The organism is Neisseria sp. GT4A_CT1, from assembly GCF_000227275.1.
In the GTDB taxonomy this organism is placed as follows: Bacteria; Pseudomonadota; Gammaproteobacteria; order Burkholderiales; family Neisseriaceae; genus Neisseria.
Genome location: NZ_JH164968.1, coordinates 222,341 through 267,179, shown reverse-complemented (window position 1 = coordinate 267,179; position 44,839 = coordinate 222,341). Strand labels below are relative to the sequence as shown.

The following is a 44,839-nucleotide window of genomic DNA, read 5'->3' as shown; positions in this document are numbered from 1 at the left end:
GCCTTGCCTATCCCCTGTTGCGTGTCTCAGGGTTTTGCCGTTTTCAGACGACCCCGAACAAAAAACGGAGAACACCATGCTATTCAACAAGAAAAATTCCCGCGCCATAGCAGACGCAGCCGAACAGGCACAAGTACACGGACGCAGCCTGTGGCAGGACGCATGGCGGCGTTTCAGCAACAACAAAGCCGCCCTGTGCAGCATCTTCATCCTTGCCGCCATCACCCTCTTCGTTGTCGCCGCCCCCTGGATCAGCGCCTACACCTACGACTACACCGACTGGGACAACATGCAAATCCCGCCTTCCTTCGCCACCCGCCACTACTTCGGCACCGACCTGCTCGGACGCGACCTCCTCACCCGTGCCGCTGCCGGCGGACGCATTTCCCTGCTCATCGGCATCGCAGGCGCACTCGTCGCCGTCGTCATCGGCACACTCTACGGCGCACTCGCAGGCTTTTTCGGCGGCAAACTCGACTCCGTCATGATGCGCCTGCTCGAAATCCTCAACGCCTTCCCCTTCATGTTTTTCGTCATCCTCCTCACCACCTTCTTCGGGCGCAACCTCTTCCTCATCTTCGTCGCCATCGGACTCGTCTCATGGCTGGACGTCGCCCGCATCGTCCGCGGACAAACCCTCAGCCTCAGACACAAAGAATTCGTCGAAGCCGCCCGCATCACAGGCGTATCCCGCCGCCGCATCGTTACCCGCCACATCATCCCCAACGTACTCGGCGTCGTCATGGTTTACGCCTCCCTGCTCGTACCCGGCATGATCATGTTCGAATCCTTCCTCAGCTTCCTCGGATTGGGCGTACAAGAACCCCAGACCAGTTGGGGTTCCATGCTCCAAGAGGGCGCAGCCTCCATGGAAGCCGCCCCGTGGCAGCTCCTCGTCCCCTGCTTCTTCCTCGTCGCCACCCTCTTCTGCTTCAACTTTATCGGCGACGGCCTGCGCGACGCACTCGACCCCAAAGACCGCTGACACACACCACGAGGACACACCCATGAACACCCCGTTACTCACCGTCGAAAACCTCAACATCCGCTTCCAACTCCACGAAAAAACCATCCACGCCGTGCGCAACATCAGCTTCAAAGTCGCCAAAGGCGAAACCCTCGCCCTCGTCGGCGAATCCGGTTCCGGCAAATCCGTTACCGCCATGTCCCTCATGCGCCTCCTGCCCGAAAACACCACCCGCTACGGACAAGACTCGCGTATCACCTTCGACGGCACATCCATCCTCGACGCAGACGAAAAAACCCTCCGCAGCCTGCGCGGCGGACGCATCAGCTTCATCTTCCAAGAGCCCATGACCTCGCTGAACCCCTTCATGAAAATCGGCACCCAGCTCATGGAAGCCCTGCGCGTCCACAACAAAACCATCACCCGCAAAACCGCCCGCGAACGCATCCTCGACCTCCTCAACCGCGTCGGCATCCGCGAAGCAGAACGTCGTCTGAAACAATACCCCCACGAATTCTCAGGCGGCCAGCTCCAGCGCATCATGATCGCCATGGCGCTGCTCAACGAGCCCGCCCTGCTCATCGCCGACGAACCCACCACCGCCCTCGACGTCACCATCCAGGCAGAAATCCTCGACCTCCTCCACGACCTCCAAAAACAAATGGGCATGGCGATAATCTTCATCACCCACGACCTCGGACTCGCCGAACACTACTCCGAAACCGTCTGCGTCATGAAAGACGGCGAAATCGTCGAGCGCGGCAAAATCAAACAAGTTTTCGCCAACCCCACCCACCCCTACACCGCCCAACTCATCCACTCCGTCCCCAAAGGCATGAAAGACCCCGTAGAAGGCAACCCGCCCGAGCTCATCCGTGCCGACGGCATCGACGTCCACTTCACCCTCAAACACAACTTCTTCGGCAAACCCCTCAAAACCTTCCACGCCGTCAAAAACATCAGTCTCGCCATCCGCCAAGGCGAAACCCTCGGCATCGTCGGCGAATCCGGTTCAGGCAAATCCACACTCGGCAAAGCCATCATGCAAATGCTCCCCTACCAAGGCAGCATACACTTCGACGGCAGCGACCTCGCCGCCCTCAGCCCCGAGCGAGCGCGCCAGCTCAAAGCCGAACGCCAAATCGTTTTCCAAGACCCCTACGGCTCACTCTCACCCCGCCTCACCGTCGGCGAAATCATAGGCGAAGGCCTCACCGTCCACCGCCCCGAAATGACCAAAGCCCAACGCACCGAACTCGTCCTCAAAGTCCTGGACGAAGTCTCCCTGCCCGCCGACGCCCTCAACCGCTACCCGCACGAATTCTCAGGCGGACAACGCCAACGCATCGCCATCGCCCGCGCCCTCATCCTGCGGCCCAAGTTCATCCTCCTCGACGAACCCACCTCCGCCCTCGACCGCTCCGTCCAAATCAAAGTCGTCGAACTGCTGCGCGGACTCCAAACCAAATACGGACTGACCTACATCTTCATCAGCCACGACCTCTCCGTCGTCCGCGCTGTCAGCGACAACGTCGCCGTCATGCAGCACGGAGAACTCGTCGAATACGGCAGCGCAGACCAAATCTTCCACCACCCGCAGAAGGACTACACCAAACGCCTCATCAACGCCGCCTTCGACCTCTGACCCAAGGTCGTCTGAAACCCAACGTAGCGTGGGCTTCGCCCACGAACCCCAAAAATACCAAAAGGTCGTCTGAAACTGAAAAATACAGTTTCAGACGACCTTTTCATGCTCCAAACAACCATTATCCGTGGGCAAAGCCCACGCTACCGCTCCCGCATTGCTAAACCAATTCCAATATTTCAAAAATATAACGAATGCAAACGCCCCCATATCTCCATTCTCCGCTGAAACCACACAACCCGTAGCGTGGGCTCCGCCCACGAACCCCACAAATACCAAAAGGTCGTCTGAAACTGAAAAATACAGTTTCAGACGACCTTTCATCCCCCTTCCCTCCCAAACCACCCATACAACATCTTTACCTCTTATCATCCGTTGTTTATCCTACCTGTCATTTTGACTTATATTCAGACTTTCATCATAAACCCATCCAAACCGTCATAGCTGACCGCTAATCCTACCCCGTTCTTTTACCTCTATTGAAACCGCCAACACCCAAGAACATTACCCAGCCAACAGCCGCAACCATGATAAACATGATGTTTATGCAAAAACTATTCGGAAAAAGACAAACCTGCTTTTACCATCTTATCCAGAGGAGTTAAAAAGTGTCGAAAGGTAAATATTTAATTTTTATCGCAGTTCTATTTCTGGCCTCATGTATCGTTTCTTTTAATGGTTATGAGCTGCAACCTAAAAATTATGTGATCAACAAAGAATTTGATGAAGTTGTATTTGATATGGATTTTATCAATACAAAACAGGAAATGATAAATAATTTAAGAAAAACAAATCTACACCACGCTAATTGCGAAAGCAGCGAAAGAGTATATCTTGTAAAGTTATTGGGTTTTGTTGATTCGGAATCTAGTGATATAAAAAATATCCGGAGTGATAATTTGACTGGAAGTGTACGATTATGCAGCAACGATGACCGATTTAATTGTGTACAGGAAAAATTTAAACAAAAAAGATATACATTCAAATGTATAGCTGTGTTCTATGAGGGAATGGATCGCGGTTATCGATCCAAGCCTTTTGTCATCGATTTTGATACACGGACGCTTAAAAAAGAGCTGTAAGCCTAGATTGGGCTGAGCCCAATATTTTTAGCGATTTGAAGGTGTCATTGAGCCTCGCCCAACCTACTTGTCCATTTACTTACCCTCTTTCTTAAAGGTTACATCATGAAATCTTTGATCATATCTATAATCCTGTTTTGTTCATCCGGCTTTTGCATCGCACAGGAAATTCAGTCTATTAAAAATGAAGATAAATCATGTGATGATCAGAATTACAAATTAAGCCTTTTCAAAACGAATGATGCGTTATTTTCGGCATCACACTGTATTACCATCCATAATGAAGAAATAGACGAAATCAATGGAATAGATGGAATAGAAGAAATAATCCATAACAGTATATTGGTTAATGGAAAAAAATATGAATTAAAAAGTTTTAGAAAGGAAAATAGTCCAAGTAGGAAAATCAACTTGGAAGCAGTAAGCGTGTATAAGGATAATCGCCATCCCCCATTGCTTATTACGCTATTTTCAGAGGAATTTTGTTGTTATCCTCAACCTGAGGGCAAAGATTATACGATTCATTTATATAAAATTTATAAAGGCGAAGAAAATAGTGAACTGCAACTTACATCTATAGATCATATTCTAGGTAAAAACGTTTCAGGATATGATGGTGGTACTGATGTAAAAACAAAATTTAAATTGAAAAATATCAGAGAAATAAAAAAATATTTAAATAAGAAGAAAGCTCTTCTTAATTAATGTATTGAGTAAGTACAGATTGAGTTGAAACCTGGAATTTATAGTGGATTAACTTTAAACCAGTACGGCATTGCCTCGCCTTGTCCTGATTTAAAGTTAATCCACTATATAAAGGTCATCTGAGACTTTTCAGACGACCTTCTTTTGAATTGGAATTAAAATAGGCAAATGGAATCATGTTTAAAAAATTTGCTTTAATAACCATTTTGTTAACTATAATTTTTTCTTATTTTTATTTTAGATATAGCGCATATTGCCATTATAAAGAAAAGACTTTACCTAGTTATCAAGTTCCTAGTGATGGAGACCAATGTGAAAGGTTTAGCGTAAGTGAAAATAAAAAAATTGTTGTTTGTCTGGATAGTATAGGAAATTTTTTAAGCATAGACGGCCTCAACTCCGGTATCTATTTATATGATGACCAAGGTAAATTGCTGTCTTTTTATTATCTCTATAATGAAGTTTGGCTAGGAATGCCATTAGACTTGAACTTAGATGAAGAAGGTATATTCGATTTAGGTCTATATGCTCAAGCAAAATCCTTTTCTATAAACCCATCTATTCTCCATAGGATAGAAGCAAAATTTATTGATAATTTATGCCATAAATAAAATTTTAATCTATATTATTTTATATAATTCAATTATTTAAAAGCCGGGTGGGAATCTGTCGGTATTTTTATCCTTAAATAATATTGTTTCAATCCCCAATTGAAGTAGTTTTAAAATAATAGGCAAAGTTTATGAAAAAGAAAAAAATAGTGAAATGGTTTGGTTTCTTTATATTGATATTTGGGTTGGTTGAGTATTGGCGAATAACGGGGATGGGAGAAGAGATAAAAAAATCTCTCTGTGAATTGCCAGATGCAAGAAAAAGGCATACTTATTTAGAAAGTAAAAATAAGTTATAGATTATGAATAAAAAAATTTTAATGGTTTTATGTATCTTTTTATTATGTTATTTTTATAAAAATCTCCACCCTAAGGTAACATATTTTTACTATAATGAAGGTAAGCGCACTAGTATCACCTTAATTAGGAGTGATGGTAGTAAGGAATACTTGCGTCCTTTTTTTACTAATAATGTAACTTTTTATTTTCCATTCGATTGGTCATCTGAGCCAGATGGTATTATTTTAATATCAAAACATGAAACAACTATCTTTTTAAAAGAAGATATAACCTTTTGTACCATGGAAATTTACCTGGATGAAAATCAGAAAATTTCCGATGTTAAACAATATGATGGACTTTGTATTAAACCGTAGATATTCAATATTTGTAAAGTGTATTGAAAGACGAATTTTTCGGTACGGTTGCTGGCTGCACATTAGCTGCTGCCATCAGAAAATACCGCATGCCTGGAAATAAATTGATTATAGAAAGTGTTTATCTCTATATCCGAGATACATTTGATTTTCTTAACGATAATGGCGGAGATCAATATCTAGGGCATTGGAATCATACAGGATTTGATGTGTTTTATAGCCATCAGCTTTCAGATAAGAAAAATGAGATTATAGCAGCCTCAGCCTATATAGCAGCCCCCCTTCTCTTTTCGATTCTAAGCCGGAAGACCGTTTCTACCCTGTTAGGAACAGCCATTTCAACAAATGGCGAAATTTAAACAGACTAGGCGGGGATCTGCTGATATTTTCGTCTTTGAAAGAATATCGTTGTAACCCTCCAATTGAAGTAGTTTTGAAATAATAGGCAACGTTTATGAAAAAGAAAAAAATAGTGAAATGGTTTGGTTTCTTTATATTGATATTTGGGTTAATTGAGTATTGGCGAATAACGGGGATGGGAGAAGAGATAAAAAACCTTTCCGTGAGCAGTGATTGTTACCAAAATAAATATTTAGTGAACTATCAAGAAGGTTCTTGCGGACTATATTTCATGCAAAATCCTGAAGCAATTTACCGGGAATTACGCTACAAAGATAACCCCGAATGTGAGTATTTATATCAACATAAAGTAGAACGTTTAGAACAAATAGAATTGGAAAAAAAGATTTTGGCAGATAATCGCAGAATTTTGAAGAATAGAAAAACTTTTGCCTGTACAGGATGGAATGGTTTTAGGACAGCAATCTTTATTGCCGATGAAAAGGATAATTTGCTCTACTATTATCGAGATACATCCCCATTTGGTTCGGAATGGGTTCCTGAAAATTTTGCAAGACCCTCTATCAATGATGAATATATCGGCTGGAGTGGTGGACCTGACGGCGGTCCTGTTGCGCCACTGCACCCCAACCTCCTCCAACGGATAGATGCAAAAATTATACAGTGGCTGGTTGAATTGTTTTATTGAACGGAAAGAGCCCTCTTTGAACCTTTTGTTTTCTAACCTATCATGAAAAAAATAATTTTCCTAATATTGCTTTGTGTGTTTCCCTTTGTGATACATGACTTCATTACTGAACAAAAGCGACAAATCGTCATCCATAATTCATCTCCTTATTGGCTGCAAGTCAACGTTTATAGAAAGTATGACAATCAGACTGAGGATGAAGCAATAGAAAATTACTGGAACTTCAATTTAGAGAAGAACGAATCTTCCCCGATCTACTTCTCATATAATAAAAAAAATATTAATGAAACCCTCTATCTTGGTTTTTCTTTTTTCCAGCCAGATAATGATGATGTATTCTATACAGATGAATCTGTACCAACTCCAAAACAGAAGTTCATGGAAATTCATCGCGACTCGGGCGATTTCTGTGAGAGGCATATTTATATTGGGAATAGTGGAGAGATAATTAAAGATAAAGTAGTTAAGGGATTTTGCTTAGGACGATTATTGAGTTAAATCCTTCATTATTTGAATCCTTGACTAAGTTTCAAGCAAGTACAGGTTGAATTTATAAAGGTCGTCTGAAACCGTATTTGGTTTTCAGACGACCTTTTTTGTTTATTTAGGATCGCAGCGGAAATGGTATGCGCAGATTTCGAAGCCGTTTTTGAAATACAGGCGGTGCGCATCGACGCGGTCGTGGTTGACGTGGACGTTGAGGTGGATTTTGGTCACACCCGTTTCCGCGCCGATTTTGCGGACTTCTGCCAACAGGCGGGAGGCGTAACCTTTGCGGCGGCTTTGCGGCAGGGTAACGATGTCGTCGATGTGGATATGGCGGCCGCTGGCGAGGTTGCAGGATTCGCGGAAGCCGCAGACGGCGACGGCGTTGTGTTTGCCTTCTTCGAAAATACCCAAGAGGTGGTAGCCGGCGGGGCGTTGGACGGTGTTGATTTGTTCGGTGAACTTGCTGATGTCGGTCAATGAAGAACGCAGGACGCTGAGGGCGGCGAAGGCGGTGGATGTGTCTTCGGGCGGGATTTCGCGCAAAATGTAGTCGGCAGCGGCGGCTTGGACCGGCGCTTTTTCGGCGGCGTGTTTTTCTTCGATGGCTTGTGCCAGTGGGACGCGTTCGGCAGGTTCGCCTTGTGCTTTTGCTTCCTGTTCTTTCAAAAGCTCTTTGCAGTCGATGATGCGCAAGTCATTGTCGGCGGCAAAGTCCATCAGGAAACGGAACATCTGCGGATTGTCTTCTTCGAGTTTCTTATCGACGGCGACGCAGCGGACGTTGTCCACCAGCATGGGGCGCACCCAGTTGGAGTAGGACAGCCGGTTGTCTTTGGTGAATGAGGACAATATGCCGCACAGGCGTTCTGCCCAGTCGCTGGGACGGAAAATCTTGCCTTTGTTGGTTGTGCCGTGAATCACGACTTCGTAAGGGTTGCAGACTAACATGGCGGTTTCCTGTGTAGAGTTTGAAATTAGGGTGAAACCTTTCAAAAACTGCTTTTCGTCTTTGTTTTTTATTGATTTCACAAAAGAATATATTTCGCAATTATACCCTACTGTCCGTGCTTCGTGGCGTTCGGGGCCGGAGTCAGATTTTTTGTTTTTTGAAAAACGACAAGGGTCGTCTGAAAATGGAACGTTAAATTTCAGACGACCTTTGAGCCGTAGCGGCAATATGATGTGTGATGTGTTTGGGATGAAACGGCGGATTACCTGTATTACAAGCATCGGCGCCAAGGCGGATGATTGCCGTCCGACAAAGATGGCATCGTTTTATTTCAGCCCGGCTGCATCCCCATTCCCCGCCTGAGGACACACGTCGCCGCACAAACAAAAAACACCAACTGCGCCAGATTAAACGTCGCCCCGCCAAGCGCGGCGGCAACGGGTGATTGCGGAAACAGGCTGCACGAAACCGCAATAACCGTTCCTACCGGCAACGGATTGCACCATGCAGTGACACGCGGAAGCAGCGCCCTACGGCGCAGCGTCTGTACCAGCAACAGCAGCCATCCCGCCGCAATCGAACCGACCGAAGCCATCCAGTGCACCTCCAGCATCCGGTAAAAATGACGGAACAGCGTCAGTAGCGGCGGATAATCGTCCGGCACGGCATTCAGCAGCACCTTGGCAACCATGCCCGTAAAATAAAAACCGGCATGCCCCAAAGGCGACAGCGCATATCCGAAAAACAGCACTGCAAAACCGACCTTGGCCGTGCGTCCGGGCCGCATCAGCCGGTAAACGCCGAATGCCGCCGCCAGATACAGCACCGCAGAAAACGTCGCCGGCAACACGCCCCACAGCAGCCGTTCGGGCGAGCCTGCCTGCATCAGCACGGCAAAATCCGCCGCCTCACCCAACTGCGGCGCCAGCGTCTGCGAAAGCAGGGGATAACGTTCCGGCGTCTGCACGAATCCGACCAGCAGCATATCGGCAACAGTCCAGCACACCGCCGCTGCAATTCCCGCCCAAAGCAGCAGAGAAAGTCGGGAAACAGCGGTTTCAGACGACCCGCACCTAACGAATGCTTCATTTTGATTTTGCATATCATGGAATCCTGTCGGGGTATTCTCGACAATAAAATAGACTATTAAACAGGAAGATAAGTTCTCAAATTATCGGTACGTCCTATGATGTTTTCACAAAATTTCCGGCAACTGCTTAAATTCATAGGGAATAACATAAGACCGTCTGAAACTATTTCAAATAGCCTTAAATCATTCCGGCAAGTAAAATTCAGACGACCTGCGTCTGATGTTCGTCGCCGCTTCGCCCGCGGATAATGCCCAAACGGTAAACGGTTTCGCCTTCTCGCTTTTTCACGCTTGAAATCCTGCTGTCTTCGTGTTGTTGCCACCACAGAATACTTCATGTAAATTTCCGCCTGCTCCAACAACCTCTATTCCAAAAAAACCACCATGAACATACAAAAATATACCGCAACCCTCCTGCTCGCCGCCGCATTCTCTGTTGTACACGCCGAACCGCAAGAAGCATCCTTCCAAGACCAATGCGCCCTGGTCGGACTGATGGCTCAAACCGCTATGGGCGAACGTTTGTCCGGTACGGGCCTCGGACAAACCGTCGAAAAAATGAACGAACGCTTTATGGTTGTTGCCAAAAACGATTACAGCCGCTCCTTCATTCAAGGGCTAACCGAGCGCGTGGCGCAAGAAATCTACCACTTTCCGCAATCGGCTTTGAACGCCGTCCCCAAATCCGACTACGCCATCTTCGCCCGAGATACGGGCAAGGCGGAATATCAGCTTTGTATGAAAGCCCTGACGGGCAAAACCGAATAAAGCAGGTCGTCTGAAAAGGATGAAACCCCATTTTTCAGACGACCCCTTTTCACGAAAATCCGAAACCCCACCCCGTCAAATATGCGATAATACCGCCACCTCAAACCGATTTCAGACGACCCATGCGCCTTAACGCCCGCCCCGCCCGTTTTGCCCGTACCGCACGCCGCGGCGCGTTCGTCGTTGTTTCGTAAAACCCCGCCTTAGCGGGGTTTTTGCCGAATTGAAGAAAGGAAGCCGAATGCCCAACCCGCTTTACCGACAACACGTCATCTCCATTTCCGACCTGACGACCGAACAGCTCGAACTGCTCCTGCAAACCGCCCTCAAGCTCAAAGCCGACCCGCGCGACGACCTGCTCGAAGGCAAACTTATCGGCTCATGTTTTTTCGAACCCTCCACCCGCACGCGCCTGTCGTTTGAAACCGCCGTACAACGATTGGGAGGCAAAGTCATCGGCTTTTCCGACGGCGCGAACACTAGCGCGAAAAAAGGCGAAACCCTCGCCGACACCGCCCGCATCATCTCCAGCTACACCGACGCCATCATCCAACGCCACCCCAAAGACGGCGCGGCGCGCGTGTCCGCCGAGTTTTCCAAAGTCCCCGTCATCAACGCCGGCGACGGCACCAACCAACACCCCAGCCAAACCCTGCTCGACCTCGTGACCATCTACGAAACCCAAGGTCGTCTGAACAAGCTCAAAATCGCCATGGCGGGCGACCTCAAATACGGCCGCACCGTCCATTCCCTCTGCCAAGCCCTCAAACGCTGGGACTGCGAATTCGCCTTCGTCTCCCCGCCCAGCCTCGCCATGCCCGAATACATCACCGAAGAACTCGAAGCCGCAGGCTGCCGCTACCAAATCCTGCCCGACCTCGAAGCCGCCGTCGAATGGGCAGACATCCTGTACATGACCCGCGTCCAACGCGAACGTTTCGACGAACAAGAGTTCGCCAAAATCCAAGGCAAATTCAACCTCAACGCTGCCATGCTCGCCAACGCCCGCCCCAACCTGCGCGTGTTGCACCCCCTGCCGCGCGTTGACGAAATCCACCCCGACGTCGATGCCACGCCGCACGCCTACTATTTCGAGCAGGCGACCAACGGCGTTTACGCCCGCATGGCGATTTTGTCGCTGGTGTTGAACGAAGAAGTATAAGGAGCAAATATGGAAACCCCAAAACTCAGCGTCGAAGCCATCGAAAAAGGCACCGTCATCGACCACATCCCCGCCGGCAAAGGCCTGATTATCCTGCGCCAATTCAAACTGCTGCATTACGGCAGCGCCGTAACCGTCGGCTTCAACCTGCCCAGCAAAACCCAAGGCAGCAAAGACATCATCAAAATCACCGGCGTCTGGCTGGACGACAACGCCGCCAACCGCCTCGCCCTCTTCGCCCCCGAAGCCGTCGTCAACACCATCGACCACTTCAAAGTCATCAACAAACGCCGGCTCACCCTGCCCGACGAAATCGCCGAAGTGTTCCGCTGCCCGAACACCAACTGCGCCAGCCACGGCGAGCCGGTGAAAAGCCGCTTCTACGTCCGCAAACAAAGCGGTCAGACCAAGCTCAAATGCCACTACTGCGAAAAAACCTTCAGCCGCGATTCTGTGGCGGAGGCTTAGTTTTCGCTAAGGCTGGACCGGCATGAATGCGAAAGGTCGTCTGAAAACTTGAAATCAGGTTTTCAGACGACCTTTTTATAGTGAAAAAGAAATGGGCTACGCGAACTCTCATGCCATGTATAGTGGATTAAATTTAAATCAGGACAAGGCGACGAAGCCGCAGACAGTACAGATAGTACGGCAAGGCAAGGCAACGCCGTACTGATTTAAAGTTAATCCACTATATCCGAAATCCTATCCACAACATCCTCAACAGACGGAGAGAAGACTTAAAGAGGTCGTCTGAAACCCCATTTCAGGATTTTCAGACGACCTCTTTCATCATCAAGAATGGCACAAAGCCATCTGCCTTTTAAAACGTAAACCCGGTTTCCAATTCATCATCGCCGACCAGTTCAACCAACAGCGCATACAACGGAGCAAGCTCGGTGTAGCGGCGGGAGGTGCGGCGCAGGTAGTTGAGGAAGCGCGGGATTTCGGGGCGGTATTTGTCTTTGCCGTCGCGGTAGTACAGGCGGGCAAAGATGCCGGCGACTTTCAGATGGCGTTGTACGCCCATCCATTCGAACCAGCGGTAAAACTCGTCAAACGCGGCGGGTACGGGCAATCCGGCGGCGCGGGCTTTTTCCCAGTAACGGATGACCAAGTCCAAGACGAATTCTTCTTCCCATTCGATGAAGCCGTCGCGCAGGAGGGAAACCAAGTCGTAGGAAATCGGGCCGTAGAGTGCGTCTTGGAAATCGAGTACGCCGGGGCGGCCGGTGGTGAGCATGAGGTTGCGGACGATGAAGTCGCGGTGGACGTACACCTGCGGCTGGGCAAGCAGCGGCGGCAGCAGGGTGTCTATGGTTTGTTGCCAAAGCTGGCGTTGTTTGAAGTTGAGTTCGCGTCCGAGTTCTTTGGCGACGAACCATTCGGGGAAAAGGTTGATTTCGCGCAGCATGATGTCGCGGTCGTACTCGGGCAATTCGCCCGCGCGGCTGGCTTTTTGCAGCTCGACCAGTTCGTCTATGGCTTCAAGCAGCAGGACTTTGTGTGCCTCCGCGCCTTGTTCTTGCTGCATGGCGGTCAGGAAAGTGGTGCTGCCCAAGTCGTTGAGCACCATAAATCCCTGCGCTTCGTCCACATGCAATACTTGGGGAACGTTAAGCATATTGAAAAGTTTTTGCACTTTTAGGTAAGGAGCGACGCTCATTTTATCGGGCGGCGCGTCCATGCAGATGACGGTCTTGCCGTCGGCAAAAGCAGCGCGGAAGTAGCGTCGGAAGTCGGCATCGGCGGCGGCGAAGCTCAATTCGAAGTTTTGTTCGGGATAGACGGCGCGAAGCCAATTTTGTAATTCGGTTTGTCGTTGCATAGCGGTGTCGCGGATTTTCAGGTTAAAATAACCGCTATTCTAACTGGCAAACCGATTTAAGGGGCGATTTTGGCTCGTTTATTTTCACTCAAACCATTGGTTTTGGCGTTAAGCGTCGGCTTCGGCGCGGGAGGGGCATATGCGCAAAATGCATCTTTGCCGCAACCTGCCGATTACGAGCCGGTAAGGGCCACCCCGCCTGCGGTTCAGAGCGGGGAAAACCGTCGTCCTGCCGATCAGGATAAATTGTCCTTGGGCGATACCTGCCTGTTTTGCCAGCATCAGGCTTCCGAAGCAAACAAGCAGCCTGAAATCAAACGCAGCGGCGAAGAACCCCTGCCGCAGGACTACACCCGCGTGATTGCGGACAAGGTTGCCGGACAGTCTAAAGTCGCCGTCCGCGCCGAAGGCGATGTCATCATCGAGCGCAATCAGGAAGTGTTGAACGCCGATTGGGCAGATTACGACCAAACCAGCGATACCGTCAGGGCGGGCGACCGCTTTACGCTGTATCAAGACGGTTCGACCGTCAGCGGCGATACTTTGGTGTACAACCTGAAAGACAATACCGGCTCGAGCGAATACGTCCGCGTCGATGCCGAAAAAGACGGCCGCCGCCTCCAAAGCGTCAGCGAAAAGGCAGAAATGAAGGGCAAAGGGCTGTACAAGCTCATCAATACCAAATTCAATACCTGCTCGCCCGGTGATGCAAGTTGGTACATCAAAGCGAAAAGCATCGAAACCGATCAGGAAACGGGCATAGGCGTGGCAAAAGACGCATCGCTGGTGTTCGGCGGCGTTCCCGTACTTTATACGCCTTGGGCGGATTTCCCGATCAACGGCCATCGCAAGAGTGGTCTGTTGGTGCCGACCTTGTCAACCGGTTCGGACGGTTTGGAACTCGCCCTTCCCTATTATTTCAACCTCGCCCCCAACTTGGACGCCACCTTCCGCCCCGGCATCATCAGCTCGCGCGGCGTGCAGCTTGGCGGACAGGTCCGCTATCTCGAGCCGAAATTTAACGGCGTCATTGACGGCGATTGGATGCCGCACGATAAAAAACGCCACGAAAACAACCGCTATCAAATCAAGTTTGACCACAACCACCAACTGACCGACAAACTCAGCGGCGGCATCAACTTCAATCAGGTTTCAGACGACAATTACTACCGCGACTTCTACGGTCGCGAGGACATTGCCAGCAACGTCAACCTCAACCGCCAATTGTGGCTGAACTACGGCGACAATATCTGGGGCGGCTCTTTTGACGGCGCGTTGAACGTACAGAAATACCAAACCCTTGCCAACCAAAACGGTTACAAAGACGAACCCTACGCCATCATGCCGCGCCTGACCGGACGTTGGCAGAAAACCATAGGCAAGGCGAATATCAACGTATTCAGCCAGTTCACCCGTTTCGTCCACGACAGCAAACAAGACGGCAGTCGTACCGTGCTGTATCCCAGCGTGCGTTGGGATTTCAACAACCAATGGGGTTATATCCGTCCGAAAATCGGCGTACACGCGACTTATTACGACTTAGGCTCGTTCGGCAACCAATCCAGCCGCCGCGTCAGCCGCGTATTGCCGATATTCAACGTCGATACCGGCATGACCTTCGAGCGCAACGCCAATGTGTTCGGCAAAGCCTATCTTCAAACCCTCGAACCGCGCCTGTTCTACAACTACATCCCGACCAAGTCCCAAAACGACTTACCCAATTTCGACACCTCGGAAAACAGCTTCTCTTACAACCAACTTTTCCGTGAAAATCTGTACGTCGGCAACGACCGCATCAACTCCGCCAACAGCCTGACCGCCGCCGCGCAAACCCGATTCCTCAATCCGAACAACGGTGCCGAGCTGTTCCGTGCCGGCATCGGACAGAAGTTTTATTTCAAAAACGACAACGTATTGCTGGACGGCAGCGTCGGCCGTTATGAACGCAGCCAATCCGACTGGGTCGGCTTCGCGCACGGCAAACTGAGCGACAGCATCCATGCCGGCTTCGATATCCACTACAACCAAAACGAAAGCCGCGCCGAAAGCTACGCCGCGACCGTCCGCTACAATCCCGAACCGGGCAAAGTATTGAGCGCGCGTTACAAATACGGCCGCAACGAACGCATTTACCTGCAATCGGACGGCAACTATTTCTACGACAAAATCCGCCAAATCGATTTGGCGGCGCAATGGCCCATCCGTAAAAACCTTTACGCCGTCGCACGTTACAACTACGAAATCCAAGCCAAGAAACCGCTTGAAATCTCGGTTGGCGCGGAATACAAAAGCGATTGCGGCTGCTGGAGCGCGAGCCTCGTCGGACAACGCTACGTAACCGGCGAAAACAGCCGCAAAAATGCCGTATTCTTCAATCTCCAACTCAAAGACCTGAGCAATCTCGGCAACAACCCATTTGAAAAACTGCGCTTGGCCATTCCCGGCTACAGCAAAACCAACGAGGTAGTTACCCCATGAACGTCAAACCCCTGATTCTTGCCGCCGCACTCGGTCTGGCATTGAACGCACACGCCGCGCCCAAAGCCGCATCCAAAGGCAAGCCGGTCAAAACGCAGAAAGCGGCAAAACAGGCAGCGGCAGCCACGCCTGCCGATTCGGGCGCCGTACGCCTTTCCGACGGCATCGCCGCCATTGCCGACAACGAAGTCATTACCCAGCGCCAGCTGGCACATGCCATTGCCGAAGCACGCCAACACCTTCCCAAAGGCACGCAAATCAGCGAAGACGAACTCCGCCAGCAAGTTTTGGCGCAACTGGTCAACCAATCCCTGATTGTTCAAGCGGGCAAACGCCGCAACATTCAAGCGACCGATGCCGAAATCGATGCCGTCATCGCCCAAACGCCGTCGCTGAAAAATCCGTCCGCACAGACCCGCCGCGAAATCGCCGACACCATCATTATGGAAAAAGTGCGCCAGCAGGCCGTGATGCAAAACAGCCGCGTCAGCGATGCAGAAGTCAACAGCTTCATCGAGCGCGCGCGCCAACAAGGTGTCGCCCTGCCCGAAGGCGAACCGATGCGCCAATACAGCGCGCAGCACATCCTGATTAAAGCCGACAACGACAACGCGGCGGCCGGCGCGGAAAGCACCATCCGCAAAATCTACGCACAGGCCCGCAGCGGCGCAGACTTCGCCGGTTTGGCGCGCCAATATTCGCAAGACGGCAGCGCGAACAGCGGCGGTGATTTGGGTTGGTTCGCCGACGGCATGATGGTTGCGCCGTTTGAAGAAGCCGTCCACAAGCTCAAACCCGGTCAAATCAGCCCGCCCGTACGCACGCAATTCGGCTGGCACATCATCAAGCTGAACGACGTCCGTGACGCCGGTACGCCCGAAGAGCGACAACGCAACGCCGTACGCCAATACATGTCCGGACAAAAAGCCCAACAAGCCACAGCAAACCTGCTGCGCGACCTGCACTCGGGCGCGTACGTCAATATCCGCTAAGATGTTGTTGAAAAAAGGTCGTCTGAAACTTTTCAGACGACCTTTTTTTGTTTGAGGACAACTTCCCTCTGACACACCAGCCTAATCGCAAATCGAATATCCATCGGGACAAAACGACGTAACCACGGACAATTTGGCGGACAGCATCATTCCATCTGCACCGATTCCAAATATAGTGGATTAACTAAATCAGGACAAGGCGACGAAACCGCAGACAGTAAGATAGTAGCAAAGTGAGGCAACGCCGTACTGGTTTAAAGTTAATCCACTATACATCTTAACCAAAAATAAATATTCTTATCTCATTAAGACACTCCCTAAAACATCCGCTAATTCTCCTCTAACACTCCCAGCCTAGAATGATGTTCAGAAAAAGAAAAACAAGTCTCCTCACATAACGATAGTCTGCTCACACTGACACGGACGGAACATCATTTTCCCCACCATCGTTTTTCCCCTAAGGAGCGTATCATGAAACTGAATCTGCAAAAAACCACCGCTGCTGTTTTGGCTGTTTTGTTCAGCGCAGGCGTATTTGCCGCCAACAATGCCTACAATCCATTTGATTACGGTTACCAAAACCACAAATACGGCAAAAAATGGGGCAAACCCGCCTCTGAAGCCGAAGGCGAAAAAGTGATGAAACACGCTGCCTACCGTTCGGGCGTGCACTACACCAACGTCAACCGCATGCCCGGCAATGTAGACCGCAACGGCGTGAAAACCGTACAGGTCAACGACGCATACACCCGTCAAAACCTCGGCCGCTATGCATTCAACACCATCAAGAGCGGTGGTTCGGAAGTGTATTACGGCGAGTGGGTCGGCAAAGAATACGCCAAAGGCACCAACCGCGGCGTTTTCTACTCAGGCGACAAACGCGCCACCTCTATGCCGGTATCCGGTGTAGCCAACTACGCCGTCAAAGGTATCAACAACTACACCGGCAACAACCCGATGGTCGGTACTTTGCGCGCAGACTTCGGTCAACGCGTCTTGGCAGGTTCTATGAAAAACAACGCTGTACAGATGGACATCCATTCACGCATCAAACCATCCAGCGCATCGTTTGAAGGCTACGCCCGCGCCAACGGCCACTTCGGTAAAACCGAAGGCCACTTCTTCGGTCACAACGCAAGCGCGCTGGCCGGTGTTGCCAAGTTTAAAACCGACCGTAACTTGGATACGGCATACGGCGGTGTAAAACGCTAAAATCCCTAGTTAAGTAAAATGAGTTAAGTAAAATAAAGCCTGCTTCACGCAGGCTTTTTTAAACAGCAGCCCGCCAACCTTCTCAAGGTCGTCTGAAACCCGCCGACCGGAAAGCCGACACCATGTACAAACCGTCTGCCTGCCTTCTCCTGTTTCTCGCCGCCCCCGTCCTTGCCGCGCCCCGTTCTGACTTTTCAGACGACCGTACCGCGCAACGCCTGTGGCAAAACACCCGCCAAACCATGCAGGAGCAGGAACAAAAAGTGCGCGAATACCGCCTCGACATTCCCTCCGAAAACATCGGGCAGACAGCCGAAACCGACCCCGAAGCCGACCAAGGCGAAGCCCTGTTTAACGCCGTCAACCGCAGCGACTGGCAAACCGTGCGCCCGCTGCTTGAACGTTATACCCAGCAAACCGAATACGACCCCGACATCGCCCTCTTTGCCCGCGCCTCGCTCGCCCGCGGCGAAGGCAGGTGGAAAGATGCCAAACAAGACTACGAAACCCTGCTGCAACGCCATCCCGACTTCACGCGCGGACGGCTCGATTACGCCCGCCTGCTCTTTGAAGGTCGTCTGAACCGCGAAGCCACTTCCGAATTTATGCGCCTTCAAAACGAAGACCTGCCCGAAGCCGTCAAAGAAAACATCGGCCATTTCCGCGACTCTCTAAACCAACGCCAAAGCTGGCAGGGCAGCCTTTCCGTCGGCGCCGTCCACAACAGCAACATCAACGAAGCCAGCGGCAAAGTGTGGTGTAAAACCGAAATAGACGGCGAATGCTGGGAAGAATTTTCAGGCGACCAGCCCATTTCCGCCAACGGCATCAAATACGAAGCCGCCGCCGTCCGCCGCTGGCAGATTAAAGGACACCACGGCATCGCCGCCCGCGCGCTCGGCTACGGCCGCTTCTACCGCGACCATAAAGACTTCAACGAACACACACTCAACCTCAGCGCAGGCTATCAGTTTGAAAACCACCGCCACACCTTCGCCCTCGCCCCGCTCGTCGAATGGAACGGCAGCGGCGGCAAAACCCTCAACCGCGCCTACGGCGTGCGCAGCGAGTGGAACCTCGACAAAGGCAGCTGGACGTGGAATACCGAAGCCGAGTGGAAATACCTTTCCTATTCCGACAAAACCCGCCTACTCGACGGCAGCCTCTTCTCCGTTTACAACACCCTGTCCTACTTCCCGCGCAACGACCTCATGCTCTACGGCGGCATAGACTGGCAGCAGCGCAAAGCCAAAGAGCCGGTAGACAGCTACCGCCTCATCTCCGCACGGCTGGGCGCGGCAAAAATGTTTGAAGCCGGCTTCGACGCCTCCGCCTCCGCCACCTTCGGCATCCGCAGCCACCGCGAAGAAAACGCCGTCCTCGAACAACGCCGCCGCGACAAAGAACAGACCTACCGCCTCAGCATAGGCGCGGACCGCTGGAAATTCGCCGGCCTCAAGCCCGTCCTCAGCTACAAACACCGCCGCGTCCACGGCAACACCGACTGGCTGTACAGCTACAAGCAAAACGAAGTCGGTCTGTCGCTGGTGAAATCGTTCTAACGCAGGACGCAGAAACGCAAAGGTCGTCTGAAATTCAGTTTTCAGACGACCTTTGCGTTTTATAGTGGATTAAATTTAAATCAGGACAAGGCGACGAAGCCGCAGACAGTACAGATAGTACGGCAAGGCGAGGTAACGCCGTACTGGTTTAAAGTTAATCCACTATAAATTATTCCCCGTCTTTAACCGGATAATCAGGCAAATACACATCAAATCGGGTGCTTTTGCCCGTGTATTGGTAGGCGGGTTTTTCGCCGTTGAGATATTCGCCGAGACGCGGGCGTTTGACGACGACGCGTTTTTTGGCGACGGCGCGGGCGGCGGCAAGCAGCTCGGCCTCTTCTTGGGCGGCACCGACGACGCTGTGGAAATACGCCATTTCCTTTTTGACGGCGGCGGATTTTTGGCGTTCGGGGTACATGGGGTCGAGGTACACGATGTCGGGGCGCGATTGGGCGGCGAGTTCCCGCATCAATTCGACGGCGTTGCCATAATGGAAAGTCATGCGGCGGGCGATATCTTGAATTTCAGGCTCTTGCAGCGCGCGTTCGAGGCCGTCGGCGAGCAGGCAGGCGACGGCGGGATGCTGCTCGAAAGTGTGGACGTTCAAACCGAGCGAGGCGAGGACGAAACTGTCGCGCCCGAGTCCGCCGGTGCCGTCCCAGACGGTCGGTTTGGTTGTGTGGTTGACCGCTTTGGCAATCAGCTCGCCGCCGCCTTTGGTGCGCCGGTATTGGGCTGCACCGCCGCCGAAATCGACGCGGACGCGCCCCTTCTCCCCCGCGCGGCACAAGCTGACGCCCTCTGCATCGGCAAGCAGGTATTCGCCGCTGTCGGGCAGGTCGGACAAAATCGGAAGCTGGAATTGCCGCGCCAAACGGCGGGCGTGTTCGGTGGCGGTGTCGGCGAGATAAATGGGCGTCATGGCGGTTGCGGGTCGGGGTCGTCTGAAAAGGGCGGATTATATAGTGGATTAAAATAAAAATGAGACAAGGCGGCAACGCCGTATCATTGCAATTTTAATCCACTATATCGGGAATCCGCTTGAAGCCGATATGGCTTCATCAATACGGATTTTATCCGCTCTCGGGACAAAGGTCGTCTGAAAATCGGATTTCGGGTTTTCAGACGACCTTTGCCGTTCTTTACGCACTGAATTTCCGTCCGCGTTCCATGTCCTGCCTTGCGGATAAAGGGGAACGGTCAATGCGGCGCGGATAGAGGTTTTGGCTATATCCAAAGCATCAGGAGTTATTTAGCCTGCGTCAGCCCGTTTGTTAAAATCCGTTGTTTTGCCGGTTGATTGAACGGCATTTTCCAATAGAAACAAACAATAACCATGACCCACACAGCAAAAATCCCCCAACCTTTGGCTGGTGACCGCCGCTGCCGCCGCCATCCTGCTGATTACCATCGGTATGCGCATGACTATGGGACTGTTTGTCCGTCCCGTCGTCGACTCTACCGAGCTGAGTATCCAAGAGTTCAGCCTGATTATTGCCGTTTTCCAGTTGATGTGGGGCGTGTCCCAGCCGCTTTCCGGCGCGATTGCCGACCGCTTCGGCGCGTTTAAGGTTTTGGGCGGCGGCGCGTTGCTGTTGGCTTGCGCCTGCCTGATGGTGCCGCAGATGCCGACTTATTGGGGGCTGATGCTAGCAATCGGGCTGCTTTTTGCATTCGGAACGGGCGCGGGCGGTTTCTCCATCATCATGGGGCAGGTCGCGGCGAAAGTGCCGCCGCACAAACGCGGTTTGGCTTCGGGGCTGGTCAACGCGGGCGGTTCGGCGGGGCAGTTTCTGTTTGCGCCGCTGGTGCAGGGTTTGCTGGTGTTGCCCGCCGTCGGCTGGACGGGGACGTTTTATGTTTGGGGCGGGATTGCGCTTTTAATCCTGCCAATTTCGTGGTGGCTGGCGGGCGGCAAAAACGCTGTCGCCACGCACCACACGTCGTCTGAAAACGGGCAATCGCTGGGGCAGGCAGTCAAAGCGGCGTTTAAAGACCGCAGCTACATCCTGCTGCACTTGGGCTTTTTTACCTGCGGTTTCCACATTGCGTTTTTGGTGACCCACCTGCCCAACGAAATCGCGCTCTGCGGCCTGCCCGCTTCGGTCGCTTCGACTTCGATTGCGATTATCGGCCTGGCGAACATCGCGGGCTGCATTTTTTCGGGCTGGTGTACGGGGCGGTTTTTGGGCAAATACGTTTTGTTCGGACTCTACGCCTCGCGCGTGGCGATGGTGCTGATCTACCTTGCCGCCCCGAGAACCGACGTCAATTTCTACATTTTCGCCGCCGCGCTGGGCTTCACTTGGCTCGCCACCGTCGCGCCGACTGCCGCGATTACGGGCAAGCTGTTCGGCACGCGCTATCTGGCGACGTTGTTCGGACTGACGATGTTGAGCCATCAAATCGGCGGTTTTTTAGGCTCGTATATCGGCGGCATCGTGATTTACCGGTTCAACGATTACGGCTGGATGTGGTATGCCGACGCGGTGTTGGCGGGGACGGCGGCTTTGCTGAACCTGCCGATACGCGAAAAGAAAACGGCGTAAACCGCTGCGACGCAACCAAGACAGGTCGTCTGAAAATCGGATTTCGGGTTTTCAGACGACCTTTTTCCGCCGTTACATCAAGTCAGTTCAAAAGAGGCGTGGGCGAAGCGGCAAAATCGGCTAGAATAGGCTCGGGAAACCGGAGGTTCGGCGACAGGCAGCTTGAAACCGTCAACCGCCTACATTCCGCCCCGCCGCGCACCGTCCGCCACCCCGTCCGTACCGTTTTCGAGTGGAATACATGAATCGTTGGTTTTACACGCAATTATGGCGCATCGCGCCGCCGCTTATCCGCCACTATCTCAAAAAGCGCGCCATCAAATCGCCTGCCTATCTCTACCATTGGGGCGAGCGTTTCGGCGAGCCGTTTGACCGGCCTGTGCAGCATCCGATTTGGGTGCATGCCGTATCGGTCGGCGAAACCCGCGCCGCGCAGCCTTTGGTGGAAGCGCTGCGCCGCCATTTCCCCGACGCGCCGCTGCTCATGACCCAAATGACGCCGACCGGACGCGCCGCCGCAAAAGAACTGTTCCCCGACGCGCAATGCCGTTACCTGCCTTACGACAAACCCGAATGGGTCGCCCAATTCCTAAAGGAACACCGCCCCCTGTTCGGCGTACTGATGGAAACGGAAATCTGGCCCAACCTCATGCACGCCTGCGCCGACGCGCACGTCCCCTTGTTTCTCGCCAACGCCCGCCTGTCTGAAAAATCACAGCGCGGCTATTTGAAAATCCGCAACCTGTTCGAGCCTGCGCTGCAAACCTTAAGCGGCTGTTTCGCGCAAACCGCCGAAGACGCGGAGCGGCTGCACTTGATCGGCGCGTCCAACGTCCATGTCTGCGGCAACACCAAATACGATATTTCCCCGCCCGAACGGATGCGCGCACTGGCGGCGGCCTTCCGCGAACGCATAGGCACGCGCCCCGTCGCCGTCTGCGCCAGCACCCGTTTTTACAAAGACCAAGACGAAGCGGCGCTCTTGCTCGAAGCATGGAAAAAATATACCGGCGATGCCTTGCTGGTCGTCGTCCCGCGCCATCCGGAGCGTTTTCAGACGACCTTTGAAACGGCGCAGGCATTGGGTTATACCGTTCAAAAACGCAGCGACAACCTGCCGGTTTCCCGACAAACACAAGTCTGGGTGGGCGACAGCATGGGCGAACTCTTTGCCTACTACCTCAGTTCGGATGTCGCCTTTGTCGGTGGAAGCCTCGTGGATAGCGGCTGTCAAAACATCATCGAGCCGATAGCCTGCGGCATTCCGACCGTGTTCGGCTTTTCCACCTACAACTTTGCCGCCGCCTGCCGCAGCGCGCTGGAAGCCCAAGCGGCGGTGCAGGTGCAGAATGCGGACGAATGGCGCACCTTCGTCTCAGCCTGTTTGGAAAACCCGAGCGAGCGCAGCCATTTCGCCCAACAGGCGGCACGCTTTGTCGCCGGCCATCAAGGCGCCAGCCGTCGGATGGCGGACGAAATCGCCGCGTCTGTGCGCCATCTGACGCGCGAAGAGGCTTAAGGGCAAACCTGCCTTCCCCAAACGAAAGGTCGTCTGAAAACCCGAATTTAGGTTTTCAGACGACCTTTTTGTCTTGTGGACGGATTGCCGCGAATCAAGCGGCGTCGCCCGCCCTGCCCTGACGGCAAACCGATTCCTGCCTTACTTCGCCATTTCCGCGAACACTTGATGCGCGGTGGCGATGGTTTCGTCAATCAGCTCGGGCGTGTGCGCGGCGGAGACGAAGCCTGCTTCGTAGGCGGACGGGCCGAAGGCGGTGTTGCGGTCGAGCATGCCGTGGAAGAAACGTTTGAAGGCGTCGATATTGGAACGCGCCATGTCGCCGTAGTTTTGCGGGGTATGGGCGGCGAAATACAGACCGAACATGCCGCCCACGCTGTCGGCGGTGAACTCGATGCCGTGCGCTTTGGCGGCGGCGGCAAGCCCGTCGGCGAGGCGGCGGGTCAAGGCGGTCAGGTTTTCGTAGAAGCCTTCGCGCCGGATGATTTCCAGTGTTTTCAGTCCGGCCGCCACGGCCATGGGGTTGCCCGACAAAGTACCTGCCTGATACACGCCGCCCAGCGGGGAGATGCAGGCCATGATGTCTTTGCGCCCGCCGAACGCCGCCAGCGGCATACCGCCGCCGATGACTTTGCCCATCGTGGTCAGGTCGGGCGTGATGCCGTGCAGCGACTGCGCGCCGCCGAGTGCGACGCGGAAACCGGTCATCACTTCGTCGTAAATCAACACCGCGCCGTGTTTTGCAGTGAGGGAGCGCAGGGCGCGGACGAAGTTTTCAGACGGCCTGACCAGATTCATATTGCCTGCGAACGGTTCGACAATCACGCAGGCAATTTCGCCGCCGATTTTTTCAAACGTTTCTTCCAGTTGGGCGGTGTTGTTGTATTCGAGCACCAGCGTGTGCTTGGTGAAATCGGCCGGCACGCCGGCGGAAGAAGGGTTGCCGAAGGTGAGCAGGCCGCTGCCGGCTTTGACCAGCAGGCTGTCGGAATGGCCGTGGTAGCAGCCTTCGAACTTGATGATTTTGTCGCGGCCGGTAAAGCCGCGCGCGAGGCGGATGGCCGACATGGTGGCTTCGGTGCCGGAGCTGACCAGCCGCAGTTGTTCGACGCTGGGCACGAGTTCGGCGATTTTTTCGGCGATGACGATTTCCGCCTCGGTGGGCGCGCCGAACGACAAACCGCCCAAAGCCGCTTCGCGCACGGCTTCGATGACTTCGGGGTGCGCGTGTCCGACAATCGCAGGCCCCCACGAACCGACGTAATCGGTGTAGCGCGTGCCGTTTTCGTCCCAAACATACGCGCCTTCGGCTTTTTTGATGAAGCGCGGCACGCCGCCGACGCTGCCGAATGCGCGGACGGGGGAGTTTACGCCGCCGGGGATGATGGCTTTGGCGCGGTCAAACAGGATTTCGTTACGGTTCATAGCGGGTTCTTTCTGAGGTCGTCTGAAAAATAAGCGGTATTTTATCATCAGATTGCCCGTGCCAGCCGTTTCAGACGACCCCTAAAGCCCAAACCGCCAAGACTTGAACGCCGTATCTGAAAATGAAAATTGTTCTGTAAAAACAATCACTCTGTTCATATTTGAAGCGTTTGTGCTATAATCCGCACCCATTTATACCATAAAGAAAACATCATGTTACGCGGATTCATTTTAATGCTTACCCTTTTGGTTTCCACCGTCTCCTACGCCGCCCAGCGCAAGCTGCCGAGCGATATGGACGCGGCGGTTTTGAAACAGGTCGAACTGCCTTATCTGAAAGTGAGCCGTGGCGGCTTCTCATGGACGCGCCTCTTGACGCTGGGCCTTGCCGACGGCAATTCCTCCAAGCTGCAGATTACCCGTTTCACCAAAATCCACGACGAAAACGACCGCTTCATCCCGATGGGGCGGCTGGCAGGCAAAACCGGCAAAACCATCGCGTTCAAACACAACGACACCAACGCCCTCGTGCGCGAAGTGTGGGTTTTGACCGACGACGAAGCCTCCCGTTTTACCGTGCAAAAAGAAGTCCGCGACGAGGTTAAAAAAGACGCGCAATAAGCCGTCGTTTGCCCGTTTCAGACGGTCCAAACACACACACCGCGTGGTTGGCTGTTGCAGCCGCAGCAGCGCAACCGCGCATTTTTGCGCCCTGACGAATCTGCGTTTCAGACGACCTGTCCACGTTCCAAAGGTCGTCTGAAATAAAGATTTCTATAACAATCAGCCCCGCAATTACGGGCTACCTGAGAAAGACACAAACCATGAAAAAAGTATTTATCCGCACCTTCGGCTGCCAAATGAACGAATACGACAGCGAAAAAATGCTCGCCGTACTCGCCGAAGAAAACGGCGGCATCGAACAAGTGACCGAAGCCGACGAAGCCGACATCATCCTCTTCAACACCTGCTCCGTGCGCGAAAAAGCGCAGGAAAAAGTGTTCTCCGACTTAGGCCGCGTTCGCCCGCTCAAAGAAAAAAATCCCGACCTCATCATCGGCGTTGCCGGCTGCGTCGCCTCCCAAGAAGGCGAAAACATCATCAAACGCGCGCCTTATGTGGACGTCGTTTTCGGCCCGCAAACGCTGCACCGCCTGCCCAAAATGATTGTGGATAAAGAAACCAGCGGCCTGTCGCAAGTCGATATTTCCTTCCCCGAAATCGAAAAATTCGACCACCTGCCGCCCGCCCGCGTCGAAGGCGGCGCAGCATTCGTGTCCATCATGGAAGGCTGTTCCAAATACTGCTCGTTCTGCGTCGTCCCCTACACGCGCGGCGAAGAATTCTCCCGCCCGCTGAACGACGTTTTGACCGAAATCGCCAACCTTGCCCAACAAGGCGTTAAAGAAATCAACCTCTTAGGACAAAACGTCAACGCCTATCGCGGCGAAATGGAAGACGGCGAAATCTGCGACTTCGCCACCCTGCTGCGCATCGTCCACGAAATCCCCGGCATCGAGCGTATGCGCTTCACCACCAGCCACCCGCGCGAGTTTACCGACTCGATTATCGAGTGCTACCGCGACCTGCCCAAGCTGGTGTCGCACCTGCACCTGCCGATTCAAAGCGGTTCCGACCGCGTATTGAGCGCGATGAAACGCGGCTACACCGCCTTGGAATACAAATCCATCATCCGCAAACTGCGCGCCATCCGCCCCGACTTGTGCCTGAGCAGCGACTTCATCGTCGGCTTCCCCGGCGAAACCGAGCGCGAGTTCGAGCAGACCCTGAAGCTGGTGAAAGACATCGCCTTCGATTTGAGCTTCGTCTTCATTTACAGCCCGCGCCCCGGCACGCCCGCCGCCAACCTGCCGGACGACACCCCGCACACCGAAAAAGTGCGCCGTCTCGAAGCCCTGAACGAAGTCATCGAAGCCGAAACCGCCCGCATCAACCAAACCATGATCGGCACCGTACAACGCTGTCTGGTCGAAGGCATCTCCAAAAAAGACCCCGACCAGCTCCAAGCCCGTACCGCCAACAACCGCGTGGTCAACTTCACCGGCACGCCCGATATGATCAACCAAATGATCGATTTGGAAATCATCGAAGCCTACACCTTCTCCCTGCGCGGCAAACCGGTCGAAGCGTAAAGCCGTTCCGTCATAGCAAAGGTCGTCTGAAAACCTGTATCTTGGTTTTCAGACGACCTTTTTGTATCTTGGGCAAGTTCAGAAGAACTTAGTGTTTAAAAACGTACTTTAATTGACTTGTTCTACCAAAAAATCCACAAAAGCCCGGATTTTCGGGCTGACGGCATTGTCGCCGTAATAGACGGCGTAAAACGGTTTGGCTTCGTTTAAGGCGCGCTCGGGCAGGAGTTCGTGCAGGTGTCCCGCTGCAATATCGGCGGCGACGGTGAAATCCGACAGGCAAGCGATGCCGTTGCCTTCCAGACACAGGCGGCGGATGGTTTCGCCGCTGTTGGCGGACAGTTGCGGCACGGCGGCGTAGGGAGTGTGGCCGGTGTCGGCAAACGGCCAGTTGTTCAGGGTTTTGGGCTCGGAGAAGCCGATGAGGGTATGCTGCGACAGGTCGGCGACGTATTTGGGGGGTGCCGTAGCGGGCGAGATAATCGGGGGCGGCAACGAGTTTCAGACGGCTGTCAAACAGATGGCGGGCGCGCAAGGCGGAGTCGTGCAGGCTGCCTGCGCGGATGGCGATGTCCACGCGCCGCTCGATGAGGTCGATGTAGCCTTCGGACGAGGTGAGCAGCAGTGACACCTGCGGGTAGCGTTCGCAGAACGGGCGTACCAGCGGAGCGACGAGGTGCAGCAGCGTGGGCGTGGCGGAATCCACCCGAAGCACGCCCTGCGGCGCGCCGCCTGCGGAGAGGATTTCGGCCTCGGCGGCTTCGATGTCGTGCAGTATCTGCCGCGCGCGCTCGAAAAAGCGGCAGCCTTCTTCGGTGAGCCGCAGTTGGCGCGTGGTGCGGTTGAGCAGGTTGGCGGAGAGTTTGTCTTCCAGCCGCTTCACGGTGCGGCTGACGGCGGAGTTGGCCAGCCCGAGCCGCTCTGCCGCGCGGCTGAAACTGCCGCTTTCCACCACCTGCACGAACACGGCCAGTTCGTCTGAATGGGTTTTCATTGTTGCTTTTCCTAGAAAAGTGTTTTGCAATTATTGCTGTTTTCATTATAAAGCATCGGAGTACAATAATGCTTTTTCAACGCAAATATTTGAGGGACCAACATGAATATTCTGTTAATTGACGGCGGCCAACATTTTGGCCATTCCGCCGGCCGCCTGAACCACACGCTGCACCAAACCGCACGCGACACGCTGACCGCACTCGGCCATGCGGTGAAGGAAACCGTAATTGAAGAAGGCTACGACAAAGATGCCGAGGTGGAAAAATGGCTGTGGATGGACGCGGTGGTTTGGCAGATGCCCGGCTGGTGGATGGGCGAACCGTGGACGGTGAAAAAATATATCGATGAAGTGTTTACCGCAGGCGTGGGCGAGAACAAGCTGGTGGCCAACGACGGACGCCACCGTGTCAACCCGACGGAAGGCTACGGCACGGGCGGCTTACTGCATGGCAAAAAACACATGATTTCATCCACTTGGAACGCGCCGATTGAGGCGTTTACCCGCGAAGGCGATTTCTTTGAGGGCGCGGGCGTGGACGGCGTGTACCTGCATTTCCACAAGGCCAACGAATTCCTCGGCACCACGCGACTGCCCTCGTTCATCTGCAACGATGTGATCAAGAATCCGCAAGTGGAGCGGTATTTGGCGGATTATCGGGCGCATTTGGAGAAGGTGTTCGGTAACGCGTAGTCGAGATGGCCGGCCCGCCTGATTGCCGATACGGTATCTGCTATCCGCCGTATCGATGTAGGTAGGCTGGCTATACGCAGAGTATAGTGGATTAACTTTAAACCAGTACGGCGTTGCCTCGCCTTGCCGTACTATCTGTACTGTCTGCGGCTTCGTCGCCTTGTCCTGATTTAAATTTAATCCACTATATTTGATATTCGTGTACGCCAAATAAATCAAAGGTCGTCTGAAAACCTGTATCGTGGTTTTCAGACGACCTTTTTGTATCGTGTCGGCATCAACAGTCGGCTCACCGAATCCCGCCTGTCTTTTAGCAATTTCACGATACCGCGTATTGACAGCCCCATAGGGGTCGTCTGAAAATCAGTTTTCGCACTTTCAGACGACCTTTTTACATTTAAGAACCCGTCCGAAGCCGCCCCCATATCCTTCGCGAGAAAAACCATGTCCCTGCAAAATCTCTCCAACATCCGCACCCTCGTCGTCAAAGTCGGTTCCAGCCTCGTTACCGCGGGCGGCAAAGGCATAGACCAAGCCGCACTCGACCGCTGGGCGGCGCAAATCGCCGAGCTGGGCAAACAAGGCGTGCAAACCGTCCTCGTTTCCAGCGGCGCCATCGCAGAAGGCATCAAACGGCTGGGCTGGAGCAAACGCCCCACCGCCATCAACGAACTGCAAGCCGCCGCCGCCGTCGGACAAACCGGCATCGCCCAAGCCTACGAAGCCGCGTTCGCACCGCACGGCATCCGCACCGCCCAAATCCTGCTCACCCACGACGACCTGAGCAACCGCACCCGCTACCTCAACGCCCGCAGCACCCTGCAAACCCTGTTGTCCAAAGGCATCGTCCCCGTCATCAACGAAAACGACACCGTTACCACCGACGAAATCAAACTCGGCGACAACGACACCCTCGGCGCGCTCGTGACCAACCTCATCGAAGCCGACGCCCTCGTCCTTCTGACCGACCAAAAAGGCCTGTACGACAGCGACCCGCGCAAAAATCTGCAAGCCAAACTGATTCCGACCATCGCCGCCGATCATCCTGACCTCGAAAGCATGGCGGGCGGCGCGGGCAGCAGCGTCGGCACCGGCGGCATGTATACCAAAGTGAGAGCCGCCAAACGCGCCGCACTCAGCGGAGCCGCCACCGTCGTCGCATGGGGCGGCGAACCCGACGTCCTCGTTTGCCTCAAACAAGGCGAAAGCATAGGCACGCTCTTTACCAGCGCGCACAGCCGCGTCGCCGCCCGCAAGCAATGGCTGCTCGGACACGTCCAAACCGCTGGCAGCCTGACCGTCGATAACGGCGCGGTAAAAGCCCTGACCGAACAACACGCCAGCCTGCTGCCCGTCGGCTGCATCCGCGCGGACGGCCATTTTCACCGCGGCGAACTCGTCGCCATCCTCGATACCGAGGGCAAAGAAATCGCACGCGGCCTCACCAATTACAGCAGCGGCGAAACCGCCAAAATCCTGCAAACCCCGTCCGAGCTCATTGCCGAAAAATTAGGCTACGCCCACGAAGACGAACTCATCCATCGCGACAATATGGCGTCGCATTGGTAAAAAAGGTCGTCTGAAACCGTATGTTTGCGTTTCAGACGACCTCCTTTCCCCTCCAACCAAAGGAAACCCGCATGAAAAAATTCTTCTTCCTCACCACCGCCATCCTGCTCCTCAACGCCTGCGCCGCCCAATCCGGACAAGGCAGCTCTGCACAAGTCTATGGCGAAATCAAAGGCGGCGTAGAAAGCAGCCACGTTCACTAAAGCGAACGGAACAACGGGCATTGCCCACGCAGAAGATGCCGCCCCATTCCCCTGAAATCCGCATGACGGACATCGTGCCATAAAATCAAAAGGTCGTCTGAAACTTGGTTTACCCGGTTTTCAGACGACCTTTTCTATTGGATTGAAGACGAATGTTTGGACGGCAGTCATTCCCGCGCCAATCAGGGAAAGGACAAGGGCTAGCGGTGCGACAACGTCGTCTGAAACGGTTTACGGACAGCACCCAGTTTCTATTCAAACCTTTTCGCCGTTACGGCTTTCAGCCCTTAATCCTGCCTGTCGGTATGGTTTCTCCCAATCAGCGGATAATCCCGCGCGTAGATTGGACGAAGAAGTCTTTAAACACCGCCAGCTCGGTTTGAGTTTCGGCGCGGCGGAGGATGTCGGCTTTGGCTTCTTCAAACGGGATGCCGCGGTGGTAGATGGTTTTATAAACATCTTTGACGGCGGAGATTTGCTCGGCGGTAAAACCGTTGCGACGCATGCCTTCGCTGTTGATGCCTGCGGGTTCAGCGCGGTAGCCTGCCGCCATGAAGTAAGGCGGTACGTCTTTGTGTACGCCTGCGGCGAAGGCGGTCATGGCGTAGTCGCCGATTTGGCAGAACTGGAACACCAGCGTGTAGCCGCCCAAGACGACGTAGTCGCCGATGGTAACGTGTCCGGCGAGCGAGGCGTTGTTGGCGAAGATGGTGTGGTTGCCGATGACGCAGTCGTGTGCGAGGTGGCAGTACGCCATAATCCAGTTGTCGTCGCCGATGCGGGTTTCGCCGATGCCGGTTACCGTGCCGAGATTGAAGGTGGTGAATTCGCGGATGGTGTTGCCGTTGCCGATAATCAGCTTGGTCGGCTCGTCGCGGTATTTTTTGTCCTGCGGGATTTCGCCGAGGCTGGCAAATTGGAAAATGCGGTTGTTTTCGCCGATGGTGGTGTGGCCGTTGATGACGGTATGCGGGCCGATTTCGGTGTTCGCGCCGATTTGGACGTTGGGGCCGATAACGGTGTACGCGCCGATTTTGACGCTGGAGTCGAGTTCGGCTTTGGGGTCAATGACGGCGGTCGGGTGGATGAGGGTCATGTTTTTCCTTTCCTGTCGTGTTGCCGCGAAGATGCGCGACGGCAACAGGTCATCTGAAAACTTTCAGACGACCTTTTTCTGAACACTCAAACCACGCGTTTGGCACACATGATGATGGCTTCGACGGCGACTTGTCCGTCCACTTTGGCGACGGCGCTGAATTTGCCGATGCCGCGTTTGTTGGTCAGCAGCTCGACTTCGAAAACAAGCTGGTCGCCGGGGATGACTTGGCGTTTGAAGCGGGCTTCGTCTATGCCGGCGAAGAAGAAGAATTCGTTTTCTTTGCGGCCGCCTTCGCTGAGGATGGCGAGTGTGCCGCAGGCTTGCGCCATGGCTTCGATGATGAGTACGCCGGGCATGACGGGCAGGTCGGGGAAATGGCCTTGGAACTGCGGCTCGTTCATGGTGACGTTTTTAATCGCGGTCAGGGTTTTCATGGACTCGAAGGCGGTGATGCGGTCGAGTTGCAAAAACGGGTAGCGGTGGGGAATGAGTTTTTGGATGTCTTTGGCTTCGATGGGGAGTTGTACGTCCATGTTCGTCGTATTCCTTGGTATTTCGGGGTTGGCTGGGCGGTTTCATCGCGGAGGCTTTAAAACGATAGGCTTTGCCGCTTTGTCGGGATTTAAAGCGCATCCGCCATGTAAACCGATTGTGGGGTTATTCGTCTTTTTCGCTGTCGCTCAGACGGTTTTCCAATGTTTTGAGGCGTTTGTTCATTTCGCTCAGGCGGTGGATGTAAACGGCGTTGCGCGCCCATTCTTTATGGGTGGACATCGGGAAGATGCCGGCGAGGTGTTTGCCGCTTTCGGTAATGCTGTGGGTGACGGACGTGCCGCCGCCGATGGTGGTTTTGTCGGCGATTTCGATGTGTCCGACCGTACCGACGCCGCCGCCGATGATGCAGTAGCTGCCGATGGTAACGCTGCCTGAGATGCCGGTTTTGGCGGCGATGACGGTGTGCGAACCGATTTTGCAGTTGTGTCCGATTTGGACTTGGTTGTCGATTTTGGTGCCGTTGCCGACGGTGGTGTCGCTCATCGCGCCGCGGTCGATGTTGGTGTTCGAACCAATTTCTACGTCGTCGCCCAGCGTTACCGCGCCGGTTTGCGGGATTTTAAACCATGAATCGCCGGCGAAGGCGAGTCCGAATCCGTCCGCGCCGATGACTGCGCCGCTGTGGATTTCGACGCGGTTGCCCAGTGTGCAGCCGTAATAAACGACGGCGTTGGGATGCAGGACGACTTCGTCGCCCAGTTTGCAATCGTGTTGGACAACGGCATTTGCCAAGATGCGGCAGCCTTCACCAAGCACGGTGTTCGCGCCGATGTAGGCGTTTGCGCCGATTTCGCAGCTTGCAGGAACGGTCGCACTTTCCTCGACGACGGCGGTCGGATGGATGCCGCCGCGCGCTTTGACGATGGGCGAAAACAGGCGGGCGACTTTGGCGAAATAGAGATAGGGGTCGTCGGCGACAATCAGGTTGCGCCCTTCAAATTCGTCCACTGCTTTGGCAGAAACGATGACCGCACCCGCGCTGCTGTCGTGGACTTCGGCTTTGTATTTCGGATTGGCGAGGAAGCTGATGTGTTCCGCCTGCGCGTCTGCGAGCGGGCGCACGGCGGCGACGGAAATGTCCTCGCCGCGCCATTCGCCGCCAAGCTGCGCTGTGATTTGGGACAGGGTGTAGGTTTTTGAAGTCATGATGTTTCGTAAGCTTTGGGATGAGGTCGTCTGAAAGGGACGGCGGGAGCAGTCGGACAGAACGGTTTGCCTAAAACGTATGCCGGCAGGAGTGATAAGACAGGTAATTATATCGTTTATTGGATTTTCAGACGACCCTTCGCTTGAAAGAGGTCGTCTGAAAACAGGTTTGCTGTATCTCGTTCAGCCTTCCGATTAACGCGTATTCAGGGCTTTAATCACGCTGTCGGTAATGTCGTAACGCGCGTTGACGTAAATCACGTCCTGCAAAATGACATCGTAGCCTTCGCGTTTGGCAAGATCGACGATAATGCGGTTGGCGTTTTGCTGGAGGGCGGCAAATTCTTCGTTGCGGCGCAGGTTGTAGTCTTCTGCCAGCTCCGCCTGTTTCTTGCGGAACTGCTGAACCAGCTCGCCCCAGCGTTTTGCCGCAGCTTCACGCTCTTTGCCCTGCAATTTGCCTTCGGACAGGGATTTTTCGAGCTTTTCACCTTCTTGCTGCAATTTCTGCAAAGCGTCCTGACGGCTGCGGAATTCCTTTTCCAAGGTCGTCTGAATGCGTTGCGCCTGCTTGGACTCAAGATAAACGCGCTCGGTATTGATAAAGCCGATTTTTTGTACGGCTTCCGCCGCCGCAGCTTGGTTCATCAACCCGAAGCCCAATAAAGCCGCGCCGCCGAGGCGGAAGGCGTTGGCAATGATGTTCATCTGGATTTCCTTGATTTTGTATCCCGCCAATCAGCGGGATATCGGTTTGTTTTTAAAAAGAGGCAGAACGCCCTGTCCCTTTTCCTTCAGGTCGTCTGAAAATGTTTATCTGCATAGGGATTTCGATTTTCAGACGACCTTGTTCTGCCTACGTCAGAATGTGGTACCCAATTGGAACTGGAAGCGTTGGATTTCGTCGCTGTCTTTTTTCTTGATCGGGTAAGCGTAGCTGAACTTCATCGGACCCAGCGGCGAGAGCCAGGTTACTGCCGCACCGGCAGAGTAGCGCAACTCTTCCTTGAAGGTCGATTTGTGGGTCTTGCCTAAGCCGTATGGGTTTTGAGCGGCATTGTTGGTGTAGTAGGTATTGCTACTGCTGTCGTTATAAGTTTTGCCGTCCCATACGCTGCCCGCGTCGGCAAACAGACTCAGACGGACGGAGCGGGAGTCTTTGATACCCGGCATCGGGAACAGCAACTCGGCGGAAACGTTGGCTTTTTTGTTGCCGCCATAGCTGATTTTCTCGCCGTATTCGTCATAGACTTTCGGACCCAGCGTACCGCTCTCGTAACCGCGTACGGAGCCTAAGCCACCGCCGTAGAAGTTTTCAAAGAACGGCATGGTTTTGGTTTTGCCGTAACCGTTGCCGACGCCGACTTCGCCGCCGAGCATCAGGGTGAAGTCTTTGGTCAGCGGGAAGAACCAAGTTTGGTTGTGGGTCAGCGTGTAGTATTGCAGGTCGCTGCCCGGCAGGGCGATTTCGCCGTTGATGCCGGTCATGTAACCGCGGGTCGGCCACAATGCGCTGTCGGTTTTATTGCGTCCCCAACCAATCGTACCTTTGTACAGCCAGCCTTTGAAGCTGCCCACGCCGCCCGTGCCTTTACCGTATTGGTTGATAAAGTCGGCATAACGTTTAGGCGCGCCTTTGTAGGTATTCACGGTCAGGTGTTCCGCCGCCAGACCCAAATTGACGCGGTCGTATTCGGTCACGGGAATGCCCATGCGCACGCCGCCGCCTGCGGTGGTGGTTTTATATTGTTTCGCGCTGGAAGAGGCTTTACGCGGGTCGTAAGACTTGCCGTAAATATCGTAACCGAGGCTCACGCCGTCGGGTGTGAAATACGGATCGGTAAACGACAGCGAGCCGTTCAGCGTGGTTTTACTGCGTGAGGCGCGCAGAGAAACGGATTTACCCGTACCGAACAGGTTGTCTTGGGAAACGCCTACGGACATGACCAAGCCGGTATCCTGAACCCAGCCCGCACTCATATCCAGCGAACCGGTAGAACGCTCGTTCACGCTCATGTTCAAATCGACTTGGTCGGGCGTATTGGCAACCGGTACGGCATCGAATTGTACGTTGTCAAAGTAACCCAGCAGCTCGACACGCTCTTTGGAACGTTGCAGCTTGGAAGTGTCGTAAGGCGCGGATTCCATCTGACGCAATTCGCGGCGTACGACTTCGTCACGGGTTTTGTTGTTGCCGGTGATGTTGATTTCGTTCACATAGATTTTGCGGCCGGGTTCGACATTCAGGACGAAATCGACAGTTTGGGTCTCGGCATTGGGCACTGGCTGAACGTTGACTTCGCTGAACGCGTAGCCTGCCGTACCCATGCGGTTTTGGATGGCTTCGAGCGATTTGACCATTTGGGCGCGTTCGTACCATTTGCCCTTTTTCATGGTCAGCAGTTTTTGCAGCTCTTCTTTCGGCACTTCGCGGGTATCGCCTTCTATGCGCACGTCGCCCCAACGGAAGCGTTCGCCCTCGTCAACCGTGATTTTGATGGTTTGCTTGGTTTTGTCTTCGTTGGTCTGGATGTCGGTATCCAGAATGCGGAAATTGAAATAGCCGTTGTTTTGGTAGAACTCGCTGACGCGCTCCATGTCTTGCGAGAATTTCTGCTCGTTAAACTGGTTGCTCTTAGTCAGCCAAGTCCACATGCCGCCTTCGCTCAAAGACATTTGTTTCATGAGCTTGCGGTCGGAATAGACTTTGTTGCCTTCAAATTCGATGTCGGTAATCTTGGTGGTTTTACCCTCATCGATGGCGATGTCGATGGAAACGCGGTTACGCGCGAGTTTGGTGACGGTCGGCGTGATTTGGACCGACTGTTTGCCGCGGCTTTTGTATTCTTCCTTCAGGCTGGCGACAGACTGGCTCAGCGTGGCCGGATTGAAGTATTGGGATTGCGCCAAACCGAAGGATTCAAGGTTTTTCTTGATTACATCGTTTTGCAGCATTTTCGCGCCGGTAATGTTCAGCGTGCTGATGGTCGGGCGTTCGATAACGGTCAGCAAGACCTGATTGCCCATGGTCTCTACGCGGACATCGTCAAAAAAACCGGTCGCATACAGACTTTTGATGATTTCTTCGCTGCGTGCGTCGCTGAATTGGTCGCCGACTTTGACGGGCAGGTAGTTGAAGACCGTACTCGGTTCGGTACGCTGCAAACCTTCGACGCGGATGTCTTGAATGGTGAAGTCGGCAAACGCCAAAGGCGACATGCCCAATACCATCAAAGCAGAAGCAATCTGTTTCAATTTCATAAAATTATCCAAACAAACGGTTGATGTCATTAAAGAAAGCCAGTGCCATCATTAAGAGCATGGCAGCCAGTCCGAGGCGCAGGCCGATTGCCTGTATGCGCTCGCTCAAGGGCTTTCCGCGTATCCATTCGGCAGTGTAGAACACCAAATGCCCGCCGTCCAACACGGGAATGGGCAACAAGTTCAACACGCCTAAACTAATGCTGACCAACGCGAGGAATTCCAAATAGCTTTGAAATCCCAGCTGTGCCGTTTTTCCGGCGACGTCGGCAATGGTCAGCGGGCCTGAAATATGGTTCAGGGAGGCATTGCCTGTAATCAGTTTTCCGAAGAATTTTACCGTCATCCAAGCGTTGTTGACGGTTTTGTCCCAGCCCATCGCAAATGCTTCTGCGACAGACGGCTTATATTCGCGCTTGATTTCTTTTATCCACGCTTTGTCGTCTTGAGGACCGAAGCCTACCCTGCCGACCAGCGTTCTGTCGGGTTGCTGGATACTGTCGGGGCGGATGGTCGTCTGAAAAGTTTGGCCATTGCGCTCGTAGCTCAATTCGATTTTCTTGCCCGGGCTTTGGCTTACGATTTCCACCCATTGCTGCCAAGACTCGATGTCTTGTCCATCGGCACTGATCAGCTTGTCGCCTTTTTTCAAACCGGCTTTTTCAGCCGGACTGTTTTCTGTCACTTCGCCGACACGGGTGGTGATTTTAAAAGGCGACAACCCGATATAGCCTTGGTTTTTCGCAATTTTACCTGCTTCGGGCGTGCCGGCGGCATCGATAATCCGCATGGTTTTTTGCCCTGAGGTCGTCTGAACGGCAACATTTACCTTGCCTGACTCGATGTTCAACACGATTTCTTGCTGGGCTTTTTCCCACTCGCCGACGTTAACGCCGTTAACCGAAATAATTTTGTCTCCGGGCTGAAAACCGGCTTTGGCGGCAATGGTATTTTGCTCGACCATGCCGACATAAGGGCGGATTTCGGTAACGCCGAAGGAAAAACTCAAGCCGTAAAGCAGAACCGCCAGCGCGAGATTAGTCAGCGGACCTGCGGCAACGATGGCGATACGTTTGACGGGATGCTGTTTGTCGAAAGCGTAAGGCAGGTCTGCCTGCGCCACCTCGCCCTCGCGCGTATCAACCATTTTGACGTAACCGCCCAATGGGATGGGCGCCAAACACCATTCGGTATCGCCGCGCTTTCTGCTGAAAAATGGTTTGCCGAAGCCGACGGAAAAGCGGACGACTTTGACGCCGCACAATCTGGCGACGATGTAGTGTCCGAACTCGTGCAGGCTGACCAAAATCAGGATGGCAAAAATAAAAGCTAGAAGGGTTTGCAAAAGAATCTCTCTGGTTGGGTATGGGTTGACGTTGTCGATGTTTCAGACGACGTATCAAGGCAGGGGTCGTCTGAAAAACATTCGCAATGTGTAGAAAATATTATTGGCTTTATTTTGCCGATTATAAAGTCAGTCTGCCGTTTTGTCCGCCACACATGACGGGTGGGCGGGTTTTCAGACGACCTGTCATTTTTTATCGTTGCGGCACGGTTTATCCCAATGCGGCGATAAATTCCTGCGCCTGCCTGCGGGTAACGGCGTCTTGCGCCAGCAGGTTTTCGATGTTGCCGAGGTCGTCTGAAAAGTCTTGTGCGAGACAGTGGGCGACGGTTTTGGCAATGTCGGTAAACTTAATCTGCCCGTCTAAGAAGGCGGCGACGGCGGCTTCGTTGGCGGCGTTCAAGACGCAGGGCGCGGCTCCGCCCGCGTTCATGGCTTCATAGGCGAGCTTCAGACAAGGGAAGCGGTCAAAGTCGGGCTTTTGGAAGGTCAACGCAGACAATGCGTCGAAATCCAGGTCGCCGACACCCGAATCGATGCGTTCCGGCAAGCCCAAACAATAAGCAATGGGCGTACGCATATCGGGATTGCCCAGTTGCGCCAGCACGGAGCCGTCACGGTAGCGCACCATGCTGTGTATCACGGATTGCGGATGGATGACGACTTCGAGTTTATCAGGCGGGCAGTTGAACAGCCAATGCGCTTCAATCAGCTCCAAACCTTTGTTCATCATGGTGGCGGAATCGACGGAGATTTTGCGCCCCATGCTCCAATTGGGGTGTTTGACCGCTTGCACGGGCGTAATGCTGTCGAACGTGCCTAAATCGGCCGTCAGAAACGGGCCGCCGGAAGCGGTCAGGATAATCGAGCGGATGCCGTGTTCGTTCAGACGACCTGTGTAATCGCGCGGCAAAACTTGGAAAATGGCGTTGTGTTCGCTGTCGATGGGCAACACTGCCGCGCCGTTTGCGCGGGCGGTTTCCATAAACAACGCGCCGGAAACCACCAGCGTCTCTTTGTTCGCCAGATAAATGGTTTTGCCTTTTTGCGCCGCCGCCAGCGCAGAAGGCAGGCCCGCCGCACCGACGATGGCGCACATGACACCGCTGACTTCATCGGCAGACACCACATCAACCAATGCCTGCGCGCCATATAAAACCTGCGTCGCCGTGCCGTCGCGTTTCAACAGTGCGTCAAGCCGGGCGGCGTGTTCCGCATCGGCAACGACGGCATAGTCTGGGCGAAATGTTTGACATTGAGCCGCCAGTTTCTCAACCTGCTTATGCCCCGCCAGCGCGAATACGCGGAATTTTTCGGGGTGGCGCGAAACAACGTCCAGCGTGCTTTCGCCTATGCTGCCGGTACTGCCTAATATGGTCAGGACTTGTGGTGTCATGGTGTGTTCTTTATGTACTGCTTTCGGATTTCAGACGACCTTTGGGCTTGAGGTCGAAAAGGTCGTCTGAAAACGCTTATTCGATATTGTGTTTGATGTGTTCCAACGATTTTTATAGTGGATTAACTTTAAACCGGTACGGCGTTGCCTCGCCTTAGCTCAAAGAGAACGATTCTCTAAGGTGCTGAAGCACCAAGTGAATCGGTTCCGTACTATCTGTACTGTCTGCGGCTTCGTTGCCTTGTCCTGATTTAAATTTAATCCACTATAACCGCTTCAGAACAAGCTTTCAAAGGCGGCATAGACGCTGATGACGGCAATCAGGCTGTCCACGCGGTCAAACACGCCGCCGTGTCCGGGCAGCAGATTGCTGCTGTCTTTGATGCCCGCCGCGCGTTTGAGCCAGCTTTCCAACAGGTCGCCACATACGCTGACAATGGTCAACACCAAACCGATTAACACGGTATTGAACCAGCCTGCGTCAAACGTGAGCCAACCAGCCCACCACACCACAGTCATGTACACTGCCACGCAAATCGCGCCGCCGATTGCGCCTTCCCAGCTCTTGCCGGGGCTGACGGTCGGTGCGATTTTGTGTTTGCCGAACGCTTTGCCGCTGAAATACGCGCAAACATCGGCAACCCACACCAAACCCATCACGGCGAGCAGCGACAAGGCGTAATCGGGATGCGGACGCAGGGACATGAGTGCGAACCAAAACGGCATGACCAAAAGCCAGCCGACGGTATAAGCCTGCCAGCCGCCATTCAATTTCCATTTGAATTTCAGCCACAAAGGCATAACGACCAGCCAAAACGCCAAAACGGCGTACCAGACGATATCCGGCAGCGTCCAACCGCCTGCATAGGCGATGACGCCGAACACCAGCGTCGCGGCGAGATAATGATTGGTTTTCAGTTTTTCCAATCCACTCATGCGGGCGTATTCCCACAGCGTAACCAGGGAAATCAACCCGCAAAATGCCGCCCACAGCCATTGCGGCGCGTAAAACAGCATACCGAGCATCAACGGCAGCATCCACAGCGCCGTGATAATCCGTTGTTTCAACATTTTTAACCCCTTTGCTGCTCTACCGGCAGCTGTTCCGAAGTGCGGCCGAAGCGCCGTTCGCGTTTTTGGAACGAGGCGACAGCATCGTCCAAGGCTTTGCTGTCAAAATCGGGCCACAGGGTATCGGTAAAATAAAGTTCGGCATACGCCATCTGCCAAAGCAGGAAATTGCTGATGCGTGTTTCGCCGCCGGTGCGGATGAACAAATCCGGCTCGGGCGCATCGCCCAGCATCAAGTGTTTCGCCAGCGCGTCTTCCGTAATTTCGGATACGCCTTCGGCAATCAGTTTGTTTGCCGCCTGCAAAATATCCCAGCGGCCGCCGTAATCCGCGGCGATGCTCAGGGTCAGACCGGTATTGTTCGCCGTCAACGCTTCCGCCTCTTCGATGCCTTGCAGAATCTGCCGGTTGAAGCGTTCGCGGCTGCCCAACACCTTCAGGCGCATATTGTTTTCGTGCAGACGGCGCACCTGCTTTTGCAAAGCCTGCAAAAACAGCCCCATCAGGAACGACACTTCGTCTTCGGGACGGCGCCAGTTTTCAGTTGAAAAGGCAAACACGGTCAGATATTGCACACCCAGTTTGGCGCAATGCTTCACCATATTTTCCAACGCGTCCAAGCCGCGTTTGTGCCCCATCACGCGGGGAAGGAAACGCTTTTTCGCCCAACGGCCGTTGCCGTCCATAATCACGGCGATATGCTTCGGAACCGAAGTATGTTCCAAAATGGTCTGCGTGCTGCTCTTCATCTCTGCCTTTCGCAGCGCGGCGGTTCAAAGGTCGTCTGAAACGCCGCGGACAAGGGTTTAAATCGCCATCAAATCTTCTTCTTTGGCAGCCAGCGTTTTGTCGGCTTCGGCGATGTATTTGTCGGTCAGTTTTTGAACCGCCTCTTCGCCACGACGTGCTTCGTCTTCGGAAATTTCTTTGTCTTTCAAGAGTTTTTTGATGTGATCGTTTGCATCGCGGCGCACGTTGCGGATGGACACGCGTCCTTCTTCCGCTTCGCTGCGTACGACTTTAATCAAATCTTTACGGCGCTCTTCGGTCAACATAGGCATAGGCACTCGGATCAAATCGCCGACGGCTGCCGGGTTCAGACCCAAGTTTGAATCGCGGATGGCTTTCTCGACTTTGGCAGCCATATTGCTTTCAAAAGGTTTTACGCCGATGGTGCGCGCGTCCAGAAGCGTCACGTTGGCAACTTGGCTGACCGGAACCATGCTGCCCCAGTATTCAACTTCCACTTGGTCCAACAGACCGGTATGCGCACGGCCGGTACGCACTTTCGCCAAATTCTCTTTCAGCACTTCTACCGAGCGCTGCATTTTGCTTTCCGCTGTTTTTTGAATATCGTTAATCATTTTCTGCTTTCAAATAAGATACTGAATTTAAAACCTCGCCCGGACGCATGACCATCCGAACGGCAAATCAAGCTGTTAACTGCGCATAGTACCGTCATTCGGCGATTCCGACAAGGCAGGGGCGGTTTTGGGCCTTGTTTCTTAACTGATATTTAAATGCCGTTGCACATGAGTTTGGGGCGGAAAAGCATGGACGGCCTCGATACAGCCGCATTCATTTGCGTATAGACAAAAAGGTCGTCTGAAAACCTTGTCAACCGGTTTTCAGACGACCTTTATCCTATTCCGCCTCCAACCTCTCTATGGCGAAAGGCAGGGTGCAAAACAGGAAAATACGCTCCTGTTACGATGCAATCACGAACCAAAGACCTCGAAGAAGCAGGTATATCAATAATGTGATGGTAATGTTGTTGTATCGCCATTTCATTTGGTTGATGGAAAAAACCAGCAGTATGAGGAGAAAGAATTGTCCTATGTATACCCATACCATGTCTGCTGACAACAATACGGCACAAATCAATCCCAAAGGCAAAAGAATCATCCAAGCAGGCAACGAAGCAATCGCCCACTTCGGTTTTCTATTGCGTGCACGGACAAATTCTCCAACAGAAGAAAAGGCTGTCTGCTTCTGCGTAATCAAAGACAAAATACTTATACCGCCATAAGCTACGGCGCAAATATACAGCGCTTGTTGATAGTTGCTTACGAAGCTGATCAAAGCCAAAGGCAAAGGCGTAAGAAGTCCAAGTACGATAAAAGTCAATCGGGAAGAGCGCAGGTGCAGGCGTTCTGCCATAGCCGCGCGGGCGGCAACGCTGCATAAGACAACAGAAATAATGGAAGCAATAATTGGGGATACTGGGGACACATTGTCACGCAAACCCGGAATATCTTCCAAAGCGGTCAACATACTGGTGACGAACATGACCATGACGACAAACAGCAATAGGAGTTGTAATAGAGACCCTTCCCATTGATCGTTGCCACGTTTGAACTGCAAAGCATTAACCAATATCATGCAGGCGAGTGCCCATGAGTTGAGCGGCATAGTCAACCATATGATGAAAACATCGCTGTCTTCATGGTTGAAATGAAACATCGTTAGGCCGATCAGTATCCAGCCGACAAGGAAAATAACCCAGCCGGTCAAAGGCGCGACAACAATCCTCGCCCAAGCCATCTGCCACGGAGACAAAGAAGACATGCGCAACTGATCAAATGCATTGCTGGATACATCTTGGCGCAAACTGCGCTCAATCTGCAGATAAAGGGCGATATTTGAAATGCCGGTACCGAACGCACCGACGCTGGCAATATATTCCACCAGGTTTTCAGAATTGGCATTGGCAAAAACAAACAGGCAGTAGAGTATGATGATGCCTGCAATCATGCCCCAGCTCATGTTGAGCCACATCAGCCTTTGAAATTCGGCGTTAACCCGGATTTTGGGAATATTCAATTTATTGTCCATCGGCTTGCTCCTGTTGCTCTTGTTGCTCTTGTTGCTCCTGCTTGTGGAGATTGAGGCTGTTTTGATAACTGTTTAGCAGCGACGCCTTAATGACGGACGCTTCGCTCAAAGGCAGGTTTTGTTCAAACAGCTTGCGCAACAAGGCCGCACGCGCTTCTTCTCCCGCATCCAATATGACGGTAACGGCATGATTGTTCCATTCTGCCTGCTTCACGCCTTCCGTATTGCGGACCCGCTCGAATATGGATTCATCCAAACCGACAAATTGCAGCGAAACAGTCTGATCTTCGTTAACATCATCATTAACAGATTGAAATGCCTGAACACGTCCGCCTTTGATAACCAGCATATGCGAACAATATTCGTCCAGCTCGGAAAGAATATGGCTCGACACCAAAATGCTCATGCCTTCATCTTTGAGCTTCAGCAGCAACAAAGACAATTCATGTCGTGCCTCAGGGTCAAGACCGCTGGCAGGTTCATCCAAAAGCAGAAACTTAGGACGATGGATGATGACTTGCCCGATACCGACACGCTGTTTCTGACCGCGGGAAAGGTCGCTGACTTTGGCATACAGTTTATGTTCCAAATTAAGCAGGCGAACGGTTTCCAGCAGCAAATCGGGAAGTCGCGCATCAGGAATACCGCGGGATTTGGCGGCATACGTTAAGCACTGGATCACGCTCAAACCATCCGGCAACCCAAAAAAATCAGGCAGGTAGCCGAGCTTGGAAAAACTGTCGCGCGGATTATCAAGAATAGGCAGACCGTCAAGCAAGACATCGCCGGATGTCGGGATTTCCAATCCTGCCATACAGCGCATCAAAGTGGATTTGCCGGCACCATTAGGTCCGATTAATCCGGTAATACTGCCCTGCGGAAGCTCGACCGAGACATCGTACAATGCCTGCGTATTGCCGTAGTAAAAATCTAGATGTTGGACATTAATCATAATATTTATAAGATATGAAGGGGTTGGATGCAAAAATCGGGGGCGCTAACGCCGACTGATAAACTTTTATCACACGGATGAAATGACAAAATGGCTTTTCAGACGACCTCAAACATTTCTTGGCATTTCATGATAAACATTCAGCCTCAGCCGCTCCGATCTTGAGCCTTCGTATTATCAACAAAAAACTGTTTGACATACAAAAAACTGCTTCTGCGGTCGCTTTAATAGAAGGACGGATAACTTTACCCTATATCAGCGTACTTAAAAAAGCGGCAAGGACATCTTCCAAGCCGCTTTTTTGTCATTGGTTTGTTACCTTCCAACCTATAAATGGCATATGGAACATCATCAAACACATCAAGAGATACGTTTTCAGACGACCTCACAATGGCTTAGGGCGGCAACAAACGAATAATAGACAAATCCTGTTACCATATTTTCGACAGTTTTTCTTTAACTTTAGTCTCCATTTCAGCACTCAAATGGCGACCCAATATTTTGCCGAAATCCTCTTCAGGCGTATAGTTCACCAGCTCAGGGGCTTTGACGACATCTCTAGCGACACTATATACGCTGCCGAAATCATCAATCAATCCTACTTCTTTAGCCTCCGAACCGGTATAGATGCGGCCGCTGAAAACATCAGAATACTGCTGATCTTTCAAACGCTTTCCGCGTCCGAGTTTAACCGATTTAATAAATTCCTTATGGATATCGGTCAGCATTTTTTCCCAAATCTGAGTTTGTGCGGGCGTTTCAGGAGAAAACGGATCACCCATGCCTTTATTGCTGCCTGCGATTTTCAGACGACGTTTGATACCGATTTT

At 53.0% G+C, this 44,839-nt stretch carries 45 protein-coding genes and 3 pseudogenes; 26 read left to right on the top strand and 22 right to left on the bottom strand.

Annotation, left to right across the window (positions count from 1 at the left end; all coding sequences use genetic code 11):
- Nucleotides 1–76 precede the first annotated feature (76 nt).
- Together oppC and HMPREF1028_RS09980 are read left to right on the top strand one after the other, a co-directional pair.
- Nucleotides 77–985: an oligopeptide ABC transporter permease OppC gene (oppC, locus tag HMPREF1028_RS09985; RefSeq protein WP_009312657.1), complete on the top strand. Its 909-nt coding sequence runs from the start codon at nucleotides 77–79 to the stop codon at nucleotides 983–985.
- A gap of 22 nt (nucleotides 986–1,007) precedes the next feature.
- Nucleotides 1,008–2,612, top strand: a complete 1,605-nt coding sequence (locus HMPREF1028_RS09980) for an ABC transporter ATP-binding protein (protein ID WP_009312656.1) — start codon at nucleotides 1,008–1,010, stop codon at nucleotides 2,610–2,612.
- 90 nt (nucleotides 2,613–2,702) lie between these two features.
- On the opposite strand, the gene HMPREF1028_RS09975 is transcribed toward HMPREF1028_RS09980, so the two are convergent.
- Nucleotides 2,703–2,936, bottom strand: a complete 234-nt coding sequence (locus HMPREF1028_RS09975) for a hypothetical protein (protein WP_156798140.1) — start codon at nucleotides 2,934–2,936, stop codon at nucleotides 2,703–2,705.
- Between the two features lie 284 nt (nucleotides 2,937–3,220).
- On the opposite strand from HMPREF1028_RS09975, the gene HMPREF1028_RS09970 reads away from it, so the two are divergent.
- From HMPREF1028_RS09970 to HMPREF1028_RS09940, 8 genes are all read left to right on the top strand, one after another.
- Nucleotides 3,221–3,694: a hypothetical protein gene (locus tag HMPREF1028_RS09970; protein WP_009312654.1), complete on the top strand. Its 474-nt coding sequence runs from the start codon at nucleotides 3,221–3,223 to the stop codon at nucleotides 3,692–3,694.
- Between the two features lie 105 nt (nucleotides 3,695–3,799).
- Nucleotides 3,800–4,399 (top strand): hypothetical protein, encoded by a 600-nt coding sequence (locus tag HMPREF1028_RS09965; RefSeq protein WP_009312653.1) that lies wholly within the window; start codon nucleotides 3,800–3,802, stop codon nucleotides 4,397–4,399.
- Between the two features lie 176 nt (nucleotides 4,400–4,575).
- Nucleotides 4,576–5,010, top strand: a complete 435-nt coding sequence (locus HMPREF1028_RS09960) for a hypothetical protein (protein WP_009312652.1) — start codon at nucleotides 4,576–4,578, stop codon at nucleotides 5,008–5,010.
- Nucleotides 5,011–5,141: 131 nt separating this feature from the next.
- Nucleotides 5,142–5,309 carry a hypothetical protein gene (locus HMPREF1028_RS14830; protein ID WP_156798138.1) on the top strand — a complete coding sequence of 56 codons (168 nt, stop codon included), beginning with the start codon at nucleotides 5,142–5,144 and terminating at the stop codon, nucleotides 5,307–5,309.
- A gap of 3 nt (nucleotides 5,310–5,312) precedes the next feature.
- A complete protein-coding gene (locus HMPREF1028_RS09955) occupies nucleotides 5,313–5,666 on the top strand; it encodes a hypothetical protein (protein ID WP_009312651.1) in 354 nt (117 codons plus the stop codon).
- A 23-nt stretch (nucleotides 5,667–5,689) separates the two neighbouring features.
- Nucleotides 5,690–6,025 (top strand): DUF6402 family protein, encoded by a 336-nt coding sequence (locus tag HMPREF1028_RS09950; RefSeq protein WP_156798136.1) that lies wholly within the window; start codon nucleotides 5,690–5,692, stop codon nucleotides 6,023–6,025.
- Nucleotides 6,026–6,120: 95 nt separating this feature from the next.
- Nucleotides 6,121–6,714, top strand: a complete 594-nt coding sequence (locus HMPREF1028_RS09945) for a hypothetical protein (protein WP_009312650.1) — start codon at nucleotides 6,121–6,123, stop codon at nucleotides 6,712–6,714.
- A gap of 42 nt (nucleotides 6,715–6,756) precedes the next feature.
- Nucleotides 6,757–7,212 carry a hypothetical protein gene (locus HMPREF1028_RS09940; protein ID WP_009312649.1) on the top strand — a complete coding sequence of 152 codons (456 nt, stop codon included), beginning with the start codon at nucleotides 6,757–6,759 and terminating at the stop codon, nucleotides 7,210–7,212.
- Between the two features lie 102 nt (nucleotides 7,213–7,314).
- On the opposite strand, the gene HMPREF1028_RS09935 is transcribed toward HMPREF1028_RS09940, so the two are convergent.
- On the bottom strand, nucleotides 7,315–8,151 hold the full coding sequence (locus HMPREF1028_RS09935; RefSeq protein ID WP_009312648.1) for a GNAT family N-acetyltransferase: 837 nt from the start codon (nucleotides 8,149–8,151) through the stop codon (nucleotides 7,315–7,317).
- Nucleotides 8,152–8,483: 332 nt separating this feature from the next.
- Nucleotides 8,484–9,254 carry a DUF6796 family protein gene (locus HMPREF1028_RS09930; protein WP_009312647.1) on the bottom strand — a complete coding sequence of 257 codons (771 nt, stop codon included), beginning with the start codon at nucleotides 9,252–9,254 and terminating at the stop codon, nucleotides 8,484–8,486.
- A 372-nt stretch (nucleotides 9,255–9,626) separates the two neighbouring features.
- Between HMPREF1028_RS09930 and HMPREF1028_RS09925 the strand changes: the two genes are divergently transcribed.
- From HMPREF1028_RS09925 to pyrI, 3 genes are all read left to right on the top strand, one after another.
- The gene (locus tag HMPREF1028_RS09925) at nucleotides 9,627–10,010 is read left to right on the top strand and encodes a hypothetical protein (RefSeq protein ID WP_009312646.1); all 384 of its coding nucleotides are present in this window, start codon (nucleotides 9,627–9,629) and stop codon (nucleotides 10,008–10,010) included.
- A 241-nt stretch (nucleotides 10,011–10,251) separates the two neighbouring features.
- Complete coding sequence (pyrB, locus tag HMPREF1028_RS09920) at nucleotides 10,252–11,172, top strand: aspartate carbamoyltransferase (protein ID WP_003758865.1); 921 nt, start codon at nucleotides 10,252–10,254, stop codon at nucleotides 11,170–11,172.
- Between the two features lie 9 nt (nucleotides 11,173–11,181).
- Nucleotides 11,182–11,640: an aspartate carbamoyltransferase regulatory subunit gene (gene pyrI / locus HMPREF1028_RS09915; protein WP_003758869.1), complete on the top strand. Its 459-nt coding sequence runs from the start codon at nucleotides 11,182–11,184 to the stop codon at nucleotides 11,638–11,640.
- 352 nt (nucleotides 11,641–11,992) lie between these two features.
- Here pyrI and amgK read toward each other — a convergent pair whose 3' ends face one another.
- Complete coding sequence (gene amgK, locus HMPREF1028_RS09910) at nucleotides 11,993–12,997, bottom strand: N-acetylmuramate/N-acetylglucosamine kinase AmgK (protein ID WP_009312645.1); 1,005 nt, start codon at nucleotides 12,995–12,997, stop codon at nucleotides 11,993–11,995.
- A gap of 69 nt (nucleotides 12,998–13,066) precedes the next feature.
- Here amgK and HMPREF1028_RS09905 point away from each other — a divergent pair, with 69 nt between their 5' ends.
- The 5 genes and pseudogenes from HMPREF1028_RS09905 to HMPREF1028_RS09890 all read left to right on the top strand — a co-directional run bounded on the left by HMPREF1028_RS09905 (nucleotide 13,067) and on the right by HMPREF1028_RS09890 (nucleotide 19,241).
- Nucleotides 13,067–15,475 carry an LPS-assembly protein LptD gene (locus HMPREF1028_RS09905; RefSeq protein WP_009312644.1) on the top strand — a complete coding sequence of 803 codons (2,409 nt, stop codon included), beginning with the start codon at nucleotides 13,067–13,069 and terminating at the stop codon, nucleotides 15,473–15,475.
- Nucleotides 15,472–16,467 (top strand): peptidylprolyl isomerase, encoded by a 996-nt coding sequence (locus tag HMPREF1028_RS09900; protein ID WP_003768499.1) that lies wholly within the window; start codon nucleotides 15,472–15,474, stop codon nucleotides 16,465–16,467. The genes HMPREF1028_RS09905 and HMPREF1028_RS09900 overlap by 4 nt, the downstream gene beginning before the upstream one ends.
- Before the next feature lie 159 nt (nucleotides 16,468–16,626).
- Nucleotides 16,627–16,756, top strand: a pseudogene (locus HMPREF1028_RS15800) (IS5/IS1182 family transposase); the annotation flags it as partial.
- Nucleotides 16,757–16,938: 182 nt separating this feature from the next.
- The gene (locus HMPREF1028_RS09895) at nucleotides 16,939–17,679 is read left to right on the top strand and encodes a Slam-dependent surface lipoprotein (protein ID WP_009312643.1); all 741 of its coding nucleotides are present in this window, start codon (nucleotides 16,939–16,941) and stop codon (nucleotides 17,677–17,679) included.
- A gap of 122 nt (nucleotides 17,680–17,801) precedes the next feature.
- A complete protein-coding gene (locus HMPREF1028_RS09890; RefSeq protein WP_009312642.1) occupies nucleotides 17,802–19,241 on the top strand; it encodes a porin family protein in 1,440 nt (479 codons plus the stop codon).
- Between the two features lie 169 nt (nucleotides 19,242–19,410).
- Here HMPREF1028_RS09890 and HMPREF1028_RS09885 read toward each other — a convergent pair whose 3' ends face one another.
- Together HMPREF1028_RS09885 and HMPREF1028_RS13880 are read right to left on the bottom strand one after the other, a co-directional pair.
- Nucleotides 19,411–20,166, bottom strand: coding sequence for a class I SAM-dependent methyltransferase (locus HMPREF1028_RS09885; RefSeq protein WP_009312641.1), 756 nt, complete (start codon nucleotides 20,164–20,166; stop codon nucleotides 19,411–19,413).
- Nucleotides 20,167–20,268: 102 nt separating this feature from the next.
- Entirely contained in the window at nucleotides 20,269–20,481 is a 213-nt protein-coding gene (locus tag HMPREF1028_RS13880) for a hypothetical protein (RefSeq protein WP_094113044.1), read from the bottom strand.
- A gap of 133 nt (nucleotides 20,482–20,614) precedes the next feature.
- On the opposite strand from HMPREF1028_RS13880, the gene HMPREF1028_RS09880 reads away from it, so the two are divergent.
- The 3 genes from HMPREF1028_RS09880 to waaA are packed head-to-tail and all read left to right on the top strand — an operon-like array spanning nucleotide 20,615 to nucleotide 23,312.
- Nucleotides 20,615–21,793, top strand: coding sequence for an MFS transporter (locus HMPREF1028_RS09880; protein ID WP_156798134.1), 1,179 nt, complete (start codon nucleotides 20,615–20,617; stop codon nucleotides 21,791–21,793).
- A complete protein-coding gene (locus tag HMPREF1028_RS14825) occupies nucleotides 21,718–22,038 on the top strand; it encodes a hypothetical protein (RefSeq protein WP_156798132.1) in 321 nt (106 codons plus the stop codon). Before HMPREF1028_RS09880 ends, HMPREF1028_RS14825 begins: the two co-directional genes overlap by 76 nt.
- Nucleotides 22,035–23,312: a lipid IV(A) 3-deoxy-D-manno-octulosonic acid transferase gene (gene waaA / locus HMPREF1028_RS09875; RefSeq protein ID WP_009312639.1), complete on the top strand. Its 1,278-nt coding sequence runs from the start codon at nucleotides 22,035–22,037 to the stop codon at nucleotides 23,310–23,312. Before HMPREF1028_RS14825 ends, waaA begins: the two co-directional genes overlap by 4 nt.
- A gap of 141 nt (nucleotides 23,313–23,453) precedes the next feature.
- Here waaA and hemL read toward each other — a convergent pair whose 3' ends face one another.
- Nucleotides 23,454–24,737, bottom strand: a complete 1,284-nt coding sequence (hemL, locus tag HMPREF1028_RS09870) for a glutamate-1-semialdehyde 2,1-aminomutase (protein WP_009312638.1) — start codon at nucleotides 24,735–24,737, stop codon at nucleotides 23,454–23,456.
- Nucleotides 24,738–24,950: 213 nt separating this feature from the next.
- Between hemL and HMPREF1028_RS09865 the strand changes: the two genes are divergently transcribed.
- The gene (locus HMPREF1028_RS09865; protein ID WP_036529577.1) at nucleotides 24,951–25,358 is read left to right on the top strand and encodes a hypothetical protein; all 408 of its coding nucleotides are present in this window, start codon (nucleotides 24,951–24,953) and stop codon (nucleotides 25,356–25,358) included.
- A 203-nt stretch (nucleotides 25,359–25,561) separates the two neighbouring features.
- Nucleotides 25,562–26,890, top strand: coding sequence for a tRNA (N6-isopentenyl adenosine(37)-C2)-methylthiotransferase MiaB (gene miaB / locus HMPREF1028_RS09860; protein ID WP_009312636.1), 1,329 nt, complete (start codon nucleotides 25,562–25,564; stop codon nucleotides 26,888–26,890).
- A gap of 108 nt (nucleotides 26,891–26,998) precedes the next feature.
- Here the strand turns inward: miaB and HMPREF1028_RS09855 are convergent.
- Nucleotides 26,999–27,884 (bottom strand): annotated as a pseudogene (locus tag HMPREF1028_RS09855) (LysR family transcriptional regulator).
- Nucleotides 27,885–27,986: 102 nt separating this feature from the next.
- Between HMPREF1028_RS09855 and HMPREF1028_RS09850 the strand changes: the two are divergent.
- The gene (locus tag HMPREF1028_RS09850) at nucleotides 27,987–28,577 is read left to right on the top strand and encodes an NAD(P)H-dependent oxidoreductase (protein ID WP_009312634.1); all 591 of its coding nucleotides are present in this window, start codon (nucleotides 27,987–27,989) and stop codon (nucleotides 28,575–28,577) included.
- 81 nt (nucleotides 28,578–28,658) lie between these two features.
- Here HMPREF1028_RS09850 and HMPREF1028_RS14820 read toward each other — a convergent pair.
- Nucleotides 28,659–28,790: pseudogene (locus HMPREF1028_RS14820) on the bottom strand (IS5/IS1182 family transposase); the annotation flags it as partial.
- Nucleotides 28,791–29,021: 231 nt separating this feature from the next.
- Between HMPREF1028_RS14820 and proB the strand changes: the two are divergent.
- Both proB and HMPREF1028_RS15750 read left to right on the top strand, forming a co-directional pair.
- Nucleotides 29,022–30,146 carry a glutamate 5-kinase gene (gene proB / locus HMPREF1028_RS09840; protein ID WP_009312633.1) on the top strand — a complete coding sequence of 375 codons (1,125 nt, stop codon included), beginning with the start codon at nucleotides 29,022–29,024 and terminating at the stop codon, nucleotides 30,144–30,146.
- Nucleotides 30,147–30,217: 71 nt separating this feature from the next.
- Nucleotides 30,218–30,349, top strand: coding sequence for a hypothetical protein (locus HMPREF1028_RS15750; protein ID WP_009312632.1), 132 nt, complete (start codon nucleotides 30,218–30,220; stop codon nucleotides 30,347–30,349).
- A gap of 319 nt (nucleotides 30,350–30,668) precedes the next feature.
- On the opposite strand, the gene lpxA is transcribed toward HMPREF1028_RS15750, so the two are convergent.
- From lpxA to HMPREF1028_RS09775, 13 genes are all read right to left on the bottom strand, one after another.
- Nucleotides 30,669–31,445: an acyl-ACP--UDP-N-acetylglucosamine O-acyltransferase gene (gene lpxA / locus HMPREF1028_RS09835; protein ID WP_009312631.1), complete on the bottom strand. Its 777-nt coding sequence runs from the start codon at nucleotides 31,443–31,445 to the stop codon at nucleotides 30,669–30,671.
- A gap of 86 nt (nucleotides 31,446–31,531) precedes the next feature.
- Nucleotides 31,532–31,981: a 3-hydroxyacyl-ACP dehydratase FabZ gene (gene fabZ, locus HMPREF1028_RS09830; protein WP_003741990.1), complete on the bottom strand. Its 450-nt coding sequence runs from the start codon at nucleotides 31,979–31,981 to the stop codon at nucleotides 31,532–31,534.
- Nucleotides 31,982–32,105: 124 nt separating this feature from the next.
- Entirely contained in the window at nucleotides 32,106–33,149 is a 1,044-nt protein-coding gene (gene lpxD / locus HMPREF1028_RS09825; protein ID WP_009312630.1) for a UDP-3-O-(3-hydroxymyristoyl)glucosamine N-acyltransferase, read from the bottom strand.
- Nucleotides 33,150–33,344: 195 nt separating this feature from the next.
- Entirely contained in the window at nucleotides 33,345–33,797 is a 453-nt protein-coding gene (locus tag HMPREF1028_RS09820; RefSeq protein ID WP_174263552.1) for an OmpH family outer membrane protein, read from the bottom strand.
- A gap of 213 nt (nucleotides 33,798–34,010) precedes the next feature.
- On the bottom strand, nucleotides 34,011–36,410 hold the full coding sequence (gene bamA, locus HMPREF1028_RS09815) for an outer membrane protein assembly factor BamA (protein ID WP_009312629.1): 2,400 nt from the start codon (nucleotides 36,408–36,410) through the stop codon (nucleotides 34,011–34,013).
- 4 nt (nucleotides 36,411–36,414) lie between these two features.
- Entirely contained in the window at nucleotides 36,415–37,755 is a 1,341-nt protein-coding gene (gene rseP / locus HMPREF1028_RS09810; RefSeq protein WP_009312628.1) for an RIP metalloprotease RseP, read from the bottom strand.
- A gap of 211 nt (nucleotides 37,756–37,966) precedes the next feature.
- On the bottom strand, nucleotides 37,967–39,151 hold the full coding sequence (gene ispC, locus HMPREF1028_RS09805) for a 1-deoxy-D-xylulose-5-phosphate reductoisomerase (protein WP_009312627.1): 1,185 nt from the start codon (nucleotides 39,149–39,151) through the stop codon (nucleotides 37,967–37,969).
- 276 nt (nucleotides 39,152–39,427) lie between these two features.
- On the bottom strand, nucleotides 39,428–40,222 hold the full coding sequence (locus tag HMPREF1028_RS09800; protein WP_009312626.1) for a phosphatidate cytidylyltransferase: 795 nt from the start codon (nucleotides 40,220–40,222) through the stop codon (nucleotides 39,428–39,430).
- 2 nt (nucleotides 40,223–40,224) lie between these two features.
- The gene (locus tag HMPREF1028_RS09795; RefSeq protein ID WP_003758925.1) at nucleotides 40,225–40,971 is read right to left on the bottom strand and encodes an isoprenyl transferase; all 747 of its coding nucleotides are present in this window, start codon (nucleotides 40,969–40,971) and stop codon (nucleotides 40,225–40,227) included.
- Nucleotides 40,972–41,028: 57 nt separating this feature from the next.
- A complete protein-coding gene (gene frr, locus HMPREF1028_RS09790; protein ID WP_003758927.1) occupies nucleotides 41,029–41,586 on the bottom strand; it encodes a ribosome recycling factor in 558 nt (185 codons plus the stop codon).
- 343 nt (nucleotides 41,587–41,929) lie between these two features.
- Nucleotides 41,930–43,057 carry a hypothetical protein gene (locus tag HMPREF1028_RS09785; RefSeq protein ID WP_009312625.1) on the bottom strand — a complete coding sequence of 376 codons (1,128 nt, stop codon included), beginning with the start codon at nucleotides 43,055–43,057 and terminating at the stop codon, nucleotides 41,930–41,932.
- Nucleotides 43,047–44,009 (bottom strand): ABC transporter ATP-binding protein, encoded by a 963-nt coding sequence (locus HMPREF1028_RS09780; RefSeq protein WP_009312624.1) that lies wholly within the window; start codon nucleotides 44,007–44,009, stop codon nucleotides 43,047–43,049. The genes HMPREF1028_RS09785 and HMPREF1028_RS09780 overlap by 11 nt, the downstream gene beginning before the upstream one ends.
- 431 nt (nucleotides 44,010–44,440) lie before the next feature.
- Nucleotides 44,441–44,839 (bottom strand): S49 family peptidase (locus HMPREF1028_RS09775; RefSeq protein ID WP_009312623.1); only part of this gene is annotated, 399 nt, incomplete at its 5' end.

Bases quoted from the DNA above. Each gene is read 5' to 3' on its own strand.
- HMPREF1028_RS09975 (WP_156798140.1), bottom strand. From the start codon at position 2,936: ATGAAAGGTCGTCTGAAACTGTATTTTTCAGTTTCAGACGACCTTTTG.
- amgK (WP_009312645.1), bottom strand. From the start codon at position 12,997: ATGCAACGACAAACCGAATTACAAAATTGGCTTCGCGCCGTCTATCCC.
- HMPREF1028_RS14830 (WP_156798138.1), top strand. From the start codon at position 5,142: ATGAAAAAGAAAAAAATAGTGAAATGGTTTGGTTTCTTTATATTGATA.
- pyrB (WP_003758865.1), top strand. From the start codon at position 10,252: ATGCCCAACCCGCTTTACCGACAACACGTCATCTCCATTTCCGACCTG.
- waaA (WP_009312639.1), top strand. From the start codon at position 22,035: ATGAATCGTTGGTTTTACACGCAATTATGGCGCATCGCGCCGCCGCTT.
- HMPREF1028_RS09965 (WP_009312653.1), top strand. From the start codon at position 3,800: ATGAAATCTTTGATCATATCTATAATCCTGTTTTGTTCATCCGGCTTT.
- HMPREF1028_RS09820 (WP_174263552.1), bottom strand. From the start codon at position 33,797: ATGAACCAAGCTGCGGCGGCGGAAGCCGTACAAAAAATCGGCTTTATC.
- HMPREF1028_RS09780 (WP_009312624.1), bottom strand. From the start codon at position 44,009: ATGATTAATGTCCAACATCTAGATTTTTACTACGGCAATACGCAGGCA.
- HMPREF1028_RS09795 (WP_003758925.1), bottom strand. From the start codon at position 40,971: ATGAAGAGCAGCACGCAGACCATTTTGGAACATACTTCGGTTCCGAAG.
- ispC (WP_009312627.1), bottom strand. From the start codon at position 39,151: ATGACACCACAAGTCCTGACCATATTAGGCAGTACCGGCAGCATAGGC.
- HMPREF1028_RS09935 (WP_009312648.1), bottom strand. From the start codon at position 8,151: ATGTTAGTCTGCAACCCTTACGAAGTCGTGATTCACGGCACAACCAAC.
- HMPREF1028_RS09850 (WP_009312634.1), top strand. From the start codon at position 27,987: ATGAATATTCTGTTAATTGACGGCGGCCAACATTTTGGCCATTCCGCC.
- HMPREF1028_RS09865 (WP_036529577.1), top strand. From the start codon at position 24,951: ATGTTACGCGGATTCATTTTAATGCTTACCCTTTTGGTTTCCACCGTC.
- HMPREF1028_RS09785 (WP_009312625.1), bottom strand. From the start codon at position 43,057: ATGGACAATAAATTGAATATTCCCAAAATCCGGGTTAACGCCGAATTT.
- HMPREF1028_RS09890 (WP_009312642.1), top strand. From the start codon at position 17,802: ATGTACAAACCGTCTGCCTGCCTTCTCCTGTTTCTCGCCGCCCCCGTC.
- HMPREF1028_RS09900 (WP_003768499.1), top strand. From the start codon at position 15,472: ATGAACGTCAAACCCCTGATTCTTGCCGCCGCACTCGGTCTGGCATTG.
- lpxD (WP_009312630.1), bottom strand. From the start codon at position 33,149: ATGACTTCAAAAACCTACACCCTGTCCCAAATCACAGCGCAGCTTGGC.
- HMPREF1028_RS09930 (WP_009312647.1), bottom strand. From the start codon at position 9,254: ATGCAAAATCAAAATGAAGCATTCGTTAGGTGCGGGTCGTCTGAAACC.
- HMPREF1028_RS09945 (WP_009312650.1), top strand. From the start codon at position 6,121: ATGAAAAAGAAAAAAATAGTGAAATGGTTTGGTTTCTTTATATTGATA.
- oppC (WP_009312657.1), top strand. From the start codon at position 77: ATGCTATTCAACAAGAAAAATTCCCGCGCCATAGCAGACGCAGCCGAA.
- miaB (WP_009312636.1), top strand. From the start codon at position 25,562: ATGAAAAAAGTATTTATCCGCACCTTCGGCTGCCAAATGAACGAATAC.
- hemL (WP_009312638.1), bottom strand. From the start codon at position 24,737: ATGAACCGTAACGAAATCCTGTTTGACCGCGCCAAAGCCATCATCCCC.
- HMPREF1028_RS09885 (WP_009312641.1), bottom strand. From the start codon at position 20,166: ATGACGCCCATTTATCTCGCCGACACCGCCACCGAACACGCCCGCCGT.
- HMPREF1028_RS15750 (WP_009312632.1), top strand. From the start codon at position 30,218: ATGAAAAAATTCTTCTTCCTCACCACCGCCATCCTGCTCCTCAACGCC.
- HMPREF1028_RS09980 (WP_009312656.1), top strand. From the start codon at position 1,008: ATGAACACCCCGTTACTCACCGTCGAAAACCTCAACATCCGCTTCCAA.
- HMPREF1028_RS09800 (WP_009312626.1), bottom strand. From the start codon at position 40,222: ATGTTGAAACAACGGATTATCACGGCGCTGTGGATGCTGCCGTTGATG.
- pyrI (WP_003758869.1), top strand. From the start codon at position 11,182: ATGGAAACCCCAAAACTCAGCGTCGAAGCCATCGAAAAAGGCACCGTC.
- fabZ (WP_003741990.1), bottom strand. From the start codon at position 31,981: ATGGACGTACAACTCCCCATCGAAGCCAAAGACATCCAAAAACTCATT.
- HMPREF1028_RS09940 (WP_009312649.1), top strand. From the start codon at position 6,757: ATGAAAAAAATAATTTTCCTAATATTGCTTTGTGTGTTTCCCTTTGTG.
- lpxA (WP_009312631.1), bottom strand. From the start codon at position 31,445: ATGACCCTCATCCACCCGACCGCCGTCATTGACCCCAAAGCCGAACTC.
- proB (WP_009312633.1), top strand. From the start codon at position 29,022: ATGTCCCTGCAAAATCTCTCCAACATCCGCACCCTCGTCGTCAAAGTC.
- HMPREF1028_RS09960 (WP_009312652.1), top strand. From the start codon at position 4,576: ATGTTTAAAAAATTTGCTTTAATAACCATTTTGTTAACTATAATTTTT.
- HMPREF1028_RS09895 (WP_009312643.1), top strand. From the start codon at position 16,939: ATGAAACTGAATCTGCAAAAAACCACCGCTGCTGTTTTGGCTGTTTTG.
- bamA (WP_009312629.1), bottom strand. From the start codon at position 36,410: ATGAAATTGAAACAGATTGCTTCTGCTTTGATGGTATTGGGCATGTCG.
- HMPREF1028_RS09925 (WP_009312646.1), top strand. From the start codon at position 9,627: ATGAACATACAAAAATATACCGCAACCCTCCTGCTCGCCGCCGCATTC.
- HMPREF1028_RS09955 (WP_009312651.1), top strand. From the start codon at position 5,313: ATGAATAAAAAAATTTTAATGGTTTTATGTATCTTTTTATTATGTTAT.
- frr (WP_003758927.1), bottom strand. From the start codon at position 41,586: ATGATTAACGATATTCAAAAAACAGCGGAAAGCAAAATGCAGCGCTCG.